The following is a 57671-nucleotide window of genomic DNA, read 5'->3' on the forward strand; positions in this document are numbered from 1 at the left end:
CCCCCCCCCCCCCCCCCCCCGCCGCGGGCGGGGGGGGGCGCCCCCGGCCCCCCCCCCCCCTCGCCCCCCGCCCCCCCCCCCCCCCCCCCCCCCCCCCCCCCCCCCCCCCCCACTACAGGTGTTGCTCCAGCTGAGCAAGGCTCGGCTCTACAGGTGTAGCCGCCCCCCGTGGCAATTGGGGCCATCAACCCTCGATCCTGCACAGACCGGCCCACGCCGGTACAATGCCGGGCCATTCCGACGTTGGCCCACCGCATGCGTGGCACCCTCTATATCGTCGCTGCCCCATCCGGGGCCGGCAAAAGCAGCATCGTCAACGCCACTTTGGCGCGTGACCCGCACATTTCGCTGTCGATCTCCTTCACCTCGCGGGCCATGCGCCCGGGCGAAGTGAACGGCAAGCACTACCACTTCGTCCCGGCCGCCGAGTTCGAACAGATGATCGCCGCCGGTGATTTCTTCGAGCATGCGCTGGTGCATGGCGACTGGAAGGGTACAGCCCGGCAGTCGGTGGAGCCGCAGCTGGCGTCCGGCAAGGACGTGCTGCTGGAAATCGACTGGCAGGGCGCACGGCAGGTGCGCGAGAAGGTGCCGGGCGCGGTCAGCGTCTTCATCCTGCCGCCGTCTCGGCAGGCGCTGGACGAGCGCATGCGCAAGCGCGGCCAGGACAGTGAGGCGGTGATGGCCCAGCGTTTGGCTGCCGCGCGCGAGGAAATGCTGCATTACGACGAGTTCGACTACGTCATCATCAACGAGGATTTCGACACCGCCGTCGGCGAAATGTGCTCGATCTTCGCCGCCAGCCGGCTGCGCTGCGAACCCCAGCAGCAACGCCACGGCGAGCTGATTGCCTCGCTGCTGGCCCCTGAAAACTGAGCAAGTGCTTGATCCACAAGGGGCTGTTCAGGCCTTGACTTGATTCCAGGACCGGTCTGCCCCTACAATCCGTCCCCTTTCCCTCATTCGATCGAGCGGCCGTTGCAGGTCGCCGGGAGCCCGCATGGCCCGCATTACCGTAGAAGATTGCCTGGAAGTCGTTAACAACCGTTTTGAGCTGGTCATGATGGCGTCCAAGCGCGCCCGTCAGCTGGCCAATGGTGTCCAGGCGACGATCGACAACAGCGAGAGCGAGGACAAGCCGACCGTGTTGGCGCTGCGCGAAATCGCTGCCCGTCGCATCGACAACGAGCTGATCGAGGAAGTCGAGAAGTCCGAGCGCGAGCGCATCGAGCGTGAAGCACTGGAATGGGCAGCCGCCGAAGTGGTCGCCGACGAAGACATGTCCAAGAACGACGATTGATCGCCTCTCTGGCATCGATTGATGTTGTCTGCAAACAGCCCGCCAAAAGCGGGCTGTTTGCGTTGTAGGAATTGCCGTGGAACGCCTGCTGGCATAGTCTTCTGACATGAACCCAGGCCCTTCCGCCCAGGTAGCCACGCCCGCGGGCGGGGTGGTACCTGATTACGTACTGCAACTCGAACGCGCAGCCAGCTACCTCCCCACCGAGCAGCTGCCGCTGCTGCGTCGTGCCTGGGAGGTCGGGGCGGCCGCGCACGCTGGCCAGACCCGCAAATCCGGCGAACCCTACATCACCCATCCGGTGGCGGTTGCGCGCATCCTGGCCGAGCTCGGGCTGGATGTTGAAACCCTGATCGCCGCGATCCTGCACGACACCATCGAGGACACTCCCCTCACCGGCGAGGAGCTGGCTGCCGAGTTCGGCCAGGCCGTGGCCGATCTGGTCGAGGGCGTCACCAAGCTGGACAAGCTGAAGTTCCGCGACCGCCAGGAAGCAGCGGCGGAGAGCTTCCGCAAGATGCTGCTGGCGATGTCGCGCGACCTGCGCGTGATCATGATCAAGCTGGCTGACCGCCTGCACAACATGCGCACCCTGGGTGCGCAGAGTGCCGAGGCGCGGCGCCGCATTGCCACCGAAACACTGGATATCTACGCGCCCATCGCCCAGCGCCTGGGCATGAACCTGATCAAGTCCGAGCTGCAGAACCTCGGCTTCCGCGCGCTGTATCCGTGGCGCCACGCCATCATCGAAAAACACATCCGCAGCCAGCCGGTGGTGCGTCGTGAGTCGATGGCGCAGGTGGAAGTACAGCTGTCGCAGCGCCTGGCGCGCGAAGGGCTGGAACACCGCCTGATCAGCCGCATCAAGACGCCCTGGAGCATCTACACCAAGATGCGCGAGGAGAACAAAAGCTTCGACCAGGTCATGGATGTCTTCGGCTTCCGCCTGGTGATGCGCAACGTGCCCAACTGCTACCACGCACTGGGTGGCGTGCATGCCGCGTTCAAACCGCTGGACGGGCGCTTCCGCGATTTCATCGCCATCCCCAAGGCCAACGGTTACCAGTCGCTGCACACGGTGTTGTTCGGGCCGTACGGCTCGCCGATCGAGGTGCAGATCCGCACCGAGGAAATGGACCTGATCGCCGAGCGCGGTGTGGCCGCACACTGGACCTACAAGTTCGGTGGCGACGGCCCCAACAGCGCGCAGAGCAGGGCGCATGCGTGGATCGTCGAGTTGATCGATTCGCAGCGCACCGCTGGCTCCTCGCTGGAGTTCCTGGACAACGTCAAGGTCGATCTGTTCCCGGACGAGGTCTACCTGTTCACGCCCAAGGGCAAGATCCTGGCGCTGCCGCGCAACTCGACCGCGCTGGATTTCGCCTATGCCGTGCACACCGACGTGGGCAACCGCGCGGTCGCCTCGCGCGTGGACAAGAAGCTGGTGCCGCTGCGCACGCGCCTGGTCAGCGGGCAGACGGTGGAAATCATCACTGCGCGCTCGGCTTCACCCAAGCCGCAGTGGCTGGAGTTCGTGGTCAGCAGCAAGGCGCGTACCGCGATCCGCCACCAGCTCAAGCAGCTGGAGCACGAGGACGCCGTGCAGCTCGGCCACAGCATGCTCGACCGCGCGCTGGAAGCGATGGACAGCTCGATCGAGCGGCTGCCGAAGGGACGGCTTGATGCCTTCCTCAACGAACACCGTTACCCGCGCCTGGAAGCCTTCCTGGCCGATGTCGCGCTGGGCAACTGGATGCCAACCCAAGCTGCGCAAGCACTGATGTCGTATGCCGAACTGCGCGCCAGTGGCGTTACCCATCGCGCCCAGGAGAAGATCCTGATCAACGGCAGCGAGCGTGGCGTGGTCAGCTTTGCCAACTGTTGTCAGCCGATTCCAGGCGACGACATCATGGGTTACCACACCGCCGGCAAGGGCATCGTCGTGCATCGGCTGGATTGCCCGAACCTGGCTGAGCTGCGCAAGACACCGGATCGCTGGGTGCCGATTGGCTGGGATACCAGCGTGGTCGGCGACTACGACACCGCCTTGGTGGTCGAGGTGGAGAATGGCACCGGTGTGCTGGCGCAGCTGGCTGCCGCCATTGCCCACAGCCATTCCAATATCGAGCGCGTGGATTACCTGGACCGCGATTTCAACGCCGCGGTGCTGTGCTTCAACATCCAGGTCCGCGACCGCAACCATCTGGCCGAAGTAATGCGTCGCCTGCGCCGCCTGCAGGTAGTGCAGTCCGTCCGCCGCCAGTAGGTAGTGCCGAGCCATGCTCGGCAAAGGCCTTACCGATGTTGTTGTAGGACCGGCGTCAGTCGCGAAGCTGACGCCGCTGAGATTACGGACGTGTCTGTAATCTGCTCGATCATGAGCTTCGCGGCTGACGCCGCTCCTACAAAACCACGTCGGGTTCACCAGTAGCGCCCAAGCCGAGCATGGCTCGGCTCTACCTGTATTCGACTATCCACACAGCTTGTGTCCTGCTATCTACACAAGTTGTGGATAACCGCGCGCAGCCCTTGCGCTGCGGCCCTCTGCAAAACATGGTGATATTTTGTCCATCACTTGTGGACAGGTGAGGGTGAGCCTATGGCGTGTTCTGCGTACCATGGCCGGGATCTCAACAAGGCTGTATCCCCATGACGACGTTCCCGGAAGACATCTATACCGAACCCACCGCCGATACCGATACCCTGGCCAACCTCGGGCCACTGGCGCCAATGGCCGGTATCTGGATCGGCGAGCGTGGCATGGACGTCAATCCCAAGGCTGATGGCCCCGAGCGCCAGGCCTATATCGAACACGTTGAACTGCAGCCGATCGACGCGCAGCCGAACGGGCCGCAGTTGTTCTACGGACTGCGTTACCACACACGCATCCACAAGCCCGGTGAAGTGGAGACCTTCCACGACCAAGTTGGTTATTGGCTGTGGGAGCCGGCAACCGGCACCGTGATCCAGACGCTGACCATCCCGCGCGGGCAGACCGCGATGGCGGTGGGCAAGGCGGCGCCCGATGCGAAGCGCTTCCGCTTGCGCGCCGAGCGTGGCTCGATGACCAATGGCATCAGCTCCAACCCGTTCCTGGAACACGCATTCCGCACCGACAGCTACGAGATCGAGGTCACCATCAACGATGACGGCAGCTGGTCCTACGAACAGGAAACGATGCTGGTCATTCCAGACCGCAGCGAGCCGTTCGCCCACACCGACCGCAATACGCTGCGCCGGATCGGCGAGCCAACGCCCAACCCGACCGCACAGGCTGCGTAGTACCGAGCCATGCTCGGCAACGGCTCTACCGATAGGTAAGGGCACTTGTGGGAGTGGTGTCAGCCACGAAGCTGGTGCCAATGAATCGAGCAGGCATGCCGCGCTAGCCGGATGCATCATCTGCTTCGCGGCTGACGCCGCTCCCACAAACCCAACAGCTGGTTCTTCGGTAGAGCCCCAGCCGAGCATGGCTCGGCTCTACCTGTATTCCGCTATCCACACAGACTGTGTCCTGCTGCATATACAAGCTGTGGATAAGGCCGCGCAGCCCTTGCGCTGCGGGCCTCTGCAAAACATGGTGATATTTTGTCCACGACCTGTGGATGACTCGAATGTAGTGCCGAGCCATGCTCGGCAGGAGCTCTACCGATATAGCGGAGGGACTTGTGGGCGGGGCGTCCCCCGCGAAACTGGCAGCAATGAATCGGTGCTCATGTCTGCCAGTCGGGTGGATCGGTAGCTTCGCGGCTGACGCCGCTCCCACAAGATCACATCGGGTTTGCGTGGAAAGCCCCAGCCGAGCACGGCTCGGCTCTACCTGCTTTCGGCTATCCACACAGCTTGTGCCCTGTGATGCCTACAAGTTGTGGATAAGCCTTTGCAGGCCTTGTGCTGCAACGCTTTCGAATCGTTGGTGATTTTTTGACCAAGGCCGGCCCAGCCCGGTCAGCTGCCCGCCAAGCTGGCGACGCTACAATGGGCCACCTTTTTCCAGACTGGAGCTGTCCATGTCCCGCCAGATCATCAACACCGCCAATGCCCCGGCCGCCATCGGCCCGTACTCGCAGGCCGTGCGCGCCGGCAACACCGTGTATTTCTCCGGCCAGATTCCGCTGGACCCGGCGACCGGTGAAATCGTCGCAGGTGACGTCACCGCGCAGGCCCGTCGCGCCTTCGACAACCTCAAGGCCGTGGCCGAGGAAGCCGGTGGTTCGCTGGACAAGATGGTGCGCCTTGGCCTGTACCTGACCGACCTGGGCGAGTTCGCCAAGGTCAATGCGGTCATGCAGGAGTACTTCCAAGCCCCGTTCCCGGCCCGTTCGACCATCGAAGTGTCGGGCCTGCCGAAGGGCGCCGCGTTCGAAGTCGACGCGATCATGATCATCGACTGATCCGCTGCGCGGATTCGGTGGTGAAGCAGATGCCCGGGAAACCGGGCATCTGCGTTTCAGTTTGGCGGCAAGCGGGTTCCGCTCGGGGTCTGCCCGGTCCAGCGCTTGAAGGCGCGGCGGAACTCGCGCGCGTCGTTGAAGCCCAGCTGGTTGCCGATCGCGGCGACGGCGAGCTCCGGGTCTTGCAGCAGTTCCAATGCGCGCTCGGTGCGCACGCGGTCATGCACCTCGCTGAAGCTGGTTTCCTCGTCGGCCAATTGCCGGCGCAGGGTGCGCTCGCTGAGGTGCAGGGCCAGCGCGATTTCGCTCATCTGCGGGTTGTCACGCAGCCGTGGCCGTAGCTGGCGCTCGACCGCAGCAGTGGTTTCGCCGCGCGAGGCCAGCGTTGCCAGTTGCGCGTGGCACATGGATAACGCCTGCTGCGAGGTCACCGGGTTGTAGCTGGCAAACGGTAGCTGCATCCAGCGCTGCTCCAATACCAAGGCGTGGCGTTGCTGGTTGAAGCGCAGCTCACAGCGAAACAAGGCCTGGTACTGGTCGATGCAGGCCGGTGCCGGGTAGCCCAGTTCCAGCCGCAGCGGGCTGAACGCGTTGCCTGCCAGTTCGCGGCCCAGCATCACGATGCTGGAGAACATCTCCTCGCAGAGGAACTGCAGCAGGTCGTTGGCTTCATCCGGCGCGGTAGCGACGATGGCCAGGCTGTCGCTGCCGCCGTCTTCCAGGGCCAGGCTCATCAGCGGGCCGAGATTGCGCTGGTAATCCAGCCCTATCCGCACCGCGTCGCCAAACGTGCGTGCGGTCTTCATCGCCAAGCCGAGCAGGCCGAAGTTGCCACCGTTCTGGTTGCCGCCCATGGCCAGGCCGACCCCGTCGATGGGGAAGGTGGGCAGGGCGCGGCGTATCACCTCGATTGCCTGCCGGTAGGAAATGCGGGCACTGGGATCGTTGAGCTGCGCCGCGCTCAATTGCAGCCCACTGAACCAGTTGTCGCTGCTGACGCCGCGTTGCTCGGCCAGCAACAACAGGCCACAGAGCATGTTGGTTGGAACGTTGGCGATGCTCAGGCGGTCGCCGCCGCTGATCCTGCGATGCATTCAAGCCCCTCCAGCTTGTCCGCTTTGCCCCCCCAAGTATGCCGTTCTTGCCCTTCGCGTGAACACTGCCTGAAGGCCAGACTGCGCCCAACATCTGCCACCGTATGGGAGCACGTCATGCAGCGCAGCATCACCTGGGCGGTTTCCGCCACCTTGGCCGTCATGGTCGTCGGCTGCCAGAAGCAGGCCGAACAGGCACCAAGCGTGGCTGCGGCCGACGGGGCATTCGCGGCCACGCTGCAGGAGCGCCTGCTCGACGCCAAGCCCGGCGACGTAATCGACATCCCGGCCGGTCGCCACCAGTTCGAGCGCAGCCTGAGCCTGCGCGCCGATGGCGTGACCATCCGTGGCGCCGGCATGGACCAGACCGTGCTCAGCTTCAAGGGGCAGAAGGCCGGTGCCGAAGGGCTGCTGGTCAACGGCGACAACTTCACCATCGAGAACCTCACCATCGAGGACTCCAAGGGCGACGGGCTGAAGATCAGCGAGTCGGAGAACATCACCATCCGTGGGGTAAAGGTGCAGTGGACCGGCGGCCCCAGCACCAAGAACGGCGCCTATGGCATCTACCCGGTGCTGACCAAGAACGTGCTGATAGAGAACACCATTTCCATCGGTGCGTCCGATGCCGGCATCTACGTGGGCCAGTCCGATGGGGTGATCGTGCGCAACAGCCGCGCCGAGCAGAACTTGGCCGGCATCGAGGTCGAGAACACCCGCAACGCCGACGTCTACGACAACGTTGCCACCGGCAACACCGGCGGCATCCTGGTGTTCAACATGCCGGGCCTGTCGCAGCAAGGCGGCAATATCCGCGTGTTCAACAACAAGGTCATCGCCAACAACCACGAAAACTTCGGTGCCAAGGGCACGCCGGTGGCCAGCGTGCCTGCCGGCTCGGGCATCGTCATCAACTCCAACGATGACATCGAGGTGTTTGACAACGAAGTGCGCGACAACGCCACCACCAACATCATCGTCTCCAGCGTGTATTCCACTGGCTACAAGGACAGCAGCGCCTCGCCCAATTTCGATCCATATCCGGAACGCATCTACATCCACAACAACACCTTGTCCGGCGGCGGTGATTCACCCGACGGATTGGATCTGAAGGCCTTGAAGGTGGCGATGTATGGCCTGACCGGCAACTTCCCCGACGTGCTGTGGGATGGCTATTACAACAAGGCGCGGACGGTGGATGGGGTGAAGGTCGGTCCACAGATCTGCCTGCGCAACGTCAGCGGCGTGGTCAACGCCGACGGTCCTGGCGGCTACAAGAATCCGAGCAAGGATGCGAAGCCGTTTGAATGCGATCTGCCGCGCCTGCCGGCCATCGACTTGAAGCGTAGTTGAGGCCTGGGCATGCGCAATCTGATGGTGCGGGTGATCGTGTTGGTCAGTGCCTTGCTGATGCTGGTTGCCTGCGGCAAACCCGCCGCAGTGCATTTCTTCGAGCAGGGCCAGCCGGCGACGCTGGATGAGTGGCATGTGCTGCGAATCCGCGATGGCAAGCTGTCGCTCAATGAAGGTGTCGTACCGTATGACCTGAACACACCGCTGTTCAGCGATTACGCGCACAAGTTGCGCACGGTATGGATGCCGAAAGGGCAGGCTGCCGGCTACCAGCCCGAGCATGCCTTCGACTTCCCGGTCGGCACCATCCTCAGCAAGACGTTCTACTATCCGCTGCCGGCCACAGGTGCCGCTGATGGAAAGTCGGTGGCGCGCACGCCACCGTCGCAGTCCTCGTTGCGTGAGGAGAGCCTGGACCTGTCCAAGGTGCGTCTGATCGAGACCCGGCTGCTGGTCCACCGCAAGGAAGGCTGGGTTGCGCTGCCTTACGTGTGGAACCAGGAACAGACAGAAGCGACCTTGCAGCGCACCGGCGCCAGCGTTGATCTGGAGCTGGTGGCCGCCGATGGCTCGCGCGAAGCGTTTGCCTACCAGGTGCCGGACCAGAACCAGTGCGGCGGTTGCCATATCACCGATAACCGTTCGCGCAAGCTGCTACCGATCGGCCCCAAGGCGCGCAACCTCAATCGCGATTTCGACTACCTCGGCGGCCGCGACAACCAGCTCGCGCATCTGCTCAAAATCGGCTATCTGAAAGACCTGCCGGCATCATCAGCACAGCTGCCGCGCGCGGCCGATGCCACTGATCCTGCCGCGCCGCTGGACGCGCGTGCACGTGCCTATCTGGACGTGAACTGCGGGCATTGCCATAGCCGCACCGGCCCGGCCATCACCTCCGGCCTGTGGCTGGACGCACCCACCCGGGATCACCTGAAACTGGGCATGTGCAAGCAGCCGATCGCAGCGGGCAAGGGCACTGGCAACCGCCGCTACGACATCCAGCCGGGCGATGCGGATGCCTCGATCATCGCCTACCGCATGGACAGTGATGACCCGGCGGTGATGATGCCCGAGGTCGGGCGGGCGGTGGTGCACAGCGAAGGCGTGACCTTGATCCGGGAATGGATCAACGCGCTGGAAACAAACTGCGACACGGCTGGCGAAGGCCAGCCCGGCAACACGGGCCCGCCGGCGGTCTGACGCCGGCATACACCTCACTGCGTGGGAGAGAACGCGATGCGAGTGAAGCAACGGAATCTGGTAGTCGGACTGCAGCGGGCCTTGGCCGGGCTGATGGTAGTGGGGGCAGTTGCCCCGGCAATGGCACAGTCGGCGACGGAGGATGCTGCCACCACGCTTGATCGCATCACCGTCACCGCGCAGAGTCGGCAGCAGGAAATACAGGACGTGCCGATTGCACTGCAGGTAGTCGACCAGAACCTGCTCAACGACGTGGCCGCCGAGAATCTTGGCGACATCGACTCGCTGGTGCCGGGACTGGTGATCAGTGCGGTACAGCCGACCCAGCCATCGTTCCGGCTGCGCGGGGTGGAGACCGACGACTTCGGCATTGGTACCGATCCGGCGGTAGGCATCTTCGTTGATGGCGTCTACGGCGGGCGTGGCGGCGGCGTGTTGCTGCCCTTCGTTGATGTGGAGCGTATCGAAGTGCTGAAAGGCCCGCAGGGCACTCTGTTCGGCCGCAACACGGCTGCCGGTGCGATCTCGCTGGTGACCCGGCGCCCGCAGGCGCAGACCGAGGCGCGCGCCACCGTGCGCGTCGGCAACTACGGCAAGAAGTACGCCGATGCGATGTGGAACATCCCGACCGGTGACAATTCGGCATTTCGCTTCAATGCGCTGATCAACACCAGCGATGGTTGGTTCCAGGACGGTGCCACCGGCAAGGACCTGGGCGGTGAGAACGTCTGGGCAACCCGTGCGGCCTGGCAGAGCCGCTTCGGCGACAACACCACCGCCTACATCACCTGGGACCACGAAAGCCTGGACCAGAACGGCCGCGTCACCACCGGCATCGTGCCGTTGCCGGCCTATCCGGCGCGGCCGCCAGTACCGGTGGACCCGGACGACTATCTGGACCCGCGCAAGATCAAGACCTATAGCGATGCCGACAATGCCGAGTGGCGTACCTTCGACGGCGTCAGCCTGATCGTCGACCACGCGCTGTCCTGGGGCAATTTCACCTCCACCAGCTCCTGGCGCAAGTACGACTCCACCAACCACACCGAGGAAGATGGCACCAATCGCTTCGACCTGTATGTGGACTCGAAGAACACCGAGAACAATGAGACCTTCTACCAGGAGTTCAAATTCTCCGGTAGCAATGAACGCTTCGATTGGGTGGCCGGCGCCAGTTACTTCAACGAGGACGCGCGCCAGACCAGCGAGGTCAATACCAATACCGAGGCGGTGGACAACATCGTACGCAACATGGGTATTGCACCAACGCCTGATGGCAGCCTGTTTGGGTTCACCTCGTTGTTGGCGCAGATGAACGGCATTCCGATTTCGCTGGTCGGCGAGAAATGGAACGAGCGCTTCAGCAACACGCTGGGCACCACCTCGTACGCCGCGTTCGGTGATGTGATCTGGAAGGCCACCGATCGCCTCAACCTGACCTTCGGCCTGCGTTACACCCGCGACGAGAAAGACTTCACCTGGCTCAACGGAACGCGCAATGCGCCCGGCCTCGAAGCCAAGCTCGGTACGCTGGAGGCACTGGGCTTCTTCCAGGCGCTGGCTGGCATGGGCATCCCGATCACCCGCGAGCTGCTGACCTTCGACATGGCCTTCATCGACCCGCCGGCCATGGTCAACAAGGGCAAGCTGGTGCGCGACAAGAAGAGCTGGAGTGACTGGAGCCCGCGCTTCGTCGTCGACTACCACCTCAACGACGACACCATGGTGTTTGGCTCGCTGGCCAAGGGCTACAAGGCCGGTGGCTTCAACGCACTGCAGATCGGCCCCGCGTTCGAGAACGAGGATGTGTGGAACCTGGAAGTCGGCCTGAAGCAGAGCTTCGATCGCTTCTCCTACAACGTCTCCGTCTTCCACTACCAGTACGACAACCGCCAGGCGATCCGCCTGATCGATCCGGACCCGAACAATCCCGTCGATATCCCGGTCTACGTATTCGACAACAGCGACCTGCAGGCCACCGGTGTGGACTTCGACATGCGCTGGAAGGTCACCGACGGTCTGACCCTGGATGCGGCGGCCGAGTGGATAGATTCCAAGTACAAGAATTACGTGACACCGGAAGGTGTGGATCTTGACGGTGCACCGACCGGCGAACCGCGCTTCACCGCCTCGGCTGGCGCGGTCTACATTGCCGATCTTGGCGGCAACGGCCAGCTGCGCTTCTCGCTGCGCCACGCCTACCGCGGCGCGCAGCGCTGCAACGCAGGCTCTGATCTGCAGGGGGACTGCGGTATCAGCAAGGTGCTCAACATCGGCGAATCACAGCAGCGCACTGATGTACGCGTGGGCTGGACCTCGCCGCTGAAACACTGGAACTGGGCGGTGTACGCCAACAACGTGTTCGACAAGCAGTACGTCCGCGGCCTGAACACCTACGGACGCGATCCCCTGGGCGTAGTCGGCGCAACCATCACCGACCCGCGCACCTACGGTCTGGAAATGACCGTGAAGTTCTAGCAGAGTCGCCTGCGCAAAGGGCTCTCCTCTCCCGCTTGCGGGAGAGGGGGTGGGGGTGAGGGCCTGCGCGCCACGTACAGCCAACTTAACAAGGCGCCAATCGACAACACCGCAGCAAACCATCACTTGGGGAGTAGGAAACCCCGGCGTCCAACCACGCCGGGGTTTCTGTTTGCGGCGCATGACGGCATCCTTATGCAATGTCTGCACGCCGTGACCTCGCCACCCTCGATCTTTCCACCGAACCACTGAGCCGCCTGGCCGGGGTCGGGCCACGGGTGGCAGCCAAGCTGGAAGCGCGCGGCCTGACCAGCTTGCAGGACCTGTGGCTGCACCTGCCGCTGCGCTACGAGGACCGCACCACGCTGTTGCCGATCCGCGCCTTGAAGGCTGGCATGGCCGCGCAGGTGGAGGGCAGGGTGGAGGCAGTGGAGCGAGGCTTCCGTTACCGGCCGGTGTTGCGGGTGGCGATCAGCGACGATTCCGGCGCCACCCTGGTGCTGCGCTTCTTCCACTTCCGCGCCGCGCAGGTGTCGCAGTTCGCCGTCGGTCGCCGTCTGCGCGCCTATGGCACACCGCGCGCAGGCCAGAATGGGCTGGAGATCGTGCATCCCAGCTATCACGTGCTCGGTGACGGCGAAGACGCTGCGCTGGGCGCGGTACTGGACCCGGTGTACCCGGCAGTGGAGGGCATTGGTCCGGCAAGCCTGCGCAAGTTGATTGGCCAGGCACTGGATCGTTTGCCCGATGCGGCCGCATTGGAACTGCTGCCGCCGGCCTTGCTCGCCGGCATGGGCCTGCCGTCCTTGCGCGAAGCCATGCTGACCATGCACCGGCCGCCGGCCGACGCCGATATCGGTGCCCTTGGAGCGGGCACGCATCCGGCACAGCGCCGCTTGGCGCTGGAGGAGCTGCTGGCACACCACCTCAGCCTGCGCCGCCAGCGCATCGCCCTGCAGCAACATCGCGCGCCGTCGCTGCGTGGCCGCGACGGCCTGGTCAAAGCCCTGCGCGACTCCTTGCCGTTCAAGCTGACCGGCGCGCAGCAGCGCGTATTCGACGAGATCCGCAAGGATCTGGCACGCGCGCATCCAATGCTGCGGCTGGTGCAGGGCGACGTCGGCTCGGGCAAGACCGTGGTCGCCGCCTTGGCGGCGATGCTGGCAGTGGAACGTGGCAAACAGGTGGCACTGGCCGCGCCGACCGAGCTGCTGGCCGAGCAGCACCTGAACAATCTGCGCAGCTGGCTGGAACCGCTGGATGTGCGGGTGGCCTGGTTGGCCGGCAAGGTCACCGGCAAGGCCCGCGCCAAGGTACTGGAAGATGTGGCCAGCGGTCATGCACAAGTCGTGGTTGGCACCCATGCGCTGATGCAGGACAGCGTGGTGTTCAATGATCTGGCGCTGGCCATCGTCGATGAGCAGCACCGTTTTGGTGTGCACCAGCGGCTGGCCCTGCGCGACAAAGGCGCAACGGCCGGTGTGGTGCCGCATCAGCTGGTGATGACCGCCACGCCGATCCCACGCACCTTGGCGATGGCGGCGTATTCGGATCTGGATGTATCGGCCATCGACGAACTGCCGCCTGGGCGCACGCCGGTGCAAACCATCGCCATCAGCGCCGAGCGGCGTCCGGAACTGGTCGAGCGCATCCGCATCGCCTGCCAGCAGGGTCGGCAGGTGTACTGGGTTTGTACGCTGATCGAGGAAAGCGAAGAAGATGCGGGCCCCGGCAATGCGCGCATGGATGCGCAGGCGGCACAGACGACCTTCGAGACGCTGTCGGCGCAACTGCCCGAGTTGCGCATCGGTCTGGTCCATGGGCGCATGAAGGCGGCGGAGAAGCAGGCGGCGATGCGCGCCTTCAAACAGGCCGAAACCGATCTGCTGGTCGCCACCACGGTGATTGAAGTCGGCGTCGACGTGCCCAACGCTTCGTTGATGATCATCGAGAATGCCGAGCGTCTGGGCCTGGCCCAGCTGCACCAGCTACGCGGCCGCGTTGGTCGCGGTGCCACCGCGTCCAGCTGCGTGCTGATGTATCAGGCGCCGCTGTCGGCGATGGCACGTGAGCGTCTGGAAACCATGCGGCTCACTTCCGATGGCTTCCTGATCGCGGAGAAGGATCTGGAGTTGCGCGGTCCCGGCGAACTGTTGGGGACCCGCCAGACCGGTTTGGCGGCCTTCCGAGTGGCCGACCTGGCCCGTGATGCCGGCCTGCTGCCGACCGTGCATGATCTGGCCGAACGCCTGCTCAGCGATGCGCCGGAGCTGGCTGATCGCATCGTCAACCGCTGGATTGGCGGCGCAGTGCGTTACGCATCGGCCTGATTGCGTGCTTCCACTGTCATGGAGGCCGTGACAGACTCCATGGCCAACCAGAAGTGAAGCAGAAGATGAGCAAGAAGATACCGTTGCTGATTGATACTGATCCGGGCGTGGACGACGCGCTGGCACTGCTGATGGCCTTTGCCGATGAACGCCATGACGTGATCGGATTGACGGTGGCAGCGGGCAATGTCGGCCTTGAATACACCGTGCGCAATGCACTGAAGCTGTGCGAGGTGGCTGGCCGCGAAGACGTGCCGGTGTTCGCGGGTACCCCCGATCCGCTGGTGTACCCGGCTGAGGATGCCGCGCATGTACATGGCCGCGACGGCTTTGGCGATGTGGACCTGCCGTTGGCTGCGCGCAAGGTGGAGGCCGAACATGCGGCCTTGGCGATCCTGCGTCTATCGCACCAATATGCCGGCGAACTGCTGCTGGTCGCGCTCGGCCCGTTGACCAATATCGCGCTCGCTTTGAAGCTTGATCCGACGCTGCCGCAGCGCGTGAAGCGCTTCGTGGTGATGGGCGGCGCGATCACCGGCCACGGCAACATCACCCCGGCCGCCGAGTTCAATATCGCCTTCGATCCGGAATCGGCGCATATCGTCTTCACCTCGTTCCCGTTCATCGAAGTCGCGGACTGGGAGGCCACCATCGCCCACGGCCTGCTGCACCGTGATGTCGAACAATGGCTCGCCGCAGATACCGACAAGGCGCGTTTCTACGAGTTGATCTCACGCCAGACCCGGCTGTGGTCGGAAGACAGCCGCGGCGAGCGCTGGTACGCCGCCGATGCGCTGGCGATGGCCTGGGCGCTGCAGCCGGAGGGTGGCACCGTGGTTGAGCAGCGGCCGCTGTCGATCGAATTGACCGGCACCCGCAGCCGCGGCGCTACCATCGTGGATTGGAACCGCCAGACCGGTGCGCCGGACAATACGGCGCTGCTGATCGGCTATGACCAGGCCCGCTTCGAGGCCCAGGTGCGCGGGGCGCTGCTCGGCCAGTAAGCGTCCGGGTAAGCGGTTCAGCAGACACGACTTGCCTGGCGCGGCAGGTCGTGTCTATAATGGCGGTCTTGACCACCAGACAATACGGTGTGAGCCCCATGAAGGCCGATATCCATCCTGATTACCACAACGTCGTTTTCCACGACGTGACCTCTGATTTCAAGTTCCTGACCCGTTCGACCATGTCTTCGAAGGACACGGTCAAGTGGGAAGACGGCGAAGAATATCCGCTCGTCAAGGTTGAAATTTCCTCGGCTTCGCACCCGTTCTACACGGGCAAGCACAAGGTTATCGATACCAGCGGCCGCATCGACAAGTTCCAGAAGCGCTACGCGCGCTGATCGAACTGTTGTTGCTGCACAGACAACGGCCGCGCCTTGCGCGGCCGTTGTTTTGTCTTGCCTGTCGTACAGCTGAACCATTGCAGAATCTGGCCGTTGTGCCAGCGCGATGCTGTGTCGCGTGGAAACTCCGGCTATAAGACTTTTGTCTTCGCAAACTGCAAATGCTGCTGTGCGATAATCGTCGGAACCGCAGTGGAAAACTGCGGAATTCCTTCACGCGCCTGCCCGCACCCCTTTCGTCAGGACAGGCGCCTTCCACTTGAGGAGCGCACACTGTGTCCGATCTTGATCAGGTCACGCTCAACGCCGGCGAAAAGTCGGTCGTTCTGCCTGTCGTCAAACCCGTCCTGGGCAATAACTGTGTCGATATCTCGAAGCTGACCAAGGAAACCGGTCTCTTCACCTACGACTCGGGCTACACCGCCACCGCCAGCTGCAAGTCGGCCATCACCTATATCGATGGTGACAACGGCGTGCTGTTGTATCGCGGTTATCCGATCGAGCAGCTGGCTGCCAAGTCCAGCTTCGTCGAAGTGGCCTACCTGCTGATCAATGGCGATCGTCCGAGCGCCGACCAGCTGAAGGCTTTCGAAGCCGAACTGACCGCTGAGGCCGGCGTTGATGATTCGATCAACACCTTGATCGGCAGCTTCGCCAAGGACGCACATCCGATGGCGATCCTGGCTGCCTCGATCGCGCAGTTGTCGGCCAAGTACCACGCTTCGCTGGACCTGGAAGACGCTGAACAGCGCCGCCAGGCAGCCGTGCGTCTGATCGCCAAGGTGCCGACCCTGTCGGCCCTGATCTACCGTCACGGCGCCGGCCTGCCGGCCAACAAGCCGGACACCTCGCTGGACTACGTAAGCCGCTTCCTGAAGCAGACCTTCGAGTCGGCCGACGGCAAGTACGATCTGAACAAGGACGTGGTCAAGGCACTGGATCTGCTGTTCATCCTGCATGCCGATCACGAGCAGAACGCCTCGACCTCGACCGTGCGTCTGGTCGGTTCCACCGGCGCCAACCCGTATGCATCGGTCGCCGCTGGCGTCACCGCACTGTGGGGCCCGGCACATGGTGGCGCCAACGAAGCCGTGCTGAAGATGCTGGAAGAGATCGGTTCGGCTGACAATGTCGAGTCCGCCGTGGTCAAGGCCAAGGACAAGACCTCGGGCTTCCGCCTGATGGGCTTCGGTCACCGCGTCTACAAGAACTTCGACCCGCGCGCCAAGGTCATCGGTGAGATGACCAAGCAGGTGCTGGGTCAGCTCGGCGTGCAGGATCCGCTGCTGGACGTTGCCGTCAAGCTGGAGCAGGCTGCGCTGCAGGACGAGTACTTCGTTGCCCGCAAGCTGTACCCGAACGTCGACTTCTACAGCGGCATCATCTACAAGGCGCTGAACATCCCGACCGAGATGTTCACGGTCATGTTCGCGCTGGGCCGCACCGCTGGTTGGGTGTCGCATTGGCTGGAACAGCAGGTTGATCCGGAAATGAAGATCGGCCGTCCGCGCCAGGTCTACACCGGCCACGACGTGCGCGACTACAAGTAATGGCGACGGCGCAGCGATGCGCCGCTTCCATCACGATGAAAACCCCGCTTCGGCGGGGTTTTTTGTTTGTGCGCCACTCCCACAAGAGCAGGGATGCCCGGTAGTGCCGAGCCATGCTCGGCAGGGGTTTTACCGGGAATGCCTCTGCCGAGCATGGCTTGGCACTACCTCTGCTCTTGCGCCAGCAGTTGCTTCAGCTGCGTCAAGGTCGCACGTGGCAGTGGCTCGCCGTCGTCCGCTGATACCGGTGGCTGCCGCAATGCGTCCTCGGGCAGTACCACCAGTTCGAAGGCGATGCCGTCGGCGGCGAATTCACAGCCGGGGTAGTGCTGCTTTGACGGATGGCCGGCGAGTTGCAACGACCAGGCGCGTGCTTCGGCCGGGATGCGTTGCTCATGCAGGAAGCGCTGCACGGCATCTGCATCGTCGCAGTGCAGATGCAGGATCACCGGGCTGTTGCCATCGGCGAGGCCACTCAACACCGCCCCCGTCAGACGTGGCTGGAAGGCCTGCAGGAATTGCATGGCCTGCAGTGCAGACTCGCGATGCAGGCGCAACGCGCCCGGCTGGCTGCTGGAGGCGAACAGGAGCTGGTATTCGCGCAGTGCCTGCTCTATTTCGGCAAGTCGCGGCCACAATGCCTCAAGCGTAATCCCCAGCTTGTTGGCGGCCTTGCGGCGTGCGTGCTCAAGGTCATGGATGCCGCCTTCGGCGATCAGGCGAGCTGCTTCCTGCGCGATCAGTTGTCGTTCGCGGCTGTTGCGGGGAAGTGATTGCGGTGGCGATGACGGCATCGGGTTCCAGCCTCGTGGTTGCTGGCCCGATTGTAGGCAGGCAGCGGGGCTTGCGTCCCGCCGCCTGCAGGGGTGATCAGAAGATATCGAATGCAGCGTCGTCGGTGGTGTGACTCTGCTGGCCGAAGTCGAAGTCCTGTACGCGGTCCAGGTCTTCGGTTTTGACCCACTCAACAGCGCCATTCAGCGTCGCCTGGACCATGCCCGAGGGCGGATCGTTCTTGGCGATGGGGGCGTCTTTCAGCGCCACACGCATGTAGTCGATCCAGATCGGCAGGGCTGCCTTGCCGCCGTATTCGCGGTAGCCCAGGGAACGGAAGTCGTCGCGGCCGACCCATACGGTGGTTGCCAACGGGCCGCCGAAGCCGGAGAACCAGGCGTCGCGGTGATCATTGGTGGAGCCGGTCTTGCCGCCCACATCTTCGCGGCCCAGAACCTTGGCGGCGGTGCCGGTGCCGCGCTGGACCACATCACGCATCATCGATACCAGCTGGTAAGCGGTACGTTCGTCGATGGCGCGTGGTGCGGTGCGGGCATTCGGATTTACCGGCTTGGCTGGCTCGATGGTCTCGGGCTTGGCCTCGGTGGGCTTGGCGGCAACAGGGGCCGGCGTTGCCTCGGCGCCGAAGTTGAAGCCGTCCACCACCTGGCTGACAGGTGCTGCGCCCGCGGTGGAGGTGCCACCACAGCCGCGGCAGGCCATGGCCGGGTTCTCCTTGAAGATCACGTTGCCTTCGCGGTCCTTGATCTCGTCAACGATCCAGGTGTCCACGCGCGAGCCGCCGTTGGCGAACACAGCATAGCCACGCGCCACCGACAACGGGGTCAGCGAGGCTGTGCCCAGCGACATCGACAGGTTCGGCGGCAACTCCGCCTCCTGGAAGCCGAATTCGCTGATGTACTTGCGCGCGTAGTCCACGCCCATGCTGTCGAGCAGGCGCACCGAGACCAGGTTGCGTGATTGCACCAACGCTTCGCGCAGACGCATCGGGCCGCGGAAGCCGCCGCCATCGTTCTGTGGCTGCCAGGTCTTGCCGCGACGGTCGCGGAACACTACCGGCGCGTCCAGCACGATCGAGGCCGGGTTGAAGCCCTTGTCGAAAGCGGCGGCATAGATGAACGGTTTGAAGCTGGAACCGGGCTGGCGACGCGCCTGGGTGGCGCGGTTGAACTTGTTGCCGGCGAAGCTGAAACCGCCGACCAAGGCGCGCAAGGCGCCGCTTTCGGCATCCACCGAGACGAGCGCGGCTTGCCCGCGCGGGATCTGGTCGATCAGCCACTCGCCCTCTTTTGCGCCGGCACGCACGCGGATCATGTCGCCGCGGGTGACAAGCTTGGCGGGGCTGCGGTTGGTCCAGCGGCTGGACGCAACTGGCAGTACGAGCTCGCTGCGGTCGGCAAGCACCACCGTGATGCTGCCGTCGGCATGGGCAGCCGAAACCACCGCGGGCTGCATGCCCGACTGTGCCGGGATGCCGGCGATATGCCGGGCCAGCGCGGTGTTGTCGGCATCGGCCGTGACGTCGAAGTGCTGTTCCACGCCATGCCAGCCATGGCGATGGTCATAGGTGACCAGGCCATCGCGCACCGCTGTGTTGGCGGCGTCCTGCAGCTGGCCATTGATGGTGGTGGTGACGTGGTAGCCCTTGTTGAGGACATCGCCGCCGTACTTGGCGATCATTTCCTGGCGCACCAGCTCGGCCACATAGGGCGCGTAGACCTGCACCGGCGGCTCGTGCGGACTGGCGTGCATGGCCACAGCCTTGGCCGCATCGGCCTCGGCCTGGCTTACGTAGCCCAGGTCGGCCATGCGCTGCAGCACGTAGTTGTCGCGGCGCTGGCGCGCGCGCTCGGGGTTGCTCAGCGGGTTGCCGCTGGACGGGAACTTGGGGATGCCGGCCAGTGAGGCCATTTCATCCAGGTCGAGCTCGGCCAGCTTCTTGCCGTAGTAGTACTCGGCAGCGGCACCGATGCCATAGGCGCGGTTGCCGAAGAAACTCTTGTTGAGGTACAGCTCGAAGATCTCGTCCTTGCTCAACTCGCTCTCGATTTTGCGGGCGAGCAGGATTTCGGCGAACTTGCGGGTGTAGCTGACCTCACTGCTGAGGAAGAATTGCCGCGCAACCTGCTGGGTAATCGTGGATCCGCCGGGTACGCCGTCCTTGGAGCCGGTACGCGCGATCAGCCATACGGCGCGGGCGATACCCTTGTAGTCGATGCCGTCGTGTTGGTAGAAACGGGCATCCTCGGTGGCGAGGAAGGCCTGCTTCAGGCGCTCCGGGACGTCCTTCATCTGTACCGGATAACGGCGGGTCTCGCCGAATACCGCCATTAATTTCCCTTCGTTATCATAGACATACATTGGCTCCTGCAATTCAACATTGCGCAGCGCCTGCACGTCCGGGAGCTTGGACGAGACAACGTAATAGAGCGAGCCAACGGCGATGGCGCCGACCAGAGAGAAGGCGACGAAGAGGGCCAGCAGCCAGCGCAGCCAGCGACGAAAACGTGGCATCCAGAAGTCCCGATTGCGGTTTTTGTAGCCGCAGAGTATAGATTACGCAGGGGAGCGGCTGGGGCCGCGTCCTGGGGAGAGCAAATGGGGATACAGCTGGGCGACGTGATGCAGATCGCGTCTCGCATTCCGGATGGTTGCCATTTGCTGAAAAAACGTTATTAATGCGCCGACGCAAGACTTGCGTCCAAGTGCCCGTCGGCAGGGGAGAATCCGTGGGGCTTATCCCAAAGAGTCAGGCACCAATCATTGGTGTCGACATCAGTTCGACTGCGGTAAAGCTGCTTCAGCTTTCCCGCAGCGGTAATCGTTTCCGCGTGGAACATTACGCCGTGGAACCTCTTCCGCCGAACGCGGTGGTGGAGAAAAACATTGTCGAGGTCGAAGCAGTCGGCGAAGCGATTCGTCGGGCTGTTGCGCGTTCAGGCAGCAAGGCCAAGGGGGCCGCTGCTGCCGTTGCCGGTTCTGCGGTGATCACCAAAGTGATCCCGATGCCGGCAGATCTGGATGAGAACGACATGGAGGCGCAGGTCGAACTGGAGGCGGTGAATTACATCCCGTACCCCATCGACGAAGTGAACCTCGATTTCGAAGTGCTGGGTCCAGTGCCGAACAATCCAGAAATGGTGCAGGTACTGCTGGCTGCGTCGCGCTCGGAGAATGTGGAGCTGCGTCAGTCTGCGCTGGAGCTGGGTGGGCTGACCGCCAAGGTGATGGATGTGGAAGCGTTTGCGATTGAGAACGCCTTTGCATTGGTCGCCAGCGAGCTGGCTGTACCCAGTGATGGCGTGGTGGCGCTGGTCGACATTGGTGCAACCATGACCACGCTCAACGTGTTGCGCGGTGGCCGCAGCCTGTATAGCCGCGAACAGGTGTTCGGCGGCAAGCAGCTCACCGATGAGGTGATGCGCCGTTACGGGCTGAGCTACGAGGAAGCTGGCTTGGCCAAGCGCCAGGGCGGCTTGCCCGAGAGCTACGAGGTTGAAGTGCTGGAGCCGTTCAAAGAAGCGACGGTGCAGCAGATCAGTCGCCTGTTGCAGTTCTTCTACGCTGGCAGCGAGTTCAACCGCGTTGACCACATCGTTCTGGCTGGTGGTTGTGCATCCTTGATCGGCTTGCCGACCATGGTGGAAGAGCAGCTTGGTGTGGCGACCTCGGTGGCCAATCCTCTGGCACAGATGACGCTGGGTCCGAAGGTCCAGGCACATGCGCTGAACCAGGATGCGCCGGCGCTGATGATCGCGACGGGTCTGGCCATGAGGGGGTTTGACTGATGGCACGGATCAACCTATTGCCATGGCGCGAGGAGCGCCGCAAACAGCGTCAACGTGAGTTCTACGGGATGCTGGGCTTTGCCGCGCTCAGCGGTGTGTTGCTGTCGGGTTTGCTGTGGTTCTACTTCAGCCAGCAGATCAGCGGGCAGAACGAGCGCAACGCCTATCTTGAGACCGAGATCGCCAAGGTCAAGGAGCAGAACAAGGAAATCGAACGCCTGGACAAGCAGAAAGATCGTCTGCTGGCCCGCAAGAAGGTGATCGAGGAACTGCAGGGCAAGCGTTCGCAGATGGTGCACCTGTTTGATTCGCTGGTACGCACTATTCCTGATGGTGTGGTGCTGACGGCGCTGCAGCAGGAGGGCGATACACTGACCTTGGAGGGGCGCACCCAGTCCAACGCTCGCGTCAGTGCTTACATGCGCAACCTTGAAAGCTCGGGTTGGATGAGCAATCCGGAACTGTCGATCATCGAGGCGCGTGCGCAGGAAAAGGCCGGTAGTGTTGTCGACATCAAATCCTTGCCGTATGTGTTCACCCTGAAGGTGAAGTTGCCTACGCCTGGCGATGGTCAATCCGAAGGTGGTGATGTTGTAGTCACCGGTGCTGAGCCGGCAGCAGCTACGGCGGCCGCACCGGCGGCAGCTGGCACGGCTGCAACTTCAGCCCCGGCAACAACAGCGCCCGCAGCTCCTGCTGCTCCCGTTAGCGGGGCCGAGAAGCCTAAGGCCGAGGTAGCACCGGCAGCGCCGGCGCAGAAGGAGGCCCGTTCGTGAGCAAGAAATTCAACGCCAAAGAGCTGGACTTCAACAATATTGGCGCTTGGCCGCGCAACGCGAAGATCGTGTTTTGCGTGCTGATTTCGCTGCTGATCATTGGCCTGTCCTACCTGCTCGTTGTCAGCGGACAGAGGGATGAGCTGGAGGGTCTGGTCAGCAAGGAGGCAACGCTGCGTCAGGAGTTCGAGAACGAGCAGAAGCGCGCGGTCAATCTGGAACCCTTGAAGCAACAGTTGGCACAGATGGAGCAGGTGCTGCAGCAGATGCTGCGGCAATTGCCCAGCAAGACCGAGATGCCGGATCTGATCATCGATGTTTCGCAGACCGCGTTGTCCAGCGGCTTGAACAACGAATTGTTCAAACCCGGCGATGAAACCTTGAAAGAGTTCTACGCCGAAAAGCCGATCGCGCTGCGCCTGGTGGGCAGCTACCACCAGTTTGGTGCCTTCGTCAGTGGCGTGGCCTCGCTGCCGCGCGTGGTCATCCTGACCATGCACGACATCAATCTGAAGCCCAAAGGGGGGCAGGGCGTGATTACGCCTGGTGGCGCGCTGGAGTTGTCCGGTACGGTCAAGACCTATCGCTATTTGGATGACACCGAACTGGCCGATCAGGAAAAGGCAGCTGCCGATGCTCAGAAAAAAGGAGGGAAGTAATCATGCGTAATGTTTCCTCCCTGGCTTTGGGCGTGATGTGCGTAGTACTGCTGGGCGGTTGCGCCCGCGGTATTACCAGTACGCCGGGCGATGCGCCCAATCTGGAAAAGTGGACTGCCGACGTGCGTGCACGTCCGGCCGAGCCTTTGTCACCTTTGCCGGTGATGCAGCAGTTCGAAACTTTCGAATACTCGGCTCAGGGTCTGCGCGATCCGTTCAGTGACGCCTGGGTATCCGATGACGGCAACAGCCAGTTGCGGCCGGACCCGAACCGTCGCAAGGAACCGCTTGAAGGGTTCCCGCTCGACAGCTTGGACATGGTTGGCACGATCGGTAGCGGCGCGGGTGCTGTGGCACTGGTGATGGGGCCGGACAAGGTCACCTACCGTGTACGTCCTGGGGTGTACATGGGTCAGAGCGATGGCCGTGTGACCGGCGTCCGCGAAGACGGGATCGAGTTGATAGAACTAGTGCCGGACGGTGCAGGTGGCTGGCTGGAACGCCCAGCTTCGCTTGCACTGGACGATCGTTGATTGATTAGGGGATAGCACGATGACTTTTACCAAAGCCCTGAGCCTGCGTCCCATCCGGCGCCATGCACTGGTCCGCGTCTGCGCCCTGGGAGTGGCGTTGGCAGCGGTGTGCGGCTCTTCCTTCGCAGCACAGCCTGCTGCTACGGGTGTCGGCGGCGCAGCCGCAGCCCCGCAGCAGGCGGTGAAGGCGGTTTCCGTAACCAAGATCGACTTCAAGCGCGGTGATGCTGGCGCGGGACGATTGATCATGCAGTTCGACGGCCAAGGCGCGAGCCCTGACCTGCGCAACCAGGGCAACAACGTCGTGATCGACGTTGGCAACGCCGTGTTGCCAGCCGAACTGCAGCGGCCGCTCAACGTGGTTGATTTTGCTACACCGGTACAGCGCATTGACGCCAAGCCGTCCGGGCAGGGTTCGCAGCTGGTGCTCAGCACCAATGGCGCATTCGACTCGCTGGCATATCAGACCGGCAATGAGTACGTGGTTGAGATCACTCCGCGGCAGAGCGAACTGGCTACCGGTGCGGTGACCTCCAAGACGGTCGCGCAGGCGGCGGCGACGGTGGCTGCACGTGGTTACAGCGGGCGTCCGGTGACCTTCAACTTCCAGGACGTGCCGGTGCGCACGGTACTGCAGCTGATCGCCGAGGAATCCAACCTCAACGTAGTGGCATCCGATACGGTGCAGGGCAATGTGACTCTGCGTTTGGTCAATGTGCCGTGGGACCAGGCGCTGGACATCGTGCTGCGTGCCAAGGGTCTGGACAAGCGTCGTGACGGTGGTGTGGTCTGGATTGCTCCGCAGCAGGAGCTGGCCAAGTTCGAGCAGGAAAAGGAAGACGCACGCATCGCGATCGAAAACAAGTCGGATCTCATTACCGACTACGTTCAGATCAACTACCACAGCGCCAATGCCATCTTTAAAGCGATCACCGAGGCCAAGGGTGTCGGTAATTCGGGTGGTTCAGGTGGTTCGGGTGGTTCAGGTGAAAACGAGAACGGTTTCCTGTCGCCGCGCGGTCGCTTGGTAGCCGATGAGCGGACCAATACTTTGATGATCAGTGATATTCCGAAGAAGGTCGCGCAGATGCGCGAGCTGATTGGGGTGATCGATCGTCCGGTTGACCAGGTGCTGATCGAAGGCCGTATCGTCATTGCCAACGACACCTTCGCCCGTGACCTCGGTGCCAAGTTCGGTATCGGTGGCAAGCGCAGTTACAACAACGGTGACAATGACGCGACGATAGGCAGCACCACCAATGGGGTGGGGAACGCCAATCGTGGGCTCAACGTCAATCTGCCGGCTGGTAGCTTTACCTCGGCCAATGGCTTGGGTCCGAGCCTTGCGTACACTTTGCTGGGGGCCAACTTCAATCTGGATCTGGAGTTGTCGGCGCTGCAGGAAGAAGGCCGCGGTGAAGTCATCTCCAACCCGCGCATCGTTACCGCCAATCAGCGTGAAGGCGTGATCAAGCAGGGTAAGGAGATCGGCTACGTCACCATCACTGGTGGTACCGGCGGTGCTGCGGCGACGCCGAACGTTCAGTTCAAGGAAGTGCTGCTGGAGCTGAAGGTCACCCCGACCATCACCCAGGACAATCGTGTCTTCCTCAATATGAACGTGAAGAAGGATGAGGTTGATCGTTATCTGCCGGTGACCGACTTCGGCGTGGTGCCGATCATCAATCGTCGTGAAATCAACACCGCCGTGTTGGTGGATGATGGTCAGACCGTGGTCATTGGCGGCGTCTACGAGTTCACCGACAAGGAGAGTGTCGCCAAGGTGCCGTTCCTCGGCGATGTTCCGTTCCTCGGCAACCTGTTCAAGAAGCGTGGTCGCAGCAAGGACAAGGCGGAACTGCTGGTATTCGTGACCCCGAAGATCCTGCGCGTGGCCAAGGCCGCCCAATAAGCGCTTGATACAGTTACGGAGAGGGCCGCTTGGAGCGGCCCTTTTCCGTTTTCGGGCCGGTGTTTGGAACCATTTCACCGCGGATCAGTCAAACTTCACTTATGAACCTGCCTCCTCAGCTGCCTAACCAAGACGATGCTGCGGTCCGTGACAACGGCCTGCATCAGGAATTCACCACATTGCGCGACGCCCTGGCCAGCGAAATCGTTGGGCAGTCGTTGTTGATCGATCGACTATTGACCGCGCTGTTGGCGGATGGGCATCTGCTGGTGGAGGGCGCACCCGGCCTGGCCAAGACCACCGCCATCCGCGCCTTGGCCTCACGTATCGATGCCAGCTTCGCGCGTATCCAGTTCACCCCGGATCTGCTGCCCGCCGACCTCACCGGTACCGATATCTGGCGTTCGCAGGAAGGCCGCTTCGAGTTCCAGGCTGGTCCGATTTTCCATCCGATCCTGCTGGCCGACGAAATCAACCGTGCCCCTGCCAAGGTACAGTCGGCCCTGCTCGAAGCGATGGGCGAGCGGCAGGTGACGGTCGGTCGCAATACCTACCCGCTGCCTGACGTGTTCCTGGTGATGGCCACACAGAATCCGATCGAGCAGGAGGGCACGTTCCCGCTGCCGGAGGCGCAGCTGGATCGTTTCCTGATGCATGTGCGCATCGGCTACCCGGACGCGAGCGCCGAAACCGAAATCCTGCGGCTGGCGCGTGAGCGTGCCTTGCGGGCGATGCGTCCGCAGCAGGTGGCGATCGAGAAGATCTCGCTGCAGAAGATCGAGCAGGCGCGCCGCGAAGTGCTGGAACTGCATATGGCGCCGCAGCTGGAGCGTTATCTGATCGCGCTGGTGCTGGCCTCGCGTGACGCCAGTGCGTATGACGCACAGCTGGCCAAACGCATTGCCTGGGGGGCAAGCCCGCGCGGTTCGATTGCGTTGGAGCGTTGTGCGCGCGCCCGTGCCTGGTTGGCCGGCCGTGATTACGTCACCCCTGACGACATCCGTGCCGTGGCCGCCGACGTGCTGCGCCATCGCGTGCTGCCCAGCTACGAGGCTGCGGCCGAGGGTTGGGATGGCGAACGCCTGGTGGCGGCACTGCTTGATTGCGTACCTCTGCCTTGAGGCAGGGTGTGATGACTTGCACCGTTGATGGAATGATCATGAGGCCACGTTTGCAGGCGGGTCAGCGATGAGTGCGCCTGTAGCCAAACAAACGCAGACGGTTGCGGCTGTCGAAGACGGCATCCGCCCGCAGCTGGCTGAGCTGATTGCGTTGCGTGGTGCTGCCAATGGCGGCCGCAAGGCCCGCCGCGGGCACTACGCGGTCAGTGGTCGTGCTGCGTCGATGCTGCGTGGCCGCGGCATGGAATATGCCGAGTCGCGCGAGTACGTGCCGGGCGACGACGCACGGCATATCGACTGGAAACTGACCGCGCGTACCGATACCACCCACACAAAAACCTTCCAGACCGAACGCGAGCGGGTCACCTTGTTGATTGCCGACACCGCCGCGCCGCTGTACTTCGGTACGCGCGTGCGCTTCAAGTCGGTGCAGGCGGCGCGTGCAGGTGCAGTGGCCGCGTGGTCGGCGCTGCGTGATGGAGACAGGATCGCGGCCCTGCGCGGATCCCCGCAGCAGGCCTTGGTGCCGCCAGCCGGTGGCACGCGTGGTGTATTGCGGGCATTGGATGCACTGGTGCGCTGGTATGGCGAACGGCCGGCCGATGATGGCGGGCTTCAACTGGCATTGGAGCAGGCTGCGCGGGTACTGCATCCCGGCGCGCGCGCCGTGGTATTGGCTGATCCAGCCAGCGCACAGGTCGTACCTGCCGCAACCTGGTCGGCGCTGTCGATGCATGTCGAAGTGGAGTTGCTGTTGTTGCTCGATCCATTGGAAATCTCGCCACCGCACTGTGTATTGCCGTTGGCAACGCAGTCCGGTCGTCTACAACTGGACCTGACTTCGTCTGCAGTACGCGACGCTTGGCATGGCGCCTTGATCGGCCCGGTCGAAGACTTGTGCCGACAGCTGCCTGGGCGGCGTATCCGCGTCAGTACCTTGGTAACCGACGATGCCAGCGATGCCTGGCTGGGGGCAGCGCCAAACCGGAGCATGGGCTGATGGCCGCACAACTGCAGCTGCGCGATGTACATCTACCGGCAGCGCCCGGCTGGTGGCCGTTGGCGCCGGGTTGGTGGTTGCTGGTTGGCGCGGTCGTGGTGATTGCTCTGGTCGTGCTTTCCATCCATCTTTTTCGCCGGCGTCGATTGCAGCGCTGGATGACGCTGTTTGACCGGCAAGTACAGGCGGCACAGCAGGGGCCTGCCAAGCTGGCCGCAGCCTCGGAGCTGCTGCGGCGTGCGGCGCGGCGGCTTGATCCGCAGGCCGTGCAACTGCAAGGTGAGGCGTGGCTGCGTTTTCTCGATGGGGCCAAGGGCGCTGATTTCAGCAGCGGCGATGGACGTCTGCTGCTGGACGGGGGTTTCCGCCCAACGCTTGAAGCTGCGCAGGTCGAACGTGTCTGTCAGCTGGCCCGCAGCCGTTTTCTGCAATTGATGGCCGGGCGCCGCTGATGCAGGACACGATTGCAAATTGGGTGAGCCAGTTGCCGGCGTTTGCGTGGCCTTGGGCATGGCTGCTGCTGCCATTGCCGTTGCTGATGTTGCTATGGCCGCTACGCGAACAGAGCGGGGCGGCATTGCGCGTGCCTTACGAGCCGGCGCGTCTGCAGAATCAGTCGCCCTCGCGTGCCGGTGCAGTGCTGCAGACCTTGCTGCTGTGGTTGGCCTGGTTGTGCCTGTGTGCGGCATTGGCGCGCCCGCAGCAACTGGGTGAGCCGATTGAGCCGCCGCGGCAGGCGCGGCAGATGATGCTGGCGGTGGATCTGTCCGGCAGCATGAGCGAGCCGGACATGCAGCTTGGCGGCCAGGTGGTGGACCGCCTGACTGCTGCAAAGGCAGTGCTGGCTGACTTTCTCGAGCGTCGCGAAGGCGACCGCATAGGCCTGTTGGTGTTCGGTCAGCGTGCCTATGCGTTGACGCCGCTGACCACGGATCGCGCCACCGTGCGCGATCAACTGCGCGATAGCGTGGTTGGCCTGGCCGGGCGTGAGACCGCATTGGGTGATGCGATTGCGCTGTCGGTGAAGCGCCTGCGCGAACAGCCGCAGGGGCAGCGTGTACTGATCGTATTGACCGACGGTGTGAATACCGCCGGCGTGCTGGAGCCGTTGAAGGCGGCCGAGCTGGCCAAGGCCGAAGGGGTACGCGTCTACACCATCGCCTTCGGCGGTAGCGGTGGCATGTCCTTGTTCGGCGTGCAGCTGCCCGGTGCCGATGACCAGGTGGACGAGGCCACCTTGACCAGGGTGGCCGATGAAACCGGCGGTCGCTTCTTCCGCGCGCGTGACACCGATGAGCTGGTCAACATCTATGCCGAACTGGATCGACTGGAACCGGTGAAGGACGCTGGCCCGGCAGTGCGGCCACGCATCGAGCGCTATCCATGGCCATTGGCGTTGTCCCTGTTGCTGGGTTTGGTGGCGTTGGCTTGGCGGGGACTGCGGTCATGATCAATTTGCAGGATCTGCACTTTCTGCGCCCGGAGTGGTTGTGGGCTCTGTTGCTGGTGCCGGCAGCCGTGTTGGGCAGCTGGTGGCGGCGTCACCGCAGTGCACGTTGGCAGGAGGCGGTGGACCCGCATCTATTGACGCAGTTGCTGAGCGACGGCAGCAAGCGCGGGTGGTGGGGTAGCGTTGTGCTCGCACTTGGTCTGGCAATGGCGGTGCTTGCGCTTGCCGGGCCGAGCTGGCGTCAGTTGGAGCAGCCGTTGTGGGAGTCGAAGACACCGCTGGTGATCGTGCTGGACCTGTCCAGCAGTATCCGCGCGACCGATCTGCCACCGTCGCGCTTGCTGCAGGCACGCGCGAAACTGGCGACCTTGCTGCGTGAGCGCAAGGGCGGCGAAGTGGCCTTGATCGCCTACGCGTGGGAGCCGTTCACCGTGGCGCCGCTGACTGATGACGCAGCCAATGTCGCCTTGTTTCTGGATGCGTTGGCGCCGGAAGTGATGCCCGCCGATGGCCAGCGCGCGGACAAGGCGCTGCTTTGGGCCGGTGATCTGCTGAAGCGATCCGGTGCCCGTAACGGCGAGATACTTCTGCTGAGTGATCACGTTGATGCGGCAGCACTGGCCGAGGCGGCCAAGCTGCGTGCTGCAGGTTATCGGGTCTCGGCGTTGGGACTGGGCAGCCTGCAGGGCGCCTCCTATCGCGATCAGCGTGGCGCGATTGAACAGGCGCATCTGGACGAAACTTCGCTGCGTGCTTTGGCAGCAGCTGGCGGCGGCGCTTATCAGCGCATCGCCAACACCTCGGCCGACCTGCAGGCGCTGGGGGTGCTGGAGCCGCTTGCAGCGGCGCAGGACCGCCAAAAACAGGCCAGTGCTGGCAAGCAGTGGCAGGATGAGGGCTATTGGTTGTTGCCGCCGCTGCTGTTGCTGGCGATGTTCGCATTCCGTCGCCCGCGTCGGGTGATGCCAGTGCTCGCACTATGCCTGTTGTTGCCGATGCTGCAGCCGGCCCATGCGGCCGAGCAGGGTGGTTGGTGGCAGCGCGCTGATCAGCGGCAGCACCAGCGTCTGGGTGAAGGCGTGGAGGCGTATCGGCTCGGCGACTTTGCTACGGCGCAGAAGAAATTCGAAGGCATCGACAACGATGAGGGCTGGTACAACCTTGGCAATGCGCTTGCCCGTCAAGGCAAGTACGACGAGGCGATCGCCGCTTACGACCGTGCGCTGAAAGCGCATCCGGGCATGCAGGACGCGCTGGCCAATCGCGCCGCGGTGGACGCGGCGCGCAAGCGCAAGTCGCAGCAGGATCAGCAAGGCAAACAGCAGAATCCGTCCAAGCCGCAGCAAGGCAAGGACCAGTCCGGACAGCAGAACCCACAGCAGAGCCAGCAAGGTCAGCAGGGCCAGCCGCAGCAGGGGCAGGGGCAGCAGTCCGGGCAATCGCAGCAGGGCCAGCCGCCGGCTGAGCAGGATCCAGGCAAGGACGGCAAATCTTCGACTGAAAGGGGCGACCAGCAGCCGCCGCAGAGTGAAGATGCCGGTAAGCAGCAGCAGGCGGATCAAGCCCAGAGCCAGCGCATGGCCGAGGCCATGCGTCAGCAGCAGGCGCGCGCAGGCGAACAGCAGAGCGCCGCCGCGCAGGCAGCGATGACACCTGCGCAGCGTGAGCAGCAGCAGGCCGTGGAGGCCTGGATGCAGCGCGTGCCGGATGAGCCGGGTAATTTGTTGAAAGCGAAATTCCAGCTCGAATACGAGCGACGGATGCGGGAAAAACGATGAGAAAGATGCACACAGGCAACGCAATGCAGCTGTGGCTGTTGCTGGGCCTGCTGGCCTTCACTGGCCTGTTGCAGGCACAGACCCGGGCCTGGCTGGATCGCGACAGCATCAAGCAAGGCGAGTCGGTCACCCTGACCATCGAGACCGACCAGTCCGGCAGCCCGGACTATGCGCCGTTGGAAGCAGACTTCGTGATCGGTGCGCAGAGCAGCAGCCGCCAGCTGCAGATGGGCGGTGGCGCCTCGCGCAACTACGCCCAGTACGCGGTTGCACTGACGCCGCGCCGCACCGGCATGCTCGACATCCCGGCGCTGCGTGTGGGTGGCGGCAGCACCACGCCTTTGTTGGTGAAGGTTGACGAGGCGCCGATCGCCAGTCGTGACGGCAATGCGGTGGCCTTCATCGAAACCGAGGTCGATGACAAGCAGCCCTACGTGCAGCAGAGCGTGGGCGTGGTGGTGCGGCTGTACTTCGCAACCCAGTTGGCCTCCGGCGAGCTGGTACTGGATACACCGGCTGCTGCCTCATTGCAGCGCATTGGTGACGACCGCACCTCCGTGCGTGAAGTGGGTGGACGCCGCTATAACGTGGTCGAGCGTCGGTTCCTGTTGATTCCCGAGCGCAGCGGCCCGTTGCAACTGGCCGGTGCGCGTTTCAGCGGGCAGGGCGCGGGTGGCTTCTTCGACGATTTCTTCGGTCGCGACAATGGCCAGCTCAGCGCCCATGGCCCTGACCAGACCTTGCAGGTGCGCGCGACGCCGGCTGATGCACCGCAGCCCTGGCTACCGCTGAAAAACCTGCAGCTGCGCTATACCGCGGCGCCCAGCAGCGGGCGCACCGGTGAAGCCATCACCATCGAGGTGGAGGCAATCGCCAGTGGCGCCACCAAGGCACAGTTCCCAGAATTGCCAGTGCCGTCGTTGGGCGACAGCGCACAGGTGTTCGCCGAGCCACCGCAATACGATGAAACTTTCAGTGGTTCCAGTCCGCAGTTGAAATTGACCCGCCGCTATTCGATCGTGCCACAGCAGACTGGCGCGCTGGCCGTGCCGGGTATCCAGATGCAATGGTGGGACGTTGCGGCCGGTCAAGTGCGCACCACCTCGCTGCCGGCGCTGTCATTGCAGGTTGCCCAAGGCAGCAATACCGGCATGGTCGCGCCGCCGCTGGTGCAACCGGCAGTGACCGGATCTGCCGCGCTGGCCGCAGGCAATGCCCTGGCGGCGTCGCAGGACGTGGCGAACAACTGGTTGTGGCCAGCGCTGGCAGCCGGTTCGCCTTGTTATGGCTGGCCACGCTGATCTGGGGCCTGTCGCGCCGCCGCAACGTGGCGGTTGCCCGTGCTGAACATGCGAGCCGGCCTGCAGGCTCGGCCTCGCGCTATGGCACCGCAGATCTGCGCCGCGCCTTGGACGCAGGCAGCTTGGACGAGGTGACGCACATCCTTGCGGCGATGGGTGGAGTGGATGGTTTGGACGCGGTGGTAGCGAAGCTGGACGACCCCGCACAGCGCGATGCGTTGCAGCGCATGCAGCGCGCGCGCTGGGGTGGCGAGGGCGATGTGAGCGCTGCGCGTGGCCAACTGCGCGAGGTATTCAAGGCCGGTCCGCGTTGGCGGCAAACCGCAGTGGTGGAAAAACCATTGTTGGACCCTCTCTATCCAGGACAAAGCTGAAAAGGGCGGTTGTACATCGTCTGTTAAGCTGATCCATTCTCTGGAGGGAAACCCACTTATGGCCAATGCAGCCAAGACCACCGCCAAAATGCCGTTCCACTGGAAGATAGGGATCGGCTTCGGCTTCGGTCTGCTGCTGGGCCTGATCGTGCACCTTGTCAGCCCTGACGCGGCTTGGGTGCACACGGTCACCACTTATCTGACCACGCCGGTTTCCGGGCTGTTCCTGAGCCTGATCTTCATGCTGATCGTGCCGCTGATCTTCTCGGCGTTGGTGATGGGCGTGTCGGAGATGGGTGACATCCGCTCGCTGGGGCGTATCGGCTGGAAGTCGCTGGCCTACACCATCGTGCTGTCCGGTGTGGCGGTATTGATCGGTTTGGTGCTGGTCAATCTGTTCCAGCCCGGCGCCGGTGTTGACCAGAATGTGGCAGCCAAGCTGCTGGCTGAGAACGCCGAGCGCAGCCAGGCCATCGTGGCCGGTGCGGGCACCGCGCCCAAGGGCCTGGACATGCTGCTGTCGATCGTGCCCAACAATGTGCTGGACGCCGCTTCGGACAACGGCAAGATCCTGTCGCTGATGTTCTTCGCGCTGATGATGGGCATCGGCATGGTGCTGTCGCCGCCTGAAAAGGTCGCTACGCTGCGCAAGGCCATCGAGGGCCTGTTCGAGATCTCGATGACCCTGATCAACCTGGTCATCCGCCTGGCGCCCTACGCCGTGGCCTGCTTCATGTTCAATCTGGCGGCGATCTTCGGCTTCGACCTGCTGGTCAAGCTCGGTGCCTATGTGGGCGTGGTGGTGCTGGCGCTGGCGGTGCACATGTTCGTCAGCTACGGCATCGCGGTGAAACTGGCCGGGCGTTCGCCGATCCAATTCTTCCGGCAGACCCAGGAAGCCACGGTGATGGCGTTCTCCACCGCGTCTTCCAATGCGACCCTGCCGACCGCACTGCGCGTGGCTGACCAGATGGGCTTCCCGCACAAGGTCTCGCGTTTCGTGCTGACCGTGGGCGCTACTGCCAATCAGAACGGCACCGCGCTGTTCGAGGGCGTGACGGTGATCTTCCTGGCGCAGTTCTTCGGCGTGGACCTGAGCATCGGCCAGCAGTTCATGGTCATGGTGGTCTGCATTCTCGGTGGTATCGGTACCGCCGGTGTGCCGTCGGGCTCGCTGCCGGTGGTGGCGCTGATCTGTGCCATGGTCGGCGTCAACCCTGCCGGTATCGGCCTGATCCTCGGTGTGAACCACTTCCTGGACATGTGCCGTACCGCGCTGAACGTGACCGGCGACCTGGCCCTGACCACCCTGGTGGCGCGCGGCGAGAGTGATGACAGCATTGGAAGGCATCACCCGCAGGAGTGATTGCTTGCCGGACACTGCAATGAGAAACGGCCACCCTGTTCAGGGTGGCCGTTTTGCTTGGGCATGTTCCTGTCAGGCGAAACCAATACGAACTACCGTCAGCTTTTACGGACTGATCCCGGCAGTCGCTTGTGGGACAATAGGCCGCCCGCAGTTCCGCGGGAGCCTCCTGATTCTGACGACCCATGACGCAGCCCACCCGCCGCCAGTTGGCGAACGCCATCCGTTTCCTTGCCGCTGATGCGGTAGAAGCCGCCAAGTCCGGTCATCCCGGCATGCCGATGGGCATGGCCGATATCGCCGAAGTGCTCTGGAACGACTATCTCCGTCACAACCCGAACAACCCGAAGTGGTTCAACCGCGACCGTTTCGTGCTGTCCAACGGCCACGGCTCGATGCTGCACTACGCGCTGCTGCACCTGAGCGGCTACGACCTGCCGATCGAGGAACTGAAGGCCTTCCGCCAGCTGGGCAGCAAGACCGCCGGCCACCCGGAGCGTCATGAAACCCCGGGCGTGGAAACCACCACCGGTCCGCTGGGCCAGGGCCTGGCCAATGCCGTTGGCTTCGCGCTGGCGGAAAAGCTGCTGTCGCAGCGCTACAACCGCCCGGAATTCGAAGTCGTCGACCACCGCACCTGGGTGTTCATGGGCGACGGCTGCCTGATGGAAGGCATCTCGCACGAAGCCGCATCGCTGGCCGGTACCTGGGGCCTGAACAAGCTGGTCTGCTTCTGGGACGACAACAACATCTCCATCGACGGTGAAGTGGAAGGCTGGTTCACCGACGACACCCCGGCACGTTTCGAGTCCTATGGCTGGAACGTGGTGCGCGGTGTCGACGGCCACGATCCGGAAAGCATCAAGGCCGGCATCGAGCAGGCGCTGTCGCAGTTCGACAAGCCGACCCTGATCTGCTGCAAGACCACCATTGGTTTTGGCTCGCCGAACAAGGCCGGCCAGGAGTCCAGCCACGGCGCACCGCTGGGCAAGGACGAACTGGAAGCCACCCGCAAGGCGCTGAACTGGGCCTACGGCCCGTTCGAGATCCCGGAAGAGATCTATGGCGGTTGGCGCGCTGGCGGCACCGGCACCCTGCGTCAGGCCGAGTGGGAGCAGCTGTTCGACAAGTACGCCGCACAGTTCCCGGCCGATGCCGACGAGCTGACCCGTCGTTCGCACGGCGAACTGCCGGCTGACTTCATCGCCCAGGCTGATGCCTACATCGCCCAGGTGCAGGCCGAAGCGCCGAACATCGCCTCGCGCAAGGCATCGCAGAACGCCATCCAGGCGTTCGCACCGCTGCTGCCGGAAATCATCGGCGGCTCGGCTGACCTGGCCGGCTCCAACCTGACCCTGTGGAAGGGTGCGCAGACCGTGGTCGGCGAAGACCCGCATGCCAACTACGTGCATTACGGCGTACGTGAGTTCGGCATGAGCGCGATTGCCAATGGTCTGGCCCTGCACGGCGGTTTCCTGCCGTTCGACGCCACTTTCCTGGTGTTCAGCGACTACGCCCGCAACGCGCTGCGCATGAGCGCGCTGATCCCGGCGCACGTCATCCACGTGTTCACCCACGACTCGATCGGCCTGGGCGAAGACGGCCCGACCCATCAGCCGGTGGAGCACGTGTCCTCGCTGCGCTACATCCCCAACAACGATGTGTGGCGTCCCTGCGATGCGGCCGAATCGGCGGTCAGCTGGAAGGCTGCCATCGTCCGCAAGGATGGCCCGAGCTGCCTGATCTTCAGCCGCCAGAACCTGGCTCCGCAGCCGCGTACGGCCGAGCAGGTGCAGCAGATCGAGCGTGGTGGCTACGTGTTGGCTGACGCCGCCGGTACCCCGGACGTGATCCTGATCGGCACCGGTTCGGAAATTGGTCTGGCCGTGGCCGCCAAGGCCGAGCTGGACGCTGCCGGCATCAAGACCCGCGTGGTGTCGATGCCGTGCACCGATGTGTTCGATCGCCAGGACGCCGCTTACCGCGAGTCCGTGCTGCCGAATGCCGTGCGCAAGCGTGTTGCGGTCGAAGCCGGCGTCACCGGTTTCTGGCGCCAGTACGTGGGCCTGGACGGTGCGGTTATCGGGCTGGATACCTTCGGCGCATCGGCCCCGGCCGACAAGCTGTACAAGCACTTCGGCATCACCACCGAAGCGGTTGTGGCAGCGGCCAAGGCGCAGGTCGCGGGCTGATAGCTTTCCGTCGCACGTCTTGAACAGAGGCCGGGGAAACCCGGCCTTTGTTTTGGTTACGCCGCAACTGTAGTGCCGAGCCATGCTCGGCAAGAGGCTTTCCCAGCGAAAGGCTGACCCCTCCCCAACCCTCCCCTTCGCTACGCGAAAGGGAGGGGGCAGATCTGTAGTGCCGAGCCATGCTCGGCAAGAGGCTTTCCCAGCGAAAGGCCAACCCCTCCCTAACCCTCCCCTTCGCTACGCGAAAGGGAGGGGGCAGGTCTGTAGCGCCGAGCCATGCTCGGCAAGGGGCTTTCCCGGTATCCCAGCCGTTGTGGGAGCGGCGTCAGCCGCGAAGCTGGCAACAGGTAAAGCTGTCGATAGCCAGGGGTTCTCAGCTTCGCGGCTTACACCGCTCCTACAAAACCCAGGCTTCCCGGCGTGCGATCAAATTGCGATTCACACCATCAAGCTTTCCCCGCACTCCGCGCCAGACCAACCCGCAGCAACCCGGCATTGAGCCGCTCGCCAAAATTGGCCGGTCGCTCCAGTCCCATCCGCTGCATGTACATCGCATCGTTCTCGGCGGGCGGTTGGCGCACGGCTGCGACGACGGTACGCAGCTTGCCCATCGGCGTCGCAGTCGCTGATTTCAGCCAGCCCAAGGCGCGTACCAGATCCTGTTCAACGGCATCAAAGTCACTGCCCAGCGGGTAGTCCGGCAGACTGCCATCGGCACGGAATGGGGCAAGTTTCGCGCGCAGCACCTCGGCGCGGTTCTGCTGCCACTGTGCCGGCACGCTGAAGCTCGCAGCGAGTTTCTTCGAGGCCTTGGCCTGATCCAACAGCGCCGACTGGAATGCCGCATCGGTGATGCTGCTCATCGCGGCCACGCAATCTTCGTCGGTCAGGTTGCGCAGGTCGGCGATGCCGTACTCGTTGACGAAGACATCGCGCAGATGGCGGGGGATCGTGGTGTGGCCGTAGTTCCAGCGCACATTGGATTGCGGCTGGCCGCCATCCTCACGCGTCGCACGGAACATCAGGATGCTGCGTGCATCGGGCAGGGCATGCGCCATCGCCACGAAGTTGTACTGGCCACCGACGCCGGAGACCACGCGGCCATCTTCCAATGCATCTGATGCCGCTGCGCCAAGCGCGCTGGCGATCATGCAGGAGTTGAAGAAGCGCGCATCGCGGCGCTGCAGGCGTTCCAATGCTTCGTTGCCGCCGTAGAGCTGGTTGATCTCACTGATGCGGCGCATGCCGATGGCAGCGCGTTCGGCATCGGGGAGATTGCGCAGCCAGTCGTAGAACTCGGCTGAGCCCAGATAGAAGGCGCCGTGCAGGTACTCGCCTTCGCGTGCAAGCCGGCCACGGTCACCATTGCTGGCAGTGCCGTCGGCCAGGCGCTGCATCAGGCCAAGATCGTCATGCACCTTGCGCCAGATCACGCCGGTCTGCACCAGCTTGCGGAAGCCTTCGTTGAGCATCTCGCTGCAGCCATACAGGCCGATCTCGAACGGCCCCAGTCCACCTGCTTCATGCACCAACGGGTGCTCGGCGATTTGCGGATCCAGCGCGTGCAGTATCTGCCGGTAGCGTGCGTTGTCGGTATGCCGCAACACCAGCGCATGGCTGAGTGCGTCGGCCAGCGTGCCGATACCGATCTGCAAGGTGCCGCCATCGCGCACCAGGGTGCTGGCATACAGGCCGATCGCGTAGTCGGCATCGCTGACCGGCTGCCGCGGCAGGCCAAACAGCCGTGGGTAGGGACCGGGGGGGGTGATCACCAGATCGAAGAAGTCCGGATCAACGGCGGCGGTGCCGCCCAGCCACGGCAGTTGCGGATCAATCTCGGCAATCAACAAGGGCTTGGGCAGGCCGCGCTTGGCGATGGCATCCAGTGTGTCCTGGGTGATGTCGTTGTTGCACGACAGCGACAGCTGGTTGCTGCCTTCGCGGTAGGCCACTTTCTGCACGATCGCATTCGGCGCGCGCTGCGCCACCGCATCGGCGGCATGCGTGTAGTTGAGGCTGGTGTAGTAGCGCTGCGCCTGCGTGGACCGCAGCAAAGCACCGGATTGCATGTAGAACTCTTCCACCTGCACATGTGCAGGCAACGCATCGCGGGCGATGGCGTCGGAGTAGGCAAGGCGCGGGAAGTCGGCGCCGAAGTGGCGCTCGACGAACGGGCGCATGAAACGCGCTTCCAAACCGTCGCCTTTGGCCTGCGGCGGGTTCAGGGACAGCGCGGTATACAGCTGCAGGGGCCGCGCCGGGTCGTGTTCGATACGCGCGTACAAGGCATTGAGCAAACGGTGCGGTTTGCCCAGCGCCAGTGGTGCGCCGATGCGCAGTGGGCCTTGGATGTTGCTCAGCAGCCAGTCCACGGCGGCGTCGAGGTCGGTCACGTGATGGGGCATGGTGTCCGGTATCTGCGGGGGTATCGGCATTACAGCATGTCCCCCCTGAATCACTTGGTGAGGGCTTGACAGGGCTTTCGTTTACTCGTGTAATCGTAAAAAATTACAGGCGTAAACGATGATCCGTATCAGCGAGGCCGAGGCCGTTGTCATGGAAGTCCTCTGGGGGCAGCACCCGCTATCTGCAGACGAGGTCATCGCGCGACTGCCCGGTGGCAATGACTGGGCCGAAGCCACGGTCAAGACCCTGCTCAACCGCCTGCTCAACAAGGCCGCGATCAGTGCAGCCAAGGAAGGACGGCGTTTCCTGTACACGCCGCTGGTGCAGCGCGATGCCTGGTTGCTTGAAGAGAGCAGCAGCCTGATCGAGCGCCTGTTTGATGGCCGGGTTGCGCCGCTGGTCGCCCATTTCAGCCAGCACCAGCGGCTCAGCCGCGAGGACGTGGCCGAGCTGCGCAAACTGCTGGAGGGGCTCGACGATGACCAGCACTGAGATCCTTGCGCTGCTGCTGAAGACCACCTTGGCCAGCAGTGCGGCAGTTGCGCTGGCACTGATCCTGCGCCGGCCGCTGCGGCGCTGGCTCGGGGCAAGCGCTGCTTACCTGCTGTGGTTGCTGTTGCCGGCGACGCTGCTGGCGGTGCTGTTGCCGGCACCACGGGTTGCGGCGGTGCCGATGCGGGTCAGCGAGGTGGCGGTACAGGTCGGGCAGGCAGTAGTTGCTGGTCCTGCCGAGATTGCGCATTGGCCGCTGTGGCTGTGCTGCGCATGGTTGGCCGGAGGGTTGTTGATGGCAGTGCATCTGTATCGCCAGCAGCGGAGTTTCCAGCGCGGGCTGGGGCGGCTCAGCCAACGCGATGACGGTTTGTGGCAGGCACAGGCGGTGGCGGGCTTGCCTGCGGCGATGGGCTTGTTGCGGCCGCGGATCGTGCTGCCGGCTGGCTTCGAGCAACGCTATCTGCTGATCGAGCAGCAACTGGTGCTGCTGCATGAGCGCGTGCATCTGCAACGCGGTGACATCGCGATCAACGCACTGCTGGCGTTGTTGCAGTGCCTGTACTGGTTCAACCCGCTGTTGTTGTTCGCACTGCGTTGCTGCCGCGAAGACCAGGAATTGTCCTGCGATGAACGTGTGATTGCCCAGATGTCGGGCGCACGCCGCAGTTACGGCGAGGCCATGCTCAAGACCGGGCTGGCCGCGTCCCCGTTGCCGGTGGGGTGTCACTGGCAGAACCACCATCCATTGAAGGAGCGTATTGCCATGTTGAAGCGTCCCGTACCAGGCAGGAAGCAGTGGTGTGCCATGTTGGTGCTGTCGTTGGGCTTGTCGTCCGCTTTCGGCTATACCGCCTGGGCCGCGCAGCCGGGCAAGGCAGTGTCCACGTCCTCGTCGACGTCCACGTCTTCTTCTTCATCGACATCCACAACGACCGGCAAGGGCACGGTGTACGCAACCTTCGTGGAAGCGACGCTGGAAGGCACCAGGCAGCGCTTCGAGCTGCAGCAATCGGCAGGCACGCCGTTTTCCTTCAGTGCCAGCTCGGACAAGGGCGTGCAGTGGGCAGCGGAGTTCACCCTGCAGCCGGCCGCCGACGGCATGCTCACGCTGAAAGGCACGCTGAAGGCGAACGGGGACCTGATTTCGTCGCCGACCTTGCTGATCAAGCCCGATGTGGCCGCAGGCATCGAAGTGTCCACCGCCGATGGGCGCTCGACCTGGGCACTGGAGCTGCGTTCGATCGCCTTGGCGGCGGGGGACCCGGCCATCGTATCGGCAGGTTCCGGCAAGGCCGAGCAGGTGGCCTTGCAGAGTGCAGGGCGTATGCCGCCGCCCAGCTATCCGCGCGCCGCGGTGGACAGCCGCACCACGGGCAAGGTGGTGTTGCGTATCGCGGTAGACGCTGAGGGCCGGGCGACCGACGTGGTCGTCACCGAGGCGCATCCCAAGGGTGTGTTCGAGGAAGTATCGATTGCCGCTGCAAGGCAGTGGCGTTTCACGCCGGCGATGAAGGACGGCAAGCCGGTCGCCGGCCTTATCCGGGTACCGATCTCGTTCGATATGGATGATGAGGAAATGCACTACTCCGAAACCCAGAGCAGGGGCTGAGGTGCGCGGCTATGCGGTGATGCTGCTGGTGTTGGTGCTTGGAGGTTGTGCGACGCAGCCGGCGAAGGAGCAGGCGAGCAGCAGTTTCAACCTCAACCAGCACCGGCAGATGCTGACGCCCGAGTCGTCCGGTGCCCCTGGCGAGATACAGCCCTATCAGTTGGCGGCGACGGAAAGCTTCCGTATGCCGGTTGCGCTAAGTGCCGATGACCCGGTATTGCCGCTGGAATATGCCAAGCGTTCGCTGGCTGCCACCACGGTGTGCGTGAATGTCATCCTTGATGCGCAGGGCCGGGTGGAACGCAGTACGCCGCTGTTGGCGCATTCGGCCTGCGCTGCGGGAAATGATGGGGCCAACGCTGGCCTGCTGCAGGCTGCGGTGACAGCTACTTCCGGGTGGTCGTTCGAGCCGGCCGCGGTCTGTCATTACGCTGCCGGCGTGCAGGCGCCTTCGAACGGGGACTGCACAACTGCCTCACGCATCGAGGCGGTGCCGGTAACCCTGGCCTATGCCTTTACCTTCGAAGTGGTGGAGGGCAGGGCGCAGGTCCGGCGTCAGGACGGCCTGCACTGAGTGCACGCCTGCTTCGACGCAGGCGTGTTTCTCTCAGGGAGTATCGAGCAACTGGTTCAGCAGTGCCGCCAGTTGCTCACCACCCAGGCGAAGCTGAGCTTCGGCAACCGGTTCCCACACAGCGGTGTAGCGCTCGTCGATCTTGTGACCGTCCGGGTACAGGCCTTTGCGGGTGGCGATGTGGCAGGTTTGCTCAGCCCACAAGGCGGGATCGCGCTGCAGGTCTGGTGCGCGTGTTCGTGCCGGTGCTGGCAGCGCCTGCAGACGTTGCAGGAACTGATCGTCGTTCAACTGCAGCGCGTAGAACATGCCGCTGTCCCAGACCGAATGCAGGTTGGTACCGCGGCCGTTGAACTGCAGCTGGTAGGTGTTGCCGCCGCGATCGTGGCCGTAGCCGGCGTGCAGCGGTTGATGCAGGTCACCGATCAGATGCACGACGAACTTGAGCGCCTGCAGGCGTTCGGCGTCGCTGAGCTGGCGGTTGGTCAGAATCTCACTTTGCTGCTGCAGAGCACCTACCACGCAGTTGCCGTCAGGGCAGTGCTTGGGCGGGGAGAAGATGCAGCCATCCTCGGCCATGTTGACGTAGTGCCAGCCAGCCGACTTCTTGCCCAGATCGGGGTCGTTGGCGCGTAGCTGGTCGGCCCAAGGGGCGATGCTGCTGAGGGTGGTGCCGGGCTCGCTTGCCAGCAGGCGTTCGACTTCAGCCTTGGCGGCAGGGTCCAGGCGGGTTTCGGCAATGCGTGCGACCAAACGGTGGCCTTGCGCGCCCCAGGCCAGTGCCTGGCCGGGGAGGGTTGCGGAGACAGCGATTGCGATGCCGAATGCTGGCATCAGGAGGCGGTGGAGCTTGTTCATGCCGTCATTGTAACGGCTGTGCTGGTCTCAGCTGCGTGCGCCAGATGGCGAAACACGCCACCGGTTGTGACCGGAGGCGTGCTCGCTTGGGGAGGATAGTGCTTCGCTACCCAACAACTGCGGTGAGGCTCAGAACTTGAAGACGTAAGCCACGCCGTACACCAACGGATCGATCTTGGCGGTGCCCAGCTTGTTGCCGTTGACCTTCACCTTGGTGTCGATGTCAGCCCAACGCATGTCAACGCGCAGTGCGCCCTTGTCGCTGACGGCGAAGTCCAGGCCGGCATGGGCGGCCAGGCCCCACGAGTCTTCCAGCTTCAGCTTGGTACCAGCCAGTGCGCCCTTGCTGTCGGTGCTGAAGAACTTGGTGTAGTTCACGCCCAGGCCGACGAACGGGGTGACCTTGCTGCTGTTGGTGAAGTGGTACTGCAGCGAGACCACCGGCGGCAGCTGCTTGGTTTCACCGACCTTGCCGACGCCGTCGATACTGACGTCGTGCTTGAACGGCAGTGCTGCCAACACTTCGATACCGATGTTGTCGGCGACGAAGTATTCAAAGGTGACGGTCGGCTTGACGTCGCTGTCGACCTTGGTGGACAGCTTGCCCAGGCCCAGCGCAGTGCCATTCAGATCGCCGGCATCGGACTTCGGGTCAACCGCGTGGACGCCGACGCCCAGGGTCCAATCGCCCTTGGACTGGGCCATGGCGGGGGCGGCGGCAGCCAGGGACACGGCGGCGGCCATGGCGGAGAGCAGCAGGGCGGAGGTCTTGCGCATGTGTAATTCCGTTACTTGGTGGAGGTGGCACCAGTGTCCGGTCAGCGCCCGGGTACCGCTTTGATCCTGATCAAACAGGGGTTTGCGCTCAGCTGGCGCTCAGCTGCGGCCGCCCACGGGGTCGGCAGCTGTCCTGCTAGAATGGCCTCCCCTTTCCACCCCGCCGCAACGGTTTTGCGGCTGCAGGAGCTTGTGAACATGGCAATCAAGGTCGGCATCAACGGTTTCGGTCGCATCGGGCGCAATGTGCTGCGTTCGGCAGTGTTGAACTTCGGCAACGACATCGAGATCGTGGCCATCAATGATCTGCTGGAGCCGGATTACCTGGCCTACATGCTCAAGTACGACTCCGTGCATGGCCGCTTCAAGGCCGACGTGGAAGTGTCGGGCAGCGACCTGCTGGTCAACGGCAAGAAGATCCGCCTGACCCAGGAACGCGACCCGGCCAACCTGAAGTGGGACGAAGTGGGCGTCGACGTGGTGATTGAGTCCACCGGCCTGTTCCTGACCAAGGAAACCGCGCAGAAGCACCTCGACGCGGGCGCCAAGAAGGTGATCCTGTCGGCCCCGTCCAAGGACGACACGCCGATGTTCGTGTTCGGCGTGAACCACAAGACCTACGCTGGCCAGAGCATCGTCTCCAACGCCTCGTGCACCACCAACTGCCTGGCCCCGCTGGCCAAGGTCATCAACGACAAGTGGGGCATCAAGCGTGGCCTGATGACCACCGTGCACGCCGCCACCGCTACCCAGAAGACCGTTGACGGCCCGTCCAACAAGGATTGGCGCGGCGGCCGTGGCATCCTGGAGAACATCATTCCGTCCTCCACCGGTGCTGCCAAGGCCGTGGGCGTGGTGATCCCGGAATTGAACAAGAAGCTGACCGGCATGAGCTTCCGCGTGCCGACCTCGGACGTGTCGGTGGTCGACCTGACCGTCGAGCTGGAGAAGGAAGCCACCTACGCTGAAATCTGCGCCGAAGTGAAGGCACAGAGCGAAGGCGCGCTGAAGGGCATCCTCGGTTACACCGAAGACAAGGTGGTTGCCACCGACTTCCGTGGCGAGACCCACACCTCCGTTTTCGACGCCGAAGCCGGCATCGCCCTGGACAGCACCTTCGTCAAGCTGGTCAGCTGGTACGACAACGAGTGGGGCTACTCCAACAAGTGCCTGGAAATGGTGCGCGTCGTCGCCGCCTGATCCACGCAATAGCTGTAAACAGAACGGGCGCCGAAAGGCGCCCGTTCTGCGTTTAAAGCCCTCCCTTTTGCCAGCGGCGAAGGGGAGGGTTAGGAGGGGTGCTGTTGCTCTGGCAGTTGCTCTGGCTCTGGCTAAAGCTCAAGTCGCCAAAGGTGGAGGAGAGGGGCTTTCAGTAATTGCCAAAACCTACTCATTGTCCAGGCGGCAACTCAATCTCATCACTGCCCGGATGCCTGGCAAACCGTCCCTGCCCAGCAGCATGCACCGGCCCGTGGCTCGACCACGGCCAGCCACCAAACTGGGTGCGGCCAAAATCCCGCCGTGCCTGTTCGATTTCCTCGGCGGTATTCATCACGAACGGGCCATAGGCCACCACCGGCGCGCCGATTGGCAGGCCCTGCAACAGCAGAATCTGCACCACGTCATCGCCATTGTTGTGCAGCGGCAAGGCATTGCCGGCAACTACTTCCAGCAAGCGCGGCCCGCTGATCGCCTCACCAGCCAACTGCAGCTGCTTGCCTGCGTGGAAGTACAGCGTGCGCCTGCTGCCTTGCAGGTTGGCAGGCGGCAGGCTCACCGAGGCTCCCGGTTGCAGGCTGATCAACCAGACAGCGACATCGGCTTGCGGATTGGCCGCCCAGGAGCTGCGTCCAGTTGCCAGCGGCAGCAGCTCGGCATGGCCGGCTTCCTGCGGGACATAACGGCCGGCAATCACCTTCACATCGACGCCGTCGATGCGGTAGTTGGGAATGTTCTCGCCCCACAGCATCACGAACTCAGGATCGGCCATCTTGCTTTGCGGCGGCAGGTTCAACCAGATCTGGTACAGATCCAGCGGATTGTCATGCTCGCGCGAACGCAGCGGAAACATCTCCGAATGCTGGGTGCCAGCACCGGCGGTGAGCCATTGCACGTCGCCATCGCCGTAGCGCGCGGTCGCACCCAGCGAATCGGCGTGGTCCACCAGCCCCTGCGGCACGATGGTGATGGTCTCGAAGCCACGGTGCGGGTGGGCGGGGAAGCCTGGCACGTTGACCCCGTGGTACATGCTGAAGCCGTCCTTGCCGCTGAAGTCATGGCCGAGTTCACGGCCGCCCAGCTGGCGCATGTCCACACCCTGCTCGGCGGTCGCCTGCGGGTACTGGTCCAGATGATGGGCGCAGAACAGGAAGGGATCGGTGCCCGGCCACGGACGGCCCAGCGGCTCATTGCGGAGGATCAGGTTGGACATCGGTGACTCCTAGTTTGTTGGGGCCGCGTTGGTGGGCTGGCGCCCGCCTGCGGCTACATGCTCTATTGATGGGTGCGCGGTTCTAGGCCACAAGGAGGCACGCCGATGACAGCAACTCACACCGGTGATACTGGCCCAGCGACAGGTGAAGACGCCGCGTATTGCCAACAGATGCGACTGCTGCTGGACCGCGTCGGCGAGAAATGGAGTCTGTTGGCGGTAATCGCATTGCGTGAACAACCCCGCCGTTTCAATCAGCTGCGGCGCGAGCTGAGCGGTGTGTCGCCACGCATGCTGGCGCGTACCTTGCGTGGGCTTGAGCGGGATGGTCTGGTCAGTCGCAGCGTCTACCCGACCGTACCGCCGCAGGTGGACTACGCCTTGACCGAACTGGGGAAATCCCTGCTGCAGCCGGTGGATGCCTTGCTGCAATGGGCCTGGGCACACCAGCCGCAGATGGACCAGGCCCGCTCTGAATTCGATGATCGCCAGCGCGATGCTGAAGAAGGTTCTTTATAAGGCTGATGCTGTTAGCCCACCACCCGGTTTACGAAGCCGGTGTCAGTGCTGCGCTGGCACCGTTCTGTAGGAGCGGCGTGAGCCGCGAAGCTGATGTTTCTGAAGCCTTTGGTATCCATGCCATCTGATGATGCGCCGGCTTCGCGGCTCACGCCGCTCCTACAAAAGCACGGCCTGTCTGGTCTCAACGTGGCTCAAATGCTTCTGCGAACAGCATTGCGTCATAGGGACGGGCTGAAGCTGACTGGGGGCACCTTGCGTTTTCAGGTGGCCCCGATAAGGTGATGCAGCACGTTCAGGTGCACAAGGATGATCAATGGACGAGGGTTGGGTGTTGTTGATAGTGTTGCTGGTACTGGCCGCCTTGGCGATGCCAGTGTTGCTGGTGGCTGCCGTGGTATCGGTGTCCTCGCTCAAGCGCCGCGTGGCCCTGCTGGAAGCGCGACTGGATGCTGGCGAGACGGAAGCCGCACCACGCCGGCAGCGCGCCGAGGCGATACGGCCCTACGCTTGGGCGGAGCCCGAGCCCGAGCCCGAGCCCGAGCCCGAACCAGAGCTCGATTCAGATCAATCCCTTGTCGAGCCGTCGGCGGCTGTATCGCCGCAGCCTGCGGCTGAGCCCGTCGCAGCCTCGCCAGCGCCACCGCCTCTGCCGCCCAGGCCAGACCCGCTCGATCCACTGGCAAGCGAGCCGCGCCGCCCCATTCCTGCGCGCCGCCAGCCGCCTCCGGAGCAGGATTGGACTCGGACCGAGCCCGCGGAGCCGGCCGAACCCAATTTCATCGAGCGCGCACTGGCTTACGCCAGGCAATGGCTGACCAGCGGCAATGTGCCGGTCAAGGTCGGCATGCTGGTGCTGCTGGCTGGCGTCGCAGCCTTGCTGAAGTACGCGAGCGACCAGGGCTGGTTCGTGGTGCCGCCGAGCCTGCGTTTGGCCGGCATCAGTGCCGCAGCCTTGGCAGGTCTGGTATTCGCTTGGAGCAAGCGCGAGAGCCACCGCACCTTCGCCCTGGCGATGCAGGGCGGCATGATCGGCATCCTGTTGCTGGTGGTGTTTTCCGCCTGCAAGAACTACGGAATGATCGGCACTGGCGCCGCATTTGCATTGAGTGTGGTGTTGATTGCCGGCCTGTCGGTGATGGCGGTTCTGCAGGAAAGCAGAACCCTGGCGATTCTTGGTGTACTGGCTGGCTTCATGGCGCCGATCTGGTTGTCCGATGGCAGCGGCAATCATGTGGCCCTGTTCTCGTACTACGCATTGCTCAATGCCGGCATCTTCGCCATCGCGTGGGTGCGGCCGTGGCGCATCCTCAACCTGCTGGGATTTATCTTCACCTGGGGCATTGGCACGGCCTGGGGCGTATTGAAGTACACCCCGGCCAATTTCAACAGCACCGAGCCATTCCTGGTGTTGTTCTTCGTGTTCTATCTGCTGTTGCCCTTGCTGTATGCGCGCAAGGCCAGCAGCGCAGGCAATGCGCGCATTGATGGCTGCCTGTTGTTTGGCACGCCGCTGATCGCATTCTCGTTGCAGGCCGCGTTGTTGCAGGGCGATCGCATGCCCTTGGCATTCTGCGCATTGGGTGTGGCTGCACTGTATGCAGTGTTGGCGCGCGCGCTGATCAATAACGCACGCTTGAATGTGCTGGCACGCGGCTACGCCATTCTCGCCGTGGGCTTTGCCACCTTGGCGGTTCCGCTGGCCTTGTCGGCCAAGGCAACCGCATCGGTGTTCGCGCTGGAAGGTGCGGGTCTGGTCTGGCTGGGCCTGACCCAGGACCGTCGTCTGGCCCGTTGGACAGGTCTTGGCCTGCAACTGGCCGCTGCCGGGGCCTTGGCGATTGGTGTGTCCGGCAGCCATCTCAGCGCGACGACTGCCATTGCCAACGCCGCCTTCATGGGCGCCTTGCTGATCGCCGTGGCCGGCTTCGCCACCGCGTGGTGGTACCGAAGCGCGGGCAATTCGCAGGTAGCGACTGTGGCCTACCTGTGGGCGCTGGCCTGGTGGCTGGGCAATGTGATCCTGGAGATCGGCGATTTCGTCGAAGTCGACAGTCGCCTGCATGCAGTGTTGCTGCTGCTAGGTGTAACCGGTTGGCTGGCGGCGGAAGTGCAGCGACGTGCACCTGCGTTGGCGCTGTCCCTGACCACGCTGGGCGGTCTGGTGATGGCCTTCCCGATCGCCTTCCTGCAGGTGTCCGAGTACGGGCAGCCGTTCGCGGGCTACGGAGCGATTGCCTGGGCGATCTTTGCTGCCTTGGGTGTGCGCAGCCTGATGTGCCTGCGCGCTGGCAGCGGCAAGGTTGCTGGTTTGGCGCAGCTGGCCTGGTGGTTGCTGTGGCCGACCGTGTTGTCGCTGTTGGCCTGGCATATCGGCGATCGCTTCACGCTGGCCGAAGGCTGGGTGGGCATGTTGTTGGCGCTGCCGTGGCTGTTGCTGGCGGTGTTGTCGATGTATCGCTGGGCGTGGTTGTCGCAGCCGCTGGGTGAGGCGTTTGATCGCTATCGCAAGGCCTTGCAGATCGCTGTGTTCGCAGCGTTGGGCTTGTGGTGGCTGACGTCGCTGACCAGCTCCGGCTCGGCTGCGCCGTTGCCGTGGATTGTTGTGTTGAACCCATTGGAGCTTGCTGAGATCGCCGTGCTTGCCTTGCTGGCGATGCGTCTGCGTCAGAACGGCAGCGCAGCAGTGCTGCCAATGCAGTTGGTGGGTACGGCAGTGGCTGCACTGGTACTGGTCACGATAATGACGCTGCGTGCGGTGCATCACTGGGGTGATGTGCCGTGGAGCGACAGCCTGCTCGGCACCAAATTGGCGCAGACCAGCCTGACCGTGGTCTGGAGCCTGCTGGGCGTGATCGGCTGGATTTCCGGCTCGCGTCGCGGCCAGTGGGGGCTGTGGTTGGCCGGCGCCATCCTGATGAGCGTGGTGTTGGCCAAGCTGCTGTTGATCGATCGCGGCAACCTGGGTGACCTGCTCGGTATCGGCGCCTTCATCGCTTACGGACTGCTGTGCACCCTGGTGGGCTGGCTGGCGCCTGCACCGCCACGAAGGCAGGGTGCTGGAACAAACAACGAGGAAACAACCGCATGATCAAGCGCCTGCTGGTATTGGCCTTGCTGCCTTTCAGTGCACTCGCCGCCGACGATTTCGCCCGCCAATGGCCGCTGCAGCTGTCCCAGCCTGATGCTGGCGCCTACCGGGTGCCGCTGGATGCATCGGTGTATGCCGCCGTGCATTGGCGCGACCTGCGCGATGTGCGGGTGATCGATGCTGACGGCAAGCCGGTGGCCAGTGCGGTGTATGCCGCCGCAACCCCGCTGGGCGGTGCGGTGCGTATCGCGCCGTTGCAATGGTTTGCATTGCCTGCGGCAAGCGCGGGCGGCGATGAGGACCTGAGCATCGTGGTGGAGCGCGATACCGCTGGCAAAGTGGTGTCGATCCGCAATTCGGTGGGTGCGACAACTGCCGTTGGTAGCGCTGACCCGGTATGGCTGATCGATCTTGGTGACGAGGCTGGCAAGCTGCACAAGCTGCTGGTGGATTGGAGTGACACCGCAGCGACGCTGGATCTCGGTTATCGCCTCGAAGGCAGCGATGACCTGCGTGGCTGGCAGGTGCTGGATCCGCAGGTGCGGCTGGTGCAGCTGCGCAACCAGGGCAACGAGCTGCGCAGCAACAGTATCAAGGTCGAATCAGGCCTGCGCTATCTGCGTCTGGTACCGCTACAGCGTAGCGGCGCGCCGCAACTGCAGGGCCTGCGCGGTGAGTTCGCTGATGCGGTCGAGGTTGGTGATTGGCAATGGCAGGAACTGCAGGCGGCTGCCGGTGGCAACGGTAAAGATGGTTATCTGTACCGCTTGCAGGGCCGATTTCCGGTTCAGCGCTTGGATGTGGTGATGCCGCCGAACAGCGCGGTGAGCTGGACTGTCTCCAGTCGCGACGAAGATCGCGCGCGCGCTGCCAATGGTGAGCCGGTGTGGCAGACACTGACCACGGGCTGGAATGCGTGGAACCTCAGCCAGGCAGGAAAGCAGCAGCGTTCGCCGCCGTTGGAAACGTCCGGCATCGTGGATGACAGGCAGTGGCGCCTGCAGGCAGAGCCCGGCGCGGTGCCTGCTGCTGCGCCGACCTTGCGTCTGGGTTATCGCCCCGGCAGTGTGGTGTTTCTCGCGCAGGGCCGCGCGCCCTACCTGCTGGTTGCAGGCAGCGCGGATGAGGGCAAGGCGCAGGCAGCGTTGGATCCGATGTTGGCGGCCTTGCGTGCTCATAACGGCGCGCAATGGCAGCCGGTCGCGGCGACGCTGGGTGCGGGTGCGCAGCGCGCCGGTGATGCTGCTTATCAGCAGGCCGAAGCACCGCGCGATTGGAAGAACATCGTGTTGTGGTCGGTGCTGGTACTTGGTGCGGCAGCAGTTGCGGGTTTTGCGTTCAGCCTGATTCGCAGCAGCCGCGCCGATAAAAAGAGAGACCTGAGGTAGTGCCGAGCCATGCTCGGCAGGGGCTTTCCCATTACGCCTGGCCGACGTACCTCCCTCCCTTTCGCACAGCGAAGGGGAGGGCCGGGGAGGGGGTGGTTTTTTGCTCTATTGGTCTATCTGCTTCGCGGCTGACGCCGCTCCTACAATCCGGATGTGTCGGTAATGCCCCTGCCGAGCATGGCTCGGCACTACAGGTGTCGCCGGCAATGGAAGGGATCGGTTGGCTTATGCGTTTGAAGTCATTTGCGGTTGCAGTTCTGCTTGGTTCCTCGACCGTTGCCGCTGCCAAGCAGCCTTTGCCCGATGCCTACGCCGAGCAGATCTTCGGCCTATGGCTTGCGGCGTACAACAGCGGTGAGCGCGATGCGCTGCAGACATTCCTGGCCGACTACAAAGTTGGGCAGGAGGCGCAACGCTTTCTGGATATCCGCCAATCACTGGGAACGTTCAAGCTGTTGGGCGTCAAATCCAGCTCGGCGGAAAGCGCGCAGCTGATCTTGCTGTCGGAGATGACCGATCGTGGCGTGCTGGCGACGCTGGATCTGGATCCTGCGGATGGGTTTGATGTCACCAAGTTGCAGCTGGAAGGGACGGACCTGCCGGATGAGTTCAAGCCGCAGCGGATGTCCCTGAATCAGGTGCTGGCCGCAGGCAAGGCAAGGCTGGATGCCGGGCGTGCAGCTGACAGCTTGTCTGGTGCACTGCTGGTGGCGAAGAACGGCAAGGTTTTGTTGGCCTGGCATGGCGGTGCCGCGGATCGTGAGCGCGCGGTTGGAGTCGATGAAACAACCCGGTTCCGTCTGGCCTCTTTGAACAAGATGTTCACTGCCGTGGCCATCCTGCAGTTGCAGCAGGCGGGCAAGCTGTCGCTGGATGACACGATTGCCACGCGCCTGGAGAACTATCCGAACCAGGAAGTGGCCAGGGCAATCAGCATCCGCCAGCTGCTCAATCACACCAGCGGCCTTGGTGACGTGTTCGGCGAGGAATTCGAGAAGCGCTCGCAATCCTTGCGCACCTTGAATGATTACTGGAGCCTGGCCAGTGCCGCGCCGCCGAGCTCGACCCCGGGCAGTGAGGATGGTTATTCAAACTACGGCTATATCCTGCTTGGCTCGATCATCGAGGCGGTGAGCGGGCAGTCGTACTACGACTACGTGGAGCAACATATCCATCGGCCCGCTGGTATGGCTGCGACCGGTTCGGAGCCCGAGTCGACTGCTGTTCCCGGGCGTGCAGTCGCCTATGCCAAGCTTGACGGAAAGTGGGTGCAGGAAACCAAGACCCTGCCGTGGCGTGGCACGTCGGCTGGCGGTGGCTACAGCACGCTTGGCGACATGCTGAAGTTTGCCGAAGCACTGCGCGCCGGTCGGCTGATATCGCCCGAATCGTTGGCGCTGGCTACATCACCGCAGAACAACAAGGCGTGGTATGGCTATGGCTTCATGGTCAGCGGGAAGGGCGCGGAGCGCCAGTACGGGCACGAAGGCGGCGCGCCAGGCGCGAATACATCGCTGGTGGTGCTGCCTGAGCAGGGCTACGTGGTGATCGGTTTGAGCAATGTTGATCCGGGAGCGATGGAGAACGTGGTGAACTTCATCGTGCATCGCCTGCCGTTGTGACCGGTAATGTCGAGCCATGCTCGGTAGCGGCTTCCCCGACGCATTTGTGAGAGCGGCGTAAGCCGCGAAGCTGGTGCAATGCAAACCGCCAAGATAGCTGTAACTGCGATCGGCTCGGGCAGCTGTTGGAGTGGTAGCTTCGCGGCTTACGCCGGTCCCACAGGTAGTGTGGGTTGCTGGTGAGGCCTGCAGTCGAGCATGGCTCGGCGCTACAGTTTGAAATCCTGGCGCAGCAGGCCGTAGATGGCGCTGTCGCAGATCTCGCCGTTTACCTGCCAGCGCTCACGGAGCAGGCCTTCGCGGACGAAGCCGAATCTTTCCACCAGGCGGCAGGAGGGCAGGTTGCGTGGATCGATGTCGGCCTCGATGCGGCGCAGCCCCAATTCGTTGAACACGTAGCCCAGTACCAGTTGCAGGGCTTCGCTGGCCAGGCCGCGGCCCTGCCAGTCGGGATGCAGGCTGTAACCGATCTCGGCACGGGCCTGTGCCAGGTCCATGTAGAAAATGGCACTGCTGCCTATCAACAGGTCGGTGTCCGCGTCGGCAATTGCCCAGACCAGCATGTCCAGTTCGCGGCGCTGGCGCTGGATGTCGGCAATCTTCTGTTCCGCCTGTGCCAGTTCGGTCCAGGCCGGGTAGCTCCAGTAGCGCATCACCCGCGCATCGCTGTGGATGGCGAACAGCGCCGCAGCGTCGTCATCACGGACTTCGCGCAGGCGCAGGCGGGGGCTGGACAGTTCGGGTTGCGGCAGACGTGGTGACATCCATTTCACTCAAGGTTTGCCCCGGTCGGCGGGGCGGGCGAGAATTGCGGTTTCCCCTACTTTGCGGAGCTGATCCTGCCATGTCCATCGTTCGCATGACCGACCTCGACCTTTCCGGCAAGCGCGTACTGATCCGCCAGGATCTGAACGTGCCGATCGACGAGAGCGGCAAGATCACCTCCGAGCAGCGCATCACCGCGTCGCTGCCGACCCTGAAGCTGGCACTGGAGAAGGGCGCCGCTGTACTGGTGACCTCGCACCTGGGCCGTCCCAAGGAAGGCGTGTGGAGCGAAGCCGATTCACTGGCGCCGGTGGCCAAGCGTCTGTCCGAGCTGTTGGGCGTGGACGTGCCGCTGGTCAAGGACTGGGTGGACGGCGTCGATGTGGCCCCGGGCCAGATCGTGCTGCTGGAGAACTGCCGCATGAACGTGGGTGAGGGCAAGGACGATGAGGCCCTGTCGCAGAAGTACGCGGCGCTGTGCGACGTGTTCGTGATGGACGCCTTCGGTACCGCACACCGCGCTCAGGCCTCGACCCATGGCGTGATCCGCTTCGCTCCGATCGCTGCCGGCGGTCCGCTGCTGATGGCCGAGCTCGACGCGCTGGACAAGGCGCTGGCCAACCCGGCGCGCCCGCTGCTGGCGATTGTGGCCGGCTCCAAGGTCTCGACCAAGCTGGAACTGCTGTCCAGCCTGGTCAGCAAGGTCGATCAATTGATCGTTGGTGGCGGCATCGCCAACACCTTCATCGCGGCCGAAGGCCATGGCGTGGGCAAGTCGCTGGTCGAGAACGACCTGCTCGACACCGCGCGCAAGATCGATGCCGACGCCAAGGCACGCGGTGCCGAGATCCCGCTGCCGACCGACGTGGTGGTGGCACCGGCCTTCGCCGCCGATGCCCCGGCCACGGTCAAGGCGGTCGATGCGGTCGGCGCCGATGACATGATTCTGGATATCGGCCCGCAGACTGCCGCGCAGTACGCCGAGCTGATTGCCAAGGCCGGCACCGTGGTCTGGAACGGCCCGGTCGGCGTGTTCGAGTTCGATGCCTTCGGCAAGGGTACCGAAGCACTGGCCAAGGCCATCGCCAGCTCCAATGCATTCTCCATTGCCGGCGGTGGTGACACCCTGGCCGCGGTCGACAAGTACGGCATCGCCAAGCAGGTCAGCTACATCTCCACCGGCGGCGGCGCGTTCCTGGAGTTCCTGGAAGGCAAGACCTTGCCGGCGGTGGCGGCGCTGGAGGCTCGCGGCCAGTGAGCCGCGACGTCTTCTTTTTCGATCTCGACGGCACGCTGATTGATTCGGCCGTCGGCATCACTCGCTGCGTGGCTTTTGCACTGGAGCAGATGGAGCATCCGGTGCCGGGCGACGCCGAGCTGCGCAAGTGGATCGGCCCGGCGCTGCGTACCAGCTTCAAGCCCTTGTTTGGCGACGCCCTGCGCGTGGAGCGGGCGGTGGAGTTGTACCGCGAGCGTTTCGATGAGCACGGTTGGAAGGAGCACGACATCTACGCCGGTATCGGTGATGTCGTGCAGGGCCTGCACGCGGCCGGCCATCGGCTGGCCGTGGTCACCGCCAAGAACGAGCCGCATGCGCGGCGCATCGTCGAGCATCTGCCATTTGGTGGCTGCTTCGAGGACATCATCGGTGCGACCGAAGATGGTTCGCGCAGCCATAAGCCGGAGTTGATCGCCGAGGCCTTGCAGCGTCTGCAATTGCAGGCGCCGCAGTGCTGGATGATCGGCGACCGCCGCATGGACATCGAAGGCGCGCGTCACCACGGCATGCGCAATGTCGGTGTGTTGTGGGGCTTTGGTGGTCGTGAGGAGCTGGTTGCTGCCGGGGCTGGCGCGTTGGCGGCTACGCCGGATGAGTTGGCGGCGGTGTTGCGCGGTTGATTGAAACGCTTTGGTTTTCGCGGCTCCTGCAGCCGGAGCCGCGATGGTTCCAGTACACATAAAAAGCTGATTCGTCATTCCCGCGCAGGCGGGAATCGCTCTTGGCTTTTTGGCTTTGATGTTGATTGGGTACGAGCGGCGTAGTTCAAGGTGAAGAGCGGGGAGCGATTCCCGCCTGCGCGGGAATGACGATCTGAAGGGTCTCTGGGAAAGCCTCCTGGCCTTCGCTGCCCACCCGCTTCACTTGTCACCCGATGTCCCCGGCATGTCTCCACTGCCAACTTTCCTTGCTGCAAAGCAGCACAACTTCCCCTCCAGCCAACACGCAACAGCAACATCCGCGTGCTGAGCTATCACCCAGGCTTATCGACCTATGCAGGTCAGCTATAGGTCCCGCGTTGTCATACCGTACGGTATGTCCAGATCCGCTGTCTGGCCTGTCTTTGGGACACAGCAGAAAGTGTCGTATGAAATCGTATGCGACATCGTTGTCATGCAATGGATGTGCTACTTTCGGCGGTCTATTAGGGAGACCACGCACAATGATTGAACGTCAGCGCCGCACCAAGATCCTCGCCACCCTCGGGCCGGCAACTGACGCGCCGGGCGTGCTGGACGATCTGTTCCGCGCCGGTGTCAATGTTGTGCGTCTGAACTTCTCCCACGGTGATCCGTCCGGCCAGGCCAAGCGTGCCGCTGACGTGCGTGCCGCCGCCCAGCGCGTTGGTGTGGAAGTCGGCATCCTGGCTGACCTGCCGGGCCCGAAGATCCGCATCGAGCGTTTTGCCGAAGGCAAGATTTCGTTGAAGGCCGGCGACCGTTTCGACCTGATCGCCAGCACCTCGGCACCGGCCGGTGATACCAGCCAGGTGGGCGTGAGCTACCTCGGTCTGCCGCAGGACGTGGCGCCGGGCGACGTCCTGCTGCTCGACGATGGCCTGATGCAGCTGCAGGTCGTGGAAGTGCAGGGCGAGCGCATCATCAATACCGTGCTCAACGACGGCGTGCTGTCCGACCGAAAGGGTTTGAACAAGCAGGGCGGTGGCCTGTCGCTGGGTGCGCTGACCGAGCGCGACAAGGAGCTGATCGGCATCGTCGCCAAGATCGGCGTTGACTTCATCGCCGTCTCGTTCTGCCGCAATGCGCAGGATATGAATGACGCGCGCGCAATCGCCGAGTCGCACGGCTGCTACGCCGCGCTGGTGTCCAAGATCGAGCGCACCGAAGCCATCGAGAACCTGGAAGAGATCGTCGACGCCAGCGATGTGGTGATGGTGGCGCGTGGCGACCTGGGCGTGGAAATCGGCGACGCCGAACTGCCGGGCCTGCAGAAGAAGATCATCAAGGCCTCGCTGGCGCAGAACAAGGTGGTGATCACCGCCACCCAGATGCTGCAGTCGATGGTCGAAAGCCCGATCCCGACCCGCGCCGAAGTGCTGGACGTGGCCAACTCGGTCATCGACGGTACCGATGCGGTGATGCTGTCGGCCGAAACCGCGGCCGGTGCCTATCCGGTCAAGGCGGTCGAGGCGATGGCTCGCATCTGCCTGGGCGCCGAGCGCCAGTTTCAGACCGAGACCGACTTCAATGCCTCGCCGCGCAACCTGGAGCGTGCCGACCAGGCCATCGCCATGGGCACCATGTTCCTGGCCCAGCACGTGGGCGTGCGCGCGATCGTGGCAATGACCGAATCCGGTGGTACCGCCCGTTATCTATCGCGCTTCCGCGCCAAATCGCCGATCTACGCGGTCACCCGCCACGACGGTGCGCGCCGGCAGATGGCGCTGATGCGCGATGTGTTCCCGATCAACTTCGACAGCCGTGGCTTCACCCCGCGTGAAGCCGCGCGCGGCAGTATCCGCCTGCTGGTCGAATCCAACCTGCTGCAGGCGGGTGATCGCGTGGTGTTCACCAGTGGCGAGCACATGGAAACCCATGGCGCCACCAACACCTTGCGCCTGCTGGAAGTGGGTAACGACGGCCGCGCCAGCGGTCTGGGCGACCTGTAAGCGACGCCAGCAACAAGCCACCGCTCCGGTCAGAAGTTGATCGGAGCGGACAGGTTTTGTCCTGACCTGACAGCCTGAAACCGATTCCAGACCTTGCGGGCAGCCAGCCGGTGAGCGTGCCGGGCTATAATCCGGGTTTTCCCGCACGCTGTCACAGGAACCTCATGAGCATCGAACTGCTGGCTGAAACCGCCCAGGCCATGGTCGCCCCGGGCAAGGGCATCATCGCCATTGACGAATCCACCGGTACGATTGCCAAGCGCTTCGCAAGCGTCGGCATCGAGAACACGGAAGAAAACCGTCGTGCCTACCGCGAACTGCTGCTGACCACGCCGAAGCTCAACGAGCATATCTCCGGCGCGATCCTGTACGACGAAACCATCCGCCAGTCGACCAAGGACGGCGTGCCGTTCGCCAAGTACATGGCCGACCACGGCATGATCCCGGGCATCAAGGTTGACAAGGGTGCGCACCCGCTGGCCGGCTGCCCCGGTGAGCTGGTGACCGAAGGCCTGGACGGCCTGCGCGAGCGCCTGCAGGAGTACTACAAGCTGGGCGCGCGTTTCGCCAAGTGGCGTGCGGTGATCAATATCGGTGAAAACATGCCGTCGGGCACCTGCATCGAGTCCAACGCGCATGCGCTGGCCCGTTATGCCGCGCTGTGCCAGGAATGCGGCCTGGTGCCGATGGTTGAGCCGGAAGTGATCATGGACGGCGACCACGACATCGAGACCTGCTACGAAGTCACCGAAGCCACCCTGCGTTCGCTGTTCGACGCCCTGTACCAGCAGAACGTTGTGCTGGAAGGCACCATCCTGAAGGCTTCGATGGTCATCCCGGGCAAGACCTGCGACGAGCAGGTTGATGTCGAGGAAGTGGCCGAGTCCACCGTGATGTGCCTGAAGTCGACCGTGCCGGCGATCATGCCGGGCATCGTGTTCCTGTCTGGCGGCCAGAGCGATGAGCAGTCCACCGCGCACCTCAACGCCATGAACGAAGTGGGCACCCTGCCGTGGCCGCTGAGCTTCTCCTACGGCCGCGCCATGCAGCAGGCTGCATTGAAGCTGTGGGCCAAGGACATGAAGGGCAACTACGCCGCCGCACAGAAGACCGTGTACGAGCGCGCCAAGGAAAAC

The 57671-nt window shown here is 63.5% G+C and carries 44 protein-coding genes and 1 pseudogene (1 of these 45 running past the window's edge); 37 read left to right on the forward strand and 8 right to left on the reverse strand.

The annotated features are described in order from the left end of the window. Window positions 1–255: 255 nt before the first annotated feature. The 5 genes from gmk (at window position 256) to ACVOLL_RS03065 (ending at window position 5694) form a co-directional block, all read left to right on the forward strand. Window positions 256–876, forward strand: coding sequence for a guanylate kinase (gene gmk, locus ACVOLL_RS03045; protein ID WP_481511529.1), 621 nt, complete (start codon window positions 256–258; stop codon window positions 874–876). 124 nt (window positions 877–1000) lie between these two features. After that, the gene (gene rpoZ, locus ACVOLL_RS03050; RefSeq protein WP_282271463.1) at window positions 1001–1300 is read left to right on the forward strand and encodes a DNA-directed RNA polymerase subunit omega; all 300 of its coding nucleotides are present in this window, start codon (window positions 1001–1003) and stop codon (window positions 1298–1300) included. A gap of 106 nt (window positions 1301–1406) precedes the next feature. After that, window positions 1407–3566, forward strand: coding sequence for a RelA/SpoT family protein (locus tag ACVOLL_RS03055; RefSeq protein WP_282271461.1), 2160 nt, complete (start codon window positions 1407–1409; stop codon window positions 3564–3566). A gap of 383 nt (window positions 3567–3949) precedes the next feature. Beyond that, a complete protein-coding gene (locus tag ACVOLL_RS03060; RefSeq protein ID WP_481511530.1) occupies window positions 3950–4582 on the forward strand; it encodes an FABP family protein in 633 nt (210 codons plus the stop codon). A gap of 728 nt (window positions 4583–5310) precedes the next feature. Continuing rightward, window positions 5311–5694 (forward strand): RidA family protein, encoded by a 384-nt coding sequence (locus ACVOLL_RS03065; protein ID WP_057629049.1) that lies wholly within the window; start codon window positions 5311–5313, stop codon window positions 5692–5694. 56 nt (window positions 5695–5750) lie between these two features. Here the strand turns inward: ACVOLL_RS03065 and ACVOLL_RS03070 are convergent, their stop codons facing one another. Next, on the reverse strand, window positions 5751–6788 hold the full coding sequence (locus ACVOLL_RS03070) for an AraC family transcriptional regulator (RefSeq protein ID WP_481511531.1): 1038 nt from the start codon (window positions 6786–6788) through the stop codon (window positions 5751–5753). A gap of 117 nt (window positions 6789–6905) precedes the next feature. Between ACVOLL_RS03070 and ACVOLL_RS03075 the strand changes: the two genes are divergently transcribed. The 7 genes from ACVOLL_RS03075 (at window position 6906) to ACVOLL_RS03105 (ending at window position 17047) form a co-directional block, all read left to right on the forward strand. Then, window positions 6906–8141, forward strand: a complete 1236-nt coding sequence (locus tag ACVOLL_RS03075; protein WP_481511532.1) for a parallel beta-helix domain-containing protein — start codon at window positions 6906–6908, stop codon at window positions 8139–8141. 9 nt (window positions 8142–8150) lie between these two features. Further along, window positions 8151–9341, forward strand: a complete 1191-nt coding sequence (locus ACVOLL_RS03080; protein WP_481511533.1) for an SO2930 family diheme c-type cytochrome — start codon at window positions 8151–8153, stop codon at window positions 9339–9341. A gap of 42 nt (window positions 9342–9383) precedes the next feature. Continuing rightward, window positions 9384–11819, forward strand: a complete 2436-nt coding sequence (locus ACVOLL_RS03085; protein WP_481511534.1) for a TonB-dependent receptor — start codon at window positions 9384–9386, stop codon at window positions 11817–11819. 200 nt (window positions 11820–12019) lie between these two features. Continuing rightward, complete coding sequence (gene recG / locus ACVOLL_RS03090) at window positions 12020–14149, forward strand: ATP-dependent DNA helicase RecG (protein WP_481511535.1); 2130 nt, start codon at window positions 12020–12022, stop codon at window positions 14147–14149. A 65-nt stretch (window positions 14150–14214) separates the two neighbouring features. Further along, entirely contained in the window at window positions 14215–15153 is a 939-nt protein-coding gene (locus ACVOLL_RS03095) for a nucleoside hydrolase (RefSeq protein WP_481511536.1), read from the forward strand. 98 nt (window positions 15154–15251) lie between these two features. Then, window positions 15252–15494, forward strand: coding sequence for a type B 50S ribosomal protein L31 (locus ACVOLL_RS03100; RefSeq protein ID WP_057629116.1), 243 nt, complete (start codon window positions 15252–15254; stop codon window positions 15492–15494). Window positions 15495–15772: 278 nt separating this feature from the next. Next, a complete protein-coding gene (locus ACVOLL_RS03105) occupies window positions 15773–17047 on the forward strand; it encodes a citrate synthase (RefSeq protein ID WP_481511537.1) in 1275 nt (424 codons plus the stop codon). Window positions 17048–17211: 164 nt separating this feature from the next. On the opposite strand, the gene ACVOLL_RS03110 is transcribed toward ACVOLL_RS03105, so the two are convergent. Together ACVOLL_RS03110 and ACVOLL_RS03115 are read right to left on the reverse strand one after the other, a co-directional pair. Next, window positions 17212–17841, reverse strand: a complete 630-nt coding sequence (locus tag ACVOLL_RS03110; protein ID WP_481511538.1) for a hypothetical protein — start codon at window positions 17839–17841, stop codon at window positions 17212–17214. Window positions 17842–17917: 76 nt separating this feature from the next. Beyond that, window positions 17918–20356, reverse strand: a complete 2439-nt coding sequence (locus tag ACVOLL_RS03115; protein ID WP_481511539.1) for a penicillin-binding protein 1A — start codon at window positions 20354–20356, stop codon at window positions 17918–17920. Window positions 20357–20571: 215 nt separating this feature from the next. Here ACVOLL_RS03115 and ACVOLL_RS03120 point away from each other — a divergent pair, with 215 nt between their 5' ends. From ACVOLL_RS03120 to tkt, 13 genes and pseudogenes are all read left to right on the forward strand, one after another. Next, window positions 20572–21630, forward strand: coding sequence for a pilus assembly protein PilM (locus ACVOLL_RS03120; RefSeq protein ID WP_481511540.1), 1059 nt, complete (start codon window positions 20572–20574; stop codon window positions 21628–21630). Further along, a complete protein-coding gene (locus tag ACVOLL_RS03125) occupies window positions 21630–22406 on the forward strand; it encodes a PilN domain-containing protein (protein ID WP_481511541.1) in 777 nt (258 codons plus the stop codon). The genes ACVOLL_RS03120 and ACVOLL_RS03125 overlap by 1 nt, the downstream gene beginning before the upstream one ends. Then, window positions 22403–23065: a type IV pilus inner membrane component PilO gene (locus ACVOLL_RS03130; RefSeq protein WP_481511542.1), complete on the forward strand. Its 663-nt coding sequence runs from the start codon at window positions 22403–22405 to the stop codon at window positions 23063–23065. Before ACVOLL_RS03125 ends, ACVOLL_RS03130 begins: the two co-directional genes overlap by 4 nt. Before the next feature lie 2 nt (window positions 23066–23067). Continuing rightward, entirely contained in the window at window positions 23068–23598 is a 531-nt protein-coding gene (locus ACVOLL_RS03135; RefSeq protein ID WP_481511543.1) for a pilus assembly protein PilP, read from the forward strand. Between the two features lie 19 nt (window positions 23599–23617). Then, a complete protein-coding gene (locus tag ACVOLL_RS03140) occupies window positions 23618–25510 on the forward strand; it encodes a type IV pilus secretin PilQ (RefSeq protein ID WP_481511544.1) in 1893 nt (630 codons plus the stop codon). A 101-nt stretch (window positions 25511–25611) separates the two neighbouring features. After that, window positions 25612–26631 (forward strand): AAA family ATPase, encoded by a 1020-nt coding sequence (locus tag ACVOLL_RS03145; RefSeq protein WP_481511545.1) that lies wholly within the window; start codon window positions 25612–25614, stop codon window positions 26629–26631. A 67-nt stretch (window positions 26632–26698) separates the two neighbouring features. Then, entirely contained in the window at window positions 26699–27631 is a 933-nt protein-coding gene (locus ACVOLL_RS03150; protein WP_481511546.1) for a DUF58 domain-containing protein, read from the forward strand. Further along, window positions 27631–28083, forward strand: coding sequence for a DUF4381 domain-containing protein (locus ACVOLL_RS03155; RefSeq protein WP_481511547.1), 453 nt, complete (start codon window positions 27631–27633; stop codon window positions 28081–28083). Before ACVOLL_RS03150 ends, ACVOLL_RS03155 begins: the two co-directional genes overlap by 1 nt. Next, on the forward strand, window positions 28083–29081 hold the full coding sequence (locus tag ACVOLL_RS03160) for a vWA domain-containing protein (protein ID WP_481511548.1): 999 nt from the start codon (window positions 28083–28085) through the stop codon (window positions 29079–29081). The genes ACVOLL_RS03155 and ACVOLL_RS03160 overlap by 1 nt, the downstream gene beginning before the upstream one ends. Continuing rightward, the gene (locus ACVOLL_RS03165; RefSeq protein ID WP_481511549.1) at window positions 29078–30859 is read left to right on the forward strand and encodes a vWA domain-containing protein; all 1782 of its coding nucleotides are present in this window, start codon (window positions 29078–29080) and stop codon (window positions 30857–30859) included. Before ACVOLL_RS03160 ends, ACVOLL_RS03165 begins: the two co-directional genes overlap by 4 nt. 5 nt (window positions 30860–30864) lie before the next feature. Further along, a pseudogene (locus tag ACVOLL_RS03170) lies at window positions 30865–32534 on the forward strand (BatD family protein). Window positions 32535–32592: 58 nt separating this feature from the next. Then, window positions 32593–33900, forward strand: coding sequence for a dicarboxylate/amino acid:cation symporter (locus ACVOLL_RS03175; protein WP_481511550.1), 1308 nt, complete (start codon window positions 32593–32595; stop codon window positions 33898–33900). 185 nt (window positions 33901–34085) lie between these two features. Further along, window positions 34086–36092 carry a transketolase gene (gene tkt, locus ACVOLL_RS03180; protein ID WP_481511551.1) on the forward strand — a complete coding sequence of 669 codons (2007 nt, stop codon included), beginning with the start codon at window positions 34086–34088 and terminating at the stop codon, window positions 36090–36092. A 446-nt stretch (window positions 36093–36538) separates the two neighbouring features. On the opposite strand, the gene ACVOLL_RS03185 is transcribed toward tkt, so the two are convergent. Next, entirely contained in the window at window positions 36539–38497 is a 1959-nt protein-coding gene (locus tag ACVOLL_RS03185; protein ID WP_481511552.1) for an acetyl-CoA hydrolase/transferase C-terminal domain-containing protein, read from the reverse strand. 118 nt (window positions 38498–38615) lie between these two features. Between ACVOLL_RS03185 and ACVOLL_RS03190 the strand changes: the two genes are divergently transcribed. The 3 genes from ACVOLL_RS03190 to ACVOLL_RS03200 are packed head-to-tail and all read left to right on the forward strand — an operon-like array spanning window position 38616 to window position 41176. Continuing rightward, window positions 38616–38990: a BlaI/MecI/CopY family transcriptional regulator gene (locus ACVOLL_RS03190; RefSeq protein ID WP_481511553.1), complete on the forward strand. Its 375-nt coding sequence runs from the start codon at window positions 38616–38618 to the stop codon at window positions 38988–38990. Continuing rightward, the gene (locus ACVOLL_RS03195) at window positions 38977–40602 is read left to right on the forward strand and encodes a TonB family protein (RefSeq protein WP_481511554.1); all 1626 of its coding nucleotides are present in this window, start codon (window positions 38977–38979) and stop codon (window positions 40600–40602) included. Before ACVOLL_RS03190 ends, ACVOLL_RS03195 begins: the two co-directional genes overlap by 14 nt. Before the next feature lies 1 nt (window position 40603). Next, complete coding sequence (locus ACVOLL_RS03200) at window positions 40604–41176, forward strand: hypothetical protein (protein WP_481511555.1); 573 nt, start codon at window positions 40604–40606, stop codon at window positions 41174–41176. A 33-nt stretch (window positions 41177–41209) separates the two neighbouring features. Here ACVOLL_RS03200 and ACVOLL_RS03205 read toward each other — a convergent pair whose 3' ends face one another. Further along, a complete protein-coding gene (locus tag ACVOLL_RS03205) occupies window positions 41210–42034 on the reverse strand; it encodes a S1/P1 nuclease (RefSeq protein ID WP_481511556.1) in 825 nt (274 codons plus the stop codon). A 129-nt stretch (window positions 42035–42163) separates the two neighbouring features. Further along, complete coding sequence (locus ACVOLL_RS03210) at window positions 42164–42811, reverse strand: OmpW/AlkL family protein (RefSeq protein ID WP_481511557.1); 648 nt, start codon at window positions 42809–42811, stop codon at window positions 42164–42166. A gap of 198 nt (window positions 42812–43009) precedes the next feature. Here ACVOLL_RS03210 and gap point away from each other — a divergent pair, with 198 nt between their 5' ends. Then, window positions 43010–44011 (forward strand): type I glyceraldehyde-3-phosphate dehydrogenase, encoded by a 1002-nt coding sequence (gene gap / locus ACVOLL_RS03215; RefSeq protein ID WP_057629111.1) that lies wholly within the window; start codon window positions 43010–43012, stop codon window positions 44009–44011. 190 nt (window positions 44012–44201) lie between these two features. On the opposite strand, the gene ACVOLL_RS03220 is transcribed toward gap, so the two are convergent. Beyond that, window positions 44202–45242 carry a pirin family protein gene (locus ACVOLL_RS03220; RefSeq protein WP_481511558.1) on the reverse strand — a complete coding sequence of 347 codons (1041 nt, stop codon included), beginning with the start codon at window positions 45240–45242 and terminating at the stop codon, window positions 44202–44204. A 105-nt stretch (window positions 45243–45347) separates the two neighbouring features. Here ACVOLL_RS03220 and ACVOLL_RS03225 point away from each other — a divergent pair, with 105 nt between their 5' ends. The 4 genes from ACVOLL_RS03225 to ACVOLL_RS03240 all read left to right on the forward strand — a co-directional run bounded on the left by ACVOLL_RS03225 (window position 45348) and on the right by ACVOLL_RS03240 (window position 51862). Then, window positions 45348–45761: a winged helix-turn-helix transcriptional regulator gene (locus ACVOLL_RS03225; RefSeq protein WP_481511559.1), complete on the forward strand. Its 414-nt coding sequence runs from the start codon at window positions 45348–45350 to the stop codon at window positions 45759–45761. Between the two features lie 316 nt (window positions 45762–46077). Next, entirely contained in the window at window positions 46078–48852 is a 2775-nt protein-coding gene (locus ACVOLL_RS03230; RefSeq protein ID WP_481511560.1) for a DUF2339 domain-containing protein, read from the forward strand. Then, on the forward strand, window positions 48849–50240 hold the full coding sequence (locus ACVOLL_RS03235) for a DUF3999 domain-containing protein (protein ID WP_481511561.1): 1392 nt from the start codon (window positions 48849–48851) through the stop codon (window positions 50238–50240). Before ACVOLL_RS03230 ends, ACVOLL_RS03235 begins: the two co-directional genes overlap by 4 nt. A gap of 206 nt (window positions 50241–50446) precedes the next feature. Continuing rightward, on the forward strand, window positions 50447–51862 hold the full coding sequence (locus tag ACVOLL_RS03240; protein ID WP_481511562.1) for a serine hydrolase domain-containing protein: 1416 nt from the start codon (window positions 50447–50449) through the stop codon (window positions 51860–51862). Between the two features lie 209 nt (window positions 51863–52071). Here the strand turns inward: ACVOLL_RS03240 and ACVOLL_RS03245 are convergent, their stop codons facing one another. Next, the gene (locus ACVOLL_RS03245) at window positions 52072–52626 is read right to left on the reverse strand and encodes a GNAT family N-acetyltransferase (RefSeq protein ID WP_481511563.1); all 555 of its coding nucleotides are present in this window, start codon (window positions 52624–52626) and stop codon (window positions 52072–52074) included. An 80-nt stretch (window positions 52627–52706) separates the two neighbouring features. Between ACVOLL_RS03245 and ACVOLL_RS03250 the strand changes: the two genes are divergently transcribed. From ACVOLL_RS03250 to ACVOLL_RS03265, 4 genes are all read left to right on the forward strand, one after another. After that, window positions 52707–53885, forward strand: a complete 1179-nt coding sequence (locus ACVOLL_RS03250; protein WP_481511564.1) for a phosphoglycerate kinase — start codon at window positions 52707–52709, stop codon at window positions 53883–53885. Next, window positions 53882–54526 carry an HAD-IA family hydrolase gene (locus ACVOLL_RS03255; protein ID WP_481511565.1) on the forward strand — a complete coding sequence of 215 codons (645 nt, stop codon included), beginning with the start codon at window positions 53882–53884 and terminating at the stop codon, window positions 54524–54526. The genes ACVOLL_RS03250 and ACVOLL_RS03255 overlap by 4 nt, the downstream gene beginning before the upstream one ends. Window positions 54527–55068: 542 nt before the next feature. Beyond that, window positions 55069–56535, forward strand: coding sequence for a pyruvate kinase (gene pyk, locus ACVOLL_RS03260; RefSeq protein ID WP_481511566.1), 1467 nt, complete (start codon window positions 55069–55071; stop codon window positions 56533–56535). A 164-nt stretch (window positions 56536–56699) separates the two neighbouring features. Next, on the forward strand, window positions 56700–57671 hold the 5' portion of the coding sequence (locus ACVOLL_RS03265; RefSeq protein ID WP_481511567.1) for a class I fructose-bisphosphate aldolase. It continues 33 nt past the right edge of the window; the window shows 972 of its 1005 coding nt (coding positions 1–972); its start codon is at window positions 56700–56702; its stop codon lies beyond the right edge, outside the window.

It is taken from the genome of Stenotrophomonas sp. STEN035 (assembly GCF_056759935.1).

Coding starts and splice junctions, on each gene's coding strand:
- gmk (WP_481511529.1), top strand. CDS start 256: ATGCGTGGCACCCTCTATATCGTCGCTGCCCCATCCGGGGCCGGCAAA.
- rpoZ (WP_282271463.1), top strand. CDS start 1,001: ATGGCCCGCATTACCGTAGAAGATTGCCTGGAAGTCGTTAACAACCGT.
- ACVOLL_RS03055 (WP_282271461.1), top strand. CDS start 1,407: ATGAACCCAGGCCCTTCCGCCCAGGTAGCCACGCCCGCGGGCGGGGTG.
- ACVOLL_RS03060 (WP_481511530.1), top strand. CDS start 3,950: ATGACGACGTTCCCGGAAGACATCTATACCGAACCCACCGCCGATACC.
- ACVOLL_RS03065 (WP_057629049.1), top strand. CDS start 5,311: ATGTCCCGCCAGATCATCAACACCGCCAATGCCCCGGCCGCCATCGGC.
- ACVOLL_RS03070 (WP_481511531.1), bottom strand. CDS start 6,788: ATGCATCGCAGGATCAGCGGCGGCGACCGCCTGAGCATCGCCAACGTT.
- ACVOLL_RS03075 (WP_481511532.1), top strand. CDS start 6,906: ATGCAGCGCAGCATCACCTGGGCGGTTTCCGCCACCTTGGCCGTCATG.
- ACVOLL_RS03080 (WP_481511533.1), top strand. CDS start 8,151: ATGCGCAATCTGATGGTGCGGGTGATCGTGTTGGTCAGTGCCTTGCTG.
- recG (WP_481511535.1), top strand. CDS start 12,020: ATGTCTGCACGCCGTGACCTCGCCACCCTCGATCTTTCCACCGAACCA.
- ACVOLL_RS03095 (WP_481511536.1), top strand. CDS start 14,215: ATGAGCAAGAAGATACCGTTGCTGATTGATACTGATCCGGGCGTGGAC.
- ACVOLL_RS03100 (WP_057629116.1), top strand. CDS start 15,252: ATGAAGGCCGATATCCATCCTGATTACCACAACGTCGTTTTCCACGAC.
- ACVOLL_RS03110 (WP_481511538.1), bottom strand. CDS start 17,841: ATGCCGTCATCGCCACCGCAATCACTTCCCCGCAACAGCCGCGAACGA.
- ACVOLL_RS03115 (WP_481511539.1), bottom strand. CDS start 20,356: ATGCCACGTTTTCGTCGCTGGCTGCGCTGGCTGCTGGCCCTCTTCGTC.
- ACVOLL_RS03125 (WP_481511541.1), top strand. CDS start 21,630: ATGGCACGGATCAACCTATTGCCATGGCGCGAGGAGCGCCGCAAACAG.
- ACVOLL_RS03135 (WP_481511543.1), top strand. CDS start 23,068: ATGCGTAATGTTTCCTCCCTGGCTTTGGGCGTGATGTGCGTAGTACTG.
- ACVOLL_RS03140 (WP_481511544.1), top strand. CDS start 23,618: ATGACTTTTACCAAAGCCCTGAGCCTGCGTCCCATCCGGCGCCATGCA.
- ACVOLL_RS03145 (WP_481511545.1), top strand. CDS start 25,612: ATGAACCTGCCTCCTCAGCTGCCTAACCAAGACGATGCTGCGGTCCGT.
- ACVOLL_RS03150 (WP_481511546.1), top strand. CDS start 26,699: ATGAGTGCGCCTGTAGCCAAACAAACGCAGACGGTTGCGGCTGTCGAA.
- ACVOLL_RS03155 (WP_481511547.1), top strand. CDS start 27,631: ATGGCCGCACAACTGCAGCTGCGCGATGTACATCTACCGGCAGCGCCC.
- ACVOLL_RS03160 (WP_481511548.1), top strand. CDS start 28,083: ATGCAGGACACGATTGCAAATTGGGTGAGCCAGTTGCCGGCGTTTGCG.
- ACVOLL_RS03165 (WP_481511549.1), top strand. CDS start 29,078: ATGATCAATTTGCAGGATCTGCACTTTCTGCGCCCGGAGTGGTTGTGG.
- ACVOLL_RS03175 (WP_481511550.1), top strand. CDS start 32,593: ATGGCCAATGCAGCCAAGACCACCGCCAAAATGCCGTTCCACTGGAAG.
- tkt (WP_481511551.1), top strand. CDS start 34,086: ATGACGCAGCCCACCCGCCGCCAGTTGGCGAACGCCATCCGTTTCCTT.
- ACVOLL_RS03185 (WP_481511552.1), bottom strand. CDS start 38,497: ATGCCCCATCACGTGACCGACCTCGACGCCGCCGTGGACTGGCTGCTG.
- ACVOLL_RS03190 (WP_481511553.1), top strand. CDS start 38,616: ATGATCCGTATCAGCGAGGCCGAGGCCGTTGTCATGGAAGTCCTCTGG.
- ACVOLL_RS03195 (WP_481511554.1), top strand. CDS start 38,977: ATGACCAGCACTGAGATCCTTGCGCTGCTGCTGAAGACCACCTTGGCC.
- ACVOLL_RS03205 (WP_481511556.1), bottom strand. CDS start 42,034: ATGAACAAGCTCCACCGCCTCCTGATGCCAGCATTCGGCATCGCAATC.
- ACVOLL_RS03210 (WP_481511557.1), bottom strand. CDS start 42,811: ATGCGCAAGACCTCCGCCCTGCTGCTCTCCGCCATGGCCGCCGCCGTG.
- gap (WP_057629111.1), top strand. CDS start 43,010: ATGGCAATCAAGGTCGGCATCAACGGTTTCGGTCGCATCGGGCGCAAT.
- ACVOLL_RS03220 (WP_481511558.1), bottom strand. CDS start 45,242: ATGTCCAACCTGATCCTCCGCAATGAGCCGCTGGGCCGTCCGTGGCCG.
- ACVOLL_RS03225 (WP_481511559.1), top strand. CDS start 45,348: ATGACAGCAACTCACACCGGTGATACTGGCCCAGCGACAGGTGAAGAC.
- ACVOLL_RS03230 (WP_481511560.1), top strand. CDS start 46,078: ATGGACGAGGGTTGGGTGTTGTTGATAGTGTTGCTGGTACTGGCCGCC.
- ACVOLL_RS03235 (WP_481511561.1), top strand. CDS start 48,849: ATGATCAAGCGCCTGCTGGTATTGGCCTTGCTGCCTTTCAGTGCACTC.
- ACVOLL_RS03240 (WP_481511562.1), top strand. CDS start 50,447: ATGGAAGGGATCGGTTGGCTTATGCGTTTGAAGTCATTTGCGGTTGCA.
- ACVOLL_RS03245 (WP_481511563.1), bottom strand. CDS start 52,626: ATGTCACCACGTCTGCCGCAACCCGAACTGTCCAGCCCCCGCCTGCGC.
- ACVOLL_RS03250 (WP_481511564.1), top strand. CDS start 52,707: ATGTCCATCGTTCGCATGACCGACCTCGACCTTTCCGGCAAGCGCGTA.
- pyk (WP_481511566.1), top strand. CDS start 55,069: ATGATTGAACGTCAGCGCCGCACCAAGATCCTCGCCACCCTCGGGCCG.